This window comes from Paenibacillus sp. NAIST15-1 (assembly GCF_001894745.1).
Classification (GTDB): domain Bacteria; phylum Bacillota; class Bacilli; order Paenibacillales; family Paenibacillaceae; genus Paenibacillus_B; species Paenibacillus_B suaedae.
This window is the reverse complement of the sequence record NZ_BBYF01000024.1, coordinates 1-57,671: the sequence shown is the minus strand read 5'-3', so window position 1 is coordinate 57,671 and position 57,671 is coordinate 1. Positions and strand designations below refer to the sequence as shown.

The following is a 57,671-nucleotide window of genomic DNA, read 5'->3' as shown; positions in this document are numbered from 1 at the left end:
TTTTCATGAATTGAATATTCGAAAAGCGTTTATCTGCTGCAGCGGCATTACGATGGAACGAGGGATCTCAGATTACAATATGGAGGAAGCCATTACACGCAAGAAGATGATCGAACTGTCCAAAGAAGTGTATGTCGTAGCAGACAGCACCAAATTCGGAAAAGACGTTAAGATTGCCATTACACCACTAGATAACGTAAACGCCATTATTACCGATGCGAATATCGATCCCAATTACCCGCCGCAGTTTACGTCGATACGAACGAAGCTTATCATTGCAGAGTAAAGTGAACCAACTGGCTTATTTACCATCAGGAGAAGGATGGGTCATGGAAACTGCATGCTTATGTATGGAATCAGGTAATCATGAAAAAGAGGGGCCATCGCCCCTCATAGGTTTATAAAACTCCCTACAGATAATCCAAACTATAGAAAATCATAATCGCCCCCACGATACACATGACCCACGAAACAGCCGATCCCGAATGCTTCGAAAGCTTGATTTGAAGCCTTTCTAATGGCCTTTTCATCACTCGCCCTAATAATAAATGCAATGTAAACAGGATTAATGGCGGGAGAACCATTATAAAATTATAACCTACCATAATTGGGAGCCACTGAAAAACGGATAAATTTGAGGTATTCATAAGTCCAATCGCAGCAAAATACGGAAATGCTGCACCTACCTCAATCAATGATGTCGTGAAACCGAGTGCAATCATGGATGTCTTACTTTTTGACTTCGGCCTTGGCAAATCCGACTTTTTACTCTTTGGGTAGTAGAAGCTGGCTATAAACAGAATTCCCCCAATGATCAGCATAGCCCAACTTACAATCCGATTTTGAAAAATGGAAGAGAAACTAGCCAGAAACACATCCAGACCTAACATGAAAGCAACGCCTACTGAAAAATAAATGACTGCGACCGTCAATAAATAAATCATTAAGCGTGAACCTAATCGCTCCTTTTCAGTCAACAGCAAATATACCGTCACCCCCAATGTTGCAGGGCTAAGCGTGTCTAATAAGGCTAATCCCCCTACCATAGAAAGGAGTTCAAGAGTCACGATTCTCCTCCTTGCTCCATGGAAGAGTTCTGTATGGAAGAAATGTGAATGTCATAGGCTCGCTCCATAAAATCAAGAACTTCCTTATCTATAGGATATAGGCCAAGACTCTCAGATTGCTTTGGAGATTTCCTCAGCTCCCATAATTTATTCACAAATTCGTCTTCTCCTTTGAAATCTTCCAATTGTTTTTCTATCATGCGCCGTATTATGTTTTGCACTCGTGATGAAGCAGGATCATCTTTCGTATATCGTTTTATCTGACCTAGCAATGCAATCCACTCCATAGAATCAGGGTCTTCCCCACTCATTTTTGGGAGTTTTGTCCAAAGCTCTATTTCCTTATCGTTAAACATGCTTTCCTTGATGGTCGGCAATCTTTTTTTATGTTGATTCGATAACTGAATAAGTTTCTGTATCGCAAGCCGCTCATCCCCGTCTTCTACCGCAATCCCGGTTATCAATTCCCGCAGTGACGACTCTATACTCCTTAATCTTTCTTGCTCTTCAAGGATATAGGCTAACTGGTTTTTCAAACTGTTCGTCCAATTCCATTTAGAGTCGTATAACATACTTTTAATCTCTTGCAACTTGTAACCAATTCCCTTCAGAAATTGGATGTATTGAAGCTTCTTCAGTTCCTCTTCTGAATACAGACGATGGCCCCCTTCTGTTTTGGACGGTGCCGTCAATAATCCGATCTGATCATAGTACCGAAGTGTTCTGACCGTGATATTCGTTTTTTTTGCAACTTCTTTAATATGTATCAATTACAGACACCTCCGACAATTCAGATAAGATCAATTTTCTTGATCTTTATATAGACCATGTTTGATTAAATATCCTAATCCTAGACCGACTAATACGCCTGGAAATGCTTGATCAATCATAAGTCCAATTCCTGCTCCTATAATTACACATGCATAAATAATGATGTCTCCTTGTTTCATATCTACTCTCCCCTTTTATAATAAATCTCCTCTTCCCCTTAGCCGACTTAACAGACATAAGTGATGAAGAGCTTACCCATTGGCTTGATTATACAAAATGACGCAACGTCACTTTCAAGTGTTTTCATTAGAAAATTCTTTGATTGCACAAGTTAACTTGATGTTGACGCAACGTAATCTTATATAATCAGTTCACAATCATGAAGAATAGTGATGAGGTGAGTAAATGAAAAAATATTGCATTGGTTTACTTTTGATGGTGATACTTTTCCTTAGTGCATGTAGTTCTTACCAAGAAAATGCTGCACACGCTGTGTCATTAAAGGGGATAGAAAACATCCATATCGACCACGGCAGCACAACATTAATAGTAGAATCAGCAGATATAGAGTCACTTGAAGCAATTAGTAATGGACCTGAAATTGTTATAGATAAGGAAAAAGACAACATCAAAATTCGGCTTAAGAGTGATATTAGAAACATCGTAAATATCGGAAAAATGCCTCAGCTATCCGTTCGTGTTCCAAACAATTATGAGAGAAAAGTAACGTTAGACGGTTCTTCCGGTAATGTAAAGATAATCAATCTGAGCACACAGAAACTCGATATCCAAGGAAGTAGTGGAAATGTATCGCTTGACTATGTAAAAATAAATAGTGACATCAATATCTCTGTCAAAAGCGGCAGCATCCTTTTAAATCTAGAAGACAAGGACTCCAACATAAACTGGCTTTTGCAATCGGGTAGTGGCAGACGAGCTATGGGTATTCCTTTGAATCATTCTCAACAAAATAACAGAAAGACACAGGGACAGACGGGGAATGGCTCATTTCATGTGAATCTCCAAACAACTTCCGGAAATATAACGGTCAAATAAATAACAGGGATCAATAAATAGAAGCCTGTTTCCAATCATTCTAATGGAGACAGGCTTCTGATATTTCTTATTGTCAGAAGAAAATAAAGTGTTTTCTTAGTGCTTTGATTAAGATAGGGTGCCTTTTTAAGCATTACATGCTCCCCGTATACGCTCTTTAATTATATATTTGGAAATGGAATGTAAGGAGGAGAACATAGCCCACGCAACGGTGTGGGATCGTCCTTTTATTAAAAGGATAGTTTAGTGAATTATATCCAATACCTATTGCTGAGTCTCGCAAACTAATTCATCCCTCGATGCGCTTCATTTGCAGACGATTCCTATTTCCTGCGGATGAAGCGCCGATCGATGAAAAAAGCCATGAGCAAGGACAAGATACCGAGTAAAACCGGTACGCCAAACGATTCAAAAGAGAAGGAGCTGCCTTCCAGCTTTAGGTGGTCGGTGGTGCGATATTCGAGCCGTTTGGCGGCAAATTTCGCCGTCTGGATATCCTCTTGCTCGGCCAAATCCTCGAATGCGGGATCCATTGCAAACCGATCCGCCGCGTTGCGGTGCAGGAACAGCAGTTTCGCGCTGTGGCCGCTGTTCTTCCATTGGTTGATGTCTTCGGCGGCTGCAGATTCGGCATCGGCACCAACGACAATCATTTTCTCTAGTTTCGGCACGTTTTTTATCTGATAACGTGCGACTAGGTTTAGGCCGTGTTTCGTTACGATTGGTTTGCTCGAGCTGGAAACGGTCAACGTCGTCGTCGTACCGGAAGCGGCGTACGTATCGAATACGGCGGACAAATCCAGTTCATCGGCGCCGTTATATACCAGCACGCCCGCCTTTACTTTGTTCCATTGATAAGCGTTGTTCAGTACGTATGTTATATCGCTCAATCCGGCAACGAACGGTTTCATTTGCGGGTTTGTCACATACTCGTAAGAGGGATAGTTCATCTCTTTCGCCACTTTCTTCGCCGCCGCCTCGCCCAGTTGCTTGGAGATGACATATAGCGTAGCGTCGATCCCGGATGTCAGACCGGCAGAGGATACGATATTGCCTTGTGGGACGTAGCGCCGATCATTCACCCACTGGATTTCCGGATATTTTTTAATGAGTCTGTTCATGTCTCCCCAGTGCGTCGCGGCCGATTTGCCGTTCAACAAGCCAGTATCCGCCAGGTTTTCAGCCCCGTTGCAAATGGAGATCAATGTCGTCTTGGCACCCGAGTGCTTCCGAATCCATTCACGGACAGGCGCATATTTATTCTCATCCAAAATCGGCATAAACGGAATGACGATAATGTCCGGGCTTTTGCCGAGCATTGCATCCATTTCGTCAAACGAATAGTGTGGGACGACATCGAGTCCACCAGTTAGTGATTTAATTTCGCGATCGGGGGAAACGCCGTATACATTGTAAGATTCAGTCATCGCAAACATCTCGTACGGGACGAGAAAATCGAACACTTCCGTCACTTCGTTCGCCAGAAGTACGGCCACCGTCGGTTTGTTAGAGTCATATATCGGCACCTGCAAATCCATTAATGCAGGGGGGGCTTTATCGTAAACCGACATTCCGGCATTCATCGTATTGACGAACCCGACCGCGCCTATCCCCCCTACGACGACGAAAAAAACGATGAGATAGATAATAATGCGTAATACAATTTTCAATTGCTTCGCTCCTTCAGATTAGATTTACCCATAAAATTTAACAAATAAAGATAAACAAGGCATCTGTCTGTGGTTCAGTCGAGAGGCCCGCCTAACGTTGGAGCTGCCACTGGGCCCTAGTCTGTATTCTTTTTTTAGCATGACTCAATAGGGCTATAATTTTAACAAAACGGTGAGCGCTGTTCGGTAATGGGCCGCTTCCCATTCTAGCGGAACCTTTAAAACTCAAAAAGGCACCTACCATTGAAATTTCGAGCAGATGTCTTCATTTTATCCCTTTGGCACGGGCTGAAGAACTCTCATCTAGTTTTAGTTGTTAAGCTCCCTATAAATGATTCAGTTTCCTCTCTCAAACTCATGAATTCGCAAGATTTCAACAAAAGATAAATGTAGAGAGAAGAAAGAAGACAGTGGTTCTGGAAGTAGGGGTCTGAGTTTGGTTCTTCTAAAAGAGATGCAGTGTACTGCGGTAATACTTGTCGCCAACAGGCTAGTCGTGGCCATAGAAAGGGAATAGCTAGTTATGACCTTCCTCATTGGATGAGATTCCGTGTAGGTCATTACAAAGCCGCCTTTAGTTTATCTTCACCCCCTCAATAAAAAAACGCCTCAGATGTGATCTCTGAAGCGTGATTATTTGCAAAACATATTTATGTCATCTAAAGCTGAATGAGCAAGCCCTCTAACAAACTTACTCTCATCATTCCATGCATCATTAATAAATAAAATAAATCAGTTCCTTATGAAGGGTTTTGTGTATTAATGCATGGATTTCCCAATAATTAAATAATTGTGTGTAAATTTCCTTTTAACTTTTACTATCTATGCAACATAGGCACCATCGCCGATGGGTAACTGCTGTTTACGACTGCTCCGCGCCTTGACTGCCGGCATAATAAGGTTCTCCCGGATCTATATCGATGACAACCCGGTGCGGTGCGGCCAGCCCGTATTGGTGCTCGCAGCGCCAGCGCATCTCTTCGGTGAAACCAATTGTTTCCCCGTCGGCAATAACGTCCCCGCGGTCGAATAAATAATAGGCGATATTAAGCAAATTTCCGGCTACTTCATCAGGCTCCAGATCGTAATAATGACACTGAACATCCGGAATGCCAAGCGCGACAAGTCCCAATGAATCCATCAGACCTTCAGGGCGGCCGCTGCCTGTGCCTTCAACATTATAAAAACGAATGTTCAGCGCACCATATAGCAGTTCTCCTTCTTCAATCGCCGCCAGATAAGCGCTAGGTTCGACGAGCTTGTCGCTTTCCCGGAAATAGATGGCGTCGCAAGGCGCCGTTTCCAGCACCGCCCGCAGCGAGCCGGTGAACAGCTGCAGCCGCGATTTGGGATCGAGTCCCGATGCCATCATGTCGATCAACAGCAGCGAGTGCTCGCAATCACTCACGACTTGAGCGGCTTCCCGCCAATGCCAGGACTGCTGTATGGCCGACTCGTAGTCCGCAACCGGGCGGCTTTCTGTATCCATCAGGCTGGTTTGCGCCGGCATTTCGCCTTCAGTATATTCAACCATATAATTCAAATGGAAAAAATGCAGTAAATTCTGATCTTCCTGACTATTCGCTTCCCACACAGCAAGTCCCGCAGAATCCGGATGATGTTCTCCGCGATCAACCTTCCCCGTATAAAGTTCCATCTTCTCGTAAAGTATGTTTCGGTCCAGCATCGGCGGCTGCTTGTATTTTAACTCCACAGCGTACACCTGGGCAAAACCAAAGTCCTTTTCCTGTTCAAGCCTCTCATTCGCCTCAATATCATTCTTCACCGAATCAATTGCGTTTGGCTGCACTGTCTCAGATTTCTCTTGATGGTCTGTTAGGCCAACCTCGCGACGACTCCATGTCAATAACGTCGAAGTATCTTCATCTTCGGGATCAAGTTTATTCGCAATTTCGAATGCCGCTACTGCGTCCTCATATTGCGATAGGTAGTAGTAGGCATACCCTACACGAAAATGCCAAAGAAAGTCATTCTCGCCTTGCGTTTTGATCGTCGAAAGTTGCTGTAATGCTTCATCGTAACGTTTTAGATTGTTTAATGCTCTCGCCAAATAGCCAACTATATCATAGTCTCTGTCCTGTTCGGGAATTTCCGCAATCTTGCCTACTATTTTTTCAAATTCATCCTCTTCATGCCAGAGGTTTAGCTGTTCTAACAAGTCTTTTTTCATCACATTACCTCCTTAGCTTCTAAAAAGCCTCTTCGATGTTTTTCTAGTTTTATTTCGGAAAACCTCCTTACTTCGCTAATAGGAAACGAACAATATCCGACAATTAACTTTCAAGACCGTTTTCCGAAACATTTGCCCCTCTATAGGTGAGTAAAGCGTATAGCCCAACGATAATGGGGAGATCATTTACGGTTCTCTTCATTTCCGTAAACGTCAAAAATAAAAAAGGTACTATTTTTGATAGCACCTTTTTAAATCATTATTCTATTTGCGTTCCCACACTAGTACTTGAAATTAAGGATTTCCAGCTTTACTGTCTTCGTAGCAAAGCAACCGACTCCACATGTGGAGTCGACAGTAACAGAAACGGCTGAAACCCTTTTTAACAAGGACAACAGCCGTTTCTCTTTTGGTTATTTGTCATTCAAATGAACAGCTTTTACTGGGCCGCTTCACAATTGTAAGACTCCATGCTGTCTTCGTAGATAGTATGTCATTAACAATCACTATTTAATAACTTCAACCTTTTTTTCCCCTGCTGTCTTCGCCGGCTGAGTACCTTGGGCATCGACTGTGCTGGCTGTAAGCAACATAGTCACGACTAGAGCTGTGCTGAGGGCTGCGGAAATCATTTTTCTTTTGCGATTGACCATGACCATACCTCCAATATCTATCTTTTGATAAGTCGATCATGCTGTCTGATAATTGTATTATAACGTACTAGTAGTGGTTGTAAAGGGAGTTTTTCCCTTGATGAGCACAGCAACGACTAACTTCCCAATTCAATCAACTCAGGGATTTTCTCATCTGTAATACTCTCCAAAACCACTCCACTACTGCATTCTCAGCTATCTGTGCCATTCCTCACCAGCAAAGCCACTCATCTAAATACGGGTATCGGATTAACGAACATGATTTACTACAATTTTTTAATTATGAGAGGGTTGAGGACTTTAAAAAGTTAAATACCATTAGTTTAAGCCGCCGAGAAGTCGGCGGTTATACATATTCAGAAAACATAATCGGCTTTGACCGTGGCTACAGGAGAACACGTTAAAAACTGGCTCGGCTTTCACCAGTCAATGTAGCCCCGCGAGCACAACGGAGCGGAGTGAACCCTCTGAGCGAAGCGAAGCCTTGACCAAGCGAAGCACAGGGCAAGAAATAAATAACCACCCCACGGGCGGGAAAGGCAACAGAAAGTAAAGCTCTATATTCCACAATGGTATAAATAAAATTTACCTTCGGACAATCTATCAGAAAATGAAATTATCTTTTCGAATTGCTTAATGATTTCAAGTCGATTATAAACTAACTTTTCATAATGACCCGATTGTACTCCACCCTCAACCATAACAAATTCTCCTGTAAGCTCTAGTACTGTCGGTGAGTTCAGAAATAAGTCTCTCCAAGAGGAAAATACACTTTTTAAGTTCCTAGCAGAAACCTCATCAAAAAGAGTCACGCCGTGATAGTTAATCCCTGCACTAGCTGGTGTCCCATGTAAAGCTGGATTTCTACTCGGAATCCATTTTAATGTATCACTAACGTACAGAACAATGTCATCATGTATCACTACACTATCTATAACTTTAGGATTGTTTTCTCTATTCATCCAAAATTGTTCTATATCTATTGTAATAGGAATGAGATGAAACTCATGTTCTAATGCCATCTAAATCCTCCCAATACTTTATAACTTCACCTTCCCCCCACCTGTTGTTTTCAGATGTAAGGTTCATAATCCTTTTCATATGACACTTTCGTTTCTTCATGCGTCGGTATATCTATCAGTTGCACTTTTTTAATATCCATGTGTAAGAAATCGTTTGCTAGTATTTTTACTATTCTATCAATACTCATCATATCCCAATCTTCTGAAAGCTTTGACCATACATAAATATAGGTAGGCTTGTGGCCTTTATCATTCATCGGTGCAAAGTGGTCAACTTGACATAAGGTATCTTCTTCATCCCTCGGATATATATAACTATAATCGATGTCCTTATTACCTTTTATGAACTCCTCAATCTCGTCATAAAATTCTTTGTCTTCTGTTTTATCAAGTTCGTTATTCAATAAATTTATGAGACAGGGCTGAGTCAATAAATCGAAATATCCTAGAAAGTTATTTTTGTCCTTGTCAGAAAACAATGTAATTTCATCATTAGAACTTTTGTCGCAGAATCCATATACTCCATACCAAAATAGCCAATGCCGAACATGTACATATATAGTGTCTGTAATATTCAATCCCCTCGATACTTAAATATTATTATCTGAAACTGACTTATGCTTATTTTAATTCCAGTATCCCACAAGACATTTCTTCAACACAACTTCTTATCAAAATTGGTTCGATCCTTTCTTCCTACATAGATCAACCACTAATAGTAGGAGGGGATGACATCATGAAAATCAAACGAACCTGTACAGGAATGGCAAGTCTCGAGGACATCTTACTATTCATTTTGGCTAGTCAAATTGACAAAATTATCGGTGCTTCTTACCATGAAGAAAGAGCAAATACTGTCCCTTCTGATTCAGATATGGAAGGGACGATAAGGTAATATGAGAATTGCTATATATGCCCGTGTGAGTACAAAATGAGATGCTCAGAAAAATAGTCTTGAGAACCAGATTTCATTTGCGACCGCTGTAGCCTCCCAAAATGGTTGGACTATTGTTCGGCAATATATGGACAACGGAATCAGTGGGGCTACTAGAGAAAAGCGAGCAGAATTACTTCAGTTGCTTCAAAACGCAAAAAAGAAGAAGTTTGATGCTGTAATTGCAAAATCGGCTTCTAGGTTGGGAAGATATACCATTAAGAATCTCCTGACTGCCATCTACGGGGCGGCAAACAGCAAAGCAACCGAACAGCAATCTAGATACATGAAAGAGTTAGCAAGCGTAACCATACGCTTGAACAAACTAAACAAAGAGTTTCAGACTTTATTACAACTTTATACGGAAAAGCATATCGACCTTGAGCGACTCAAGGCTCAGAACGAGTATATCCAAGTAATGCTGAACTTGCTTTAGAAACTAAAAAAGACACGGATGAACAACTCCATGCCTTTCGGAAACAAATCTCCCGCTTCGCTGAATTAAATATTGATGATTAGCAAGTGTTGAAGCAAGTTCTTCAACGTCTTATCAAAAAATTCGAAATCAATGAAGAGGGAGCAATCAAAGAAATTCACTACAATATTGCACGCCCCACTTTATATGGGGCGTTGGATAAAAGAGGGACTTAACCGTTTGCCCCTCTTAATTTAAGTAACACTGTACACTCCACATGTGAGGAATACTTTTCACAGACACAATGCATTAGGCGACTATAACTACTTAAAGGATTGGGGCGGTAAATAAAACCGCTCTTTTTTAATGTTACCACCGTTTTAAGGAATAAGCCTCTTTATTATAGACCCCTATTGCGTGTGCGTAATAGTTGAGGGTCATTGTAATGTTGGAGTGTCCCATGATGTATTGCAATGCTTTTGGATTCATGCCTTCATTGGCTTTATCGGTGCAGAATGTATGTCTTAGGGTATGTGGTGTCACTACCTTTGGCAATGCTACTTCATTATCATTATCCTTGTTGTACTTCTTTACAAGTCCTCGGAACACACTATTGTAATTTATACCGATTTTCGGATTGCCGCTTCGAGTAACGAATATGAAGTTGCTATAGCCATCTATGGTGACAGTCTTTGTAAATCTGCGCCTATCCATTATACGTCTAAAGGCTTGATAGACTTCCTCTGTCATCTTAATTCGTCGGAAACCACTCTTTGTTTTTGGTTCATCAATGTAGTATCCAGTTCCTGTGCAGTATAACAACTGATGGTTTACATCAATAATTCTGTTTTCTAAATCTATATCTGCATCTGTCAATCCGCACAACTCTGAAATACGAAGTCCTGTACCAAGCAGTATGATTATATCATCATAATGTGGAAATATCCGGGTTTTCATACTATACTGGTGTCGTTAAGGCACGGAGGACGGGGAACGGCGTTACGGGCAGATGCAGCGAATTTATATTTTCGGAAGTAGGGAAGAAAAATGATTGAATTAAGAAAAATTACCCACGATAATTTTGAGGCAGTGTTGAAGTTAAGCATAACAGACGAGCAGAAAGGAAATGTGGATTCCAGCATATATTGTTTGGCTAAAGCCTATGTAAAGATACTCAACGACGAAAAACCTCCTATGATCTTCGCTATATGCAACAATGATGAAGTCATAGGATATGTCGATATTGGATTTTTCGAACTGGCGGAAAGTGCATTTTTATGTGAAAAATATGGAGATAAATCTACTTATGGACTTAATCGCTTTATGATTGATAAAAAGCATCAAGGCAAAGGATTTGGCAAACAAGCAATGATGAAAGTTATTGATTACATAAAGTCGTTTCCACAAGGAAAAGCCGATGCAGTTGCTACATCATATTGGATGGTAAACGAAGCCGTCCGGAAGTTGTTTGCGTCTGTCGGTTTCGTTGAAACAGGAGCGATATGGGACGGACAAACAGGGGGTAATTGGAATGCAGAAAGAAAAGATATAGAGTATGCAGAAGTAGGTGCCAGACTCGGATTATAAAGCTAACAATTTGAATAGTGCATCGTACAGTATAAGACCAACTATGCGAAGTCAATAGCAAAAATGCAAAAAGAAAGCACAACATTAGCCGTGCAAAAAAGTGCACGCTTCCGCGAACCTGTGGGAAACAGGCTTGAAAAAAGGGATAATAGTAGTAAATTGGAGTTGAAATCCTGTGAATGTGCTTGTAAATCAAGGGCTGTGGGGTTTAACTAACAAATTTTTTGTAAATTAGTTTGCTTTTGCAATACTGCTCCCTCCCTTTCACCTATGACGTTTAGACTACTTCAACTCTACATCAACTTTCTACATCTTTCAACACCGACTCCCTAATAAAAGGTTATCGCAACTAATCCCCTACCAAGAACGATTGCTTTGATTGAAAGGGGAGGTAATAATGAATATTGAAAGAGTGTTTACAGGCACAACTGACTTTAAGACCTTAATTATTAGTCAATTGGAGAAGGAGATTGAAAATATTGTATCTGCCGCCTACAATGATAAGCAAGTAGATATAGTCGCCACCACTAATAATGGGAGGCGACATAAATGAAAGTAGCAGGATATGTTAGGGTCTCAACAGATAGTGAAGGGCAAAAGGAATCTCCTGAAAATCAGAAGCAATTGATTTTAGACTTCCTTAAAGAGGGACAGCACGATTTATTCGATTTCTACATTGATGTGCAAACTGGAACCAACGACAATCGTGAAGGTCTGAAAAGGCTTATCGAAGAAGCTGAGCATCAGAAGTTTGATGTGATAGTTGCAAAAGAATTAAGTAGAATAGGTCGAAATGTAGGGTTGCTCTATCAATTGAAAAAGATAGCACCGAAAAGGATACATTTGTGGCACCTATGCAAGGCATGGGAACATCGCTTGTACCAATCACGCAGTTAAGGACAAAACCTCACAGAAGTCATTCTAAGCGACTTAAAAGCGATGTACGACAAACTGAACCTACCTGATCTGGATGCCAAGGTCAAACAAAGAATAAACGCTAACCAAAAAAAATAACAAAACAGCTACAAGCCATTGATAAACAAATACAAAAGCAAATGGATATAAAGAAAAATGCTTTACAGAAGTTTGTCAGTGATGCTATTACCAAGGACGACTATGACTGTTTGGTTACAGATATTGAAGACAAGTTGCTGCATTTAGAAGTCGAAAAAAGCCAACTTCAAAAAAAGATGGAGGAAAGCTACTCAGCGAGTAAACTTTTCTCCATCAAAGAACAATTTAAAAAAGCAGTTGCTTTCGATACTTTGACTACAGAGACTCTTTTACGCTTCGTTGAAAAGATTGAAGTCAAAGAAGATAAAAGCATCAAGATTTATTATAAGTTTGCCATGGTTGAGGGGTTATAATCCACTCAACCTTCTTCTAAAACTAGCAGTGAAACACACTCCACATGCGTAGTCTGCGGGAACATGTCCACCGGCTGTACCTCAACGACGCGGTAGCCTCCACCCGCCAGCACTTGCAAATCGCGAGCCAGCGTCGACGGATTGCAGGACACGTATACGATGCGCTCTGGTTGCATGGCGAGCATCGTGTCGAGCAATGCAGGATCGCAACCCTTGCGCGGCGGATCGACGACGATGACATCAGGCGTCACACCCTGCTCCTTCCAGCGAGGAATAACGTCTTCTGCTGCGCCAACGGCGAATTCTGCGTTTGTCACGCCATTCAGTTCTGCATTGCGGCGCGCATCGGCGATCGCTTCCTCAACGATCTCGACGCCGAGTACCCGCTTCGCGCGCCGTGCAAGGAACAGCGAGATCGTCCCGATGCCGCAATACGCATCAATGACCGTCTCTTCCCCTGTCAGGCCAGCATATTCTACAGCCTTTTCATACAGCACTTCCGTCTGCACCGGATTTACTTGGTAGAAGGAACGCGCGGAGATTTTGAACGCGATATCTCCGATATAATCCGTAATATATTCTGAACCCCACAATACGCGGGTCTTATCTCCCATAATAACGTTCGTGCGCTTCGTATTCATGCTCTGGCAGACGCTCTTCAACTGCGGCAAAGCCTCAGCAAGCTCCGCTACGATCTTCTCCTGATGCGGCAGCTTGTCCCCATTCGTCACGAAGGTGATCATCAGCTCATTCGTGCGGAAGCCAACACGCATCATCACATGACGAAGTAGGCCTGTATGCTGCTCCTCATTATACGGCTCAATGCCGTATTTCCGTACAACTTGCTTCACCACACGCATCGCGTCGTCGTTCATTTCATGCTGGATCAGGCTCGTATCCGTATCGATAATCCGATGGCTCGCCTTCGCAAAGTAACCACCGATTAGCTCGCCTGTGCGCTCATTTTTGCCGATCGGCATTTGGCTCTTGTTACGATAACGCCAAGGCTGCTCCATTCCGATCGTTGGCCATACCTTGATTGGTTGCTCCTGCACAGCATTTTCAGTTGCAGCTGCTTCGCCTTCCGCTTGCTCCACTCGGAACTTCCCGATGCGCTCAAGTACGTCAACGACATGCTGCCGCTTCCATACCAGCTGCTCACTGTACGCCATATGCTGCAACTGACAGCCGCCATATGCATTCGCTGGATGCTCCAACTCCACGCGATGGGGGCTGTCTACAAGGCGCTCTAACACCTTCGCATATCCGTACTGTTTCTTCACCTTCAGCACAAGCGCACGAACCTGCTCACCCGGCAATGCCCCTTGTACAAACAGCGTGAAGCCGTCTGCACGACCGACTCCTTCTCCATCATGCGTCAAACCAATAATATCCATTACAACCTCATCGTTTTTCTGTACCGGGGCATTATGCACGCGTGCATGTGCCGCGCGTCCACCTACCGCTTCTTGTGAACGCGTCGCAGATGCAGACTGTCCTCCATTTCGACGCCCCGGCCGCTTGCTTTGCTTGTTTCCTTTCACCCTGATGCCCTCCTATTTATGTGTTAACGAATCCATCTATTTTGAATGCTCTCGCATTGCTTGTCTAGCTCATGTTCATACTCACTCTTCTGCCGGAAACCCAAAGATACAGTACACGATATCTTTCTCAAAAATCGATAATAGCCCGAAAATATACAAATAACTACGCTCGACTCTGCATCCATACGTAGCCTCGAAAACGTCATCCTCATGGTATCCAGCTGTTCCGCATGTTGAGCATGGCATCATCATACCATAATCCACCCGCCAACAAGAAGACCCGGCGCCTTCACGCCTGCACAAGCTCTAATTACCTTTTTCCTAACGACAAAGAATCCCATTATCCGATCAAACAGCATTTTAGCATTATACATTTATCTTATCTGCATTTCAGTTTAGCCTTCTGCCTTCTGCCTTCTGCCTTCTGCCTTCTGCCTTCTGCCCCTAATTATCGCTGTTCCCCTCACCACGTCAACAACAATAAAACGGCTTGACCCGTGCCCTCTACAGCAGCTAGTCAAGCCGAACGTCCACCATCCGATCGTGGAACGATATCATTCTATTCTCCATCGCCATAACAGCTCGGTACATAAGCACATCTACCCAGCTTACAAAGCCTCTGGATCATCTGCGAAAATACGCAAATGAGAAGGCAGCACCCTGAACGTCGCTGGCAATAGACCGCCGAATTCTCCGTCTAGATTAAGCTGAACTGCATCCGGCGATGTAACCGTAACTCGATTCGTCTGCTTGTGAATGACGAGCGGATCATTAATATGCTCTCCCCGAAGAGCCATACTAGCTACCCGAACGAACTCCACAAGATTGCAGCGTTTCAGCATAATGACATCGAATAAGCCGTCATCAATTCGCGCCTCAGGCGCCAGCTTCTCGAAGCCGCCAACCGAGTTCGTATTCGTAATCAAGAACAGCATGAATTCCTCATGATAGACGCCGTGGCCTTCCAGCTCAATACGCAGCTCCGTCGGACGCAGGCGAGTCATCTTCTCAAGGCCCTTCATATAATAAGCGAGCTGCCCGATAATCGTCTTCAGCTTGCTTGGCACCTCATACGTCAATTCCGTCAAGGAACCGCCGCCTGCAATATTAATGAAGTACTTCTCATTCGACTGCCCAAGGTCAATAACCCGAGTTGTCTGACGCGTAATAATTGAGCAAGCATCCTCCCAATTGCGAGGAATACCCAAGGCCCGTGCGAAGTCATTCGTCGTCCCAAGCGGAATAATGCCAAGTGGAGGCCGTTCCGGCTTGTCCGCCATCCCATTAATGACCTCATTGAGCGTACCATCGCCACCAGCTGCGATAATCATATCATATCCGTTATCAATTGCTTCTGCCGCACTAGCCGTTGCATCTCCTTCGCCTTCCGTCGCATGCGTCGTCGTCTCGATGCCAGCAGCATCCAGCATATGCAATATATCCGCCAGCCGCTTCCTGCCTTCCTCCCGGCCAGATGTCGGATTATAAATAAGCCTAGCTCTCTTTACCATGAATGTTTCACCCATTTACAATCTATTCACGTTCAACCGATTTCACAACCTTCTTCGCGAAGGCTTAGCTGCCAGCAACATTTCGCCATATCGTCCAGTTCTAGTCACTTTGCCTCGAACAGCAAAACAACCTGTGTTATGAACCATACTACCATAGTAAGCTTCTTCATATCCACATCATGCCTTGTTGGAGACATCCTAACTTCACAGCAGCCCTGCGGACAGTTATAAAAACTCCGAACCACCAACATATATTCTTATGTATCAAGATGCATCGTGGCATTCTTTCTGCATTCTCACGCAATTCCATCTGCATCGTCACATCATACAATCTATTCTTCTCATGATAACACAATCGTTCCTCAAAATGTTCGAAACTGACGGGATAATCGCCCTAGCAACTTCCGTCAACAGACTTTCAAACGATCCCAATCCCGGCACCAACTATTGAGATACATACCCCTTCATCATAGCCAGTAAACGAACCGCTTCCTGCTGCAGCCATCTATTCAAGGCGGAGTGCGGCAGCAGAGCTTCGCCATCATACATGGCAGACACATCACCAAGCCGCTGCGGAATCACATGAGAAGTGAAATAACCTCGACTGAGGAACACAGGAACGACGGCAACACGACGTTCAACAGTCTGTTCTCCGCACGAGTGCCCTCCACCATCATGACCATCGAAGACATCCATACCGCCGAACGAGTCTAGGGGAACAGTCAATTGTTCCGCCCTGCCGCTCCAGACGATTTCATCTTGACCGAGCGTCAATACGCTCTGTAAACGGCTCACCGCTTCCGCAATATCTTCATAGCAGAGCAAGGCATGTGAGGCTCCTGCACACGTGCCACGCAGCACAAGCTTCCGCTCCAGTCGCCGTAAGCTCTCATGCCAACGCGAAGCAAAAGGCTCGTATCGACTGCCGTGCGCAACGAGCAGCACTGCATCCGAGTCTGGTCGTACCCCGAGTCCACGCAGCCGCTCCTCCACCATCTGAATGAGAACATCCTCCTGACTGTCCACATCCGCAATCGAACAGCTTCGATCAGACTGTGCCGACAATCCTAAGTAAGAGCTACTTTCACTCCCATCTCCACTTTGCTCAACATGAGCAGAGAAGGAAGATTCGACAGCTTGCCCGTTCTCTTCAATTCCTTCTCCTAGCATAGATGACGCACACGCTTGCAACGGAACGACATTCCCTCCGTCAAGCGGACGGCCATAATAGACGCGAGCTTGCACTCGGAATGGCTCCAGGTCTGTCTCACAGAGCGGAGCAGGCTTAGCGCCAAGCGCATATGCTATCTCATCGGCATGCGTACTACCCGCAGACACGAACAAGGGGATGACCCCAATATGGTTCACCCCTTGCGCTTCCAATGTATTAATGCCGTATTGTATATCTTGTTCCGGTACACATTCCAAGTAAGAGGAGACGACAGCAACCCCATCAGGCCAATCCGTCTGTGCGATGGCTTCCTCTACCAGTGTAACCCAGGATTCATCTCTTGAACCGTGGCTGATGATAAGCAGTCCCGGCTTCATCTGATTATTTACCTAAACGTTCTAATGCCATTTTATAACCATCATTGCCGTAGTTCAAACAACGCTTCACGCGGGAAATCGTGGCTGTACTTGCTCCGGTCTCCGCTTCAATCTGATTGTACGTACAGCCCTTGCCCAACATGCGAGCAACCTCCAACCGCTGGGATAAGGATTGAATCTCATTTACCGTGCACAGATCATCAAAGAAAATATAACACTCTTCCACTGATTTCAGCGTCATAACCGCCTCAAACAGCTGGTCGACTGACTTATCGTTCAATTTTTTCAATTGCAACCTTATCCACCCCTACATCAATGCTTGTTACCCTCATTGTACTTCCTTTGACATACCTTTTCAAGCATTACAGTTGTCATGCGTTAGTGAATTACTGTAAAAATAGAGCGCTTCCATAAAAGATTGGGCGTCCGTCTACGGGCGATCGTCCACTCGAGTTGTTCGCCTATCACATACAGTATATTATCCCATACCAATGCAGAAAGCACTAGAGAATGTTGATTGGAGTACGTTTAGACTATGCAAACCTGCCATACTTATACAAAAAGGTCGTGATGAGATGAACAACCCTCGCCAATATGAGAGGGCTCCTTTACCGTCGCAGCTGATGACCGTCCCCAGTCTTCCCAAGCAAAAGGAAAACAAGGCGCATATCCGCAGCTTCAGCCCTGAACCTGCGCCCTTCTTGCCATCATTCACTCCCCCGCCACCGCTAGAAACTACAGCCATCGTTCCATTTACCCAAGCAGCCGAATCGCCAATTGCTACGGTTGTTGAGGAGACCACTGCCAAGAAAAGCGGCTTCTCGATCGGTGACATCAAGCAAGTCATTGATCGCATGGGCGGAATTGAAGGCATCGTCGAGACGATGGGCAAGGTGCAGAAAGTGATGAACAGCGTATCCCAGATTGCTCCCGTCGCCAAGCTGCTCATGGGCACACTCCTTCCAGGCAAAAAGAAAGACGGAGAAGACGGTGACGAAGATGATCATTGGACGAAAAATCCGCGGAGGCGCCGCCGCAAGCGTACAACAGGAAAAGGGAAATCGCCGATTCCAAGTAAGCAGCGCCGTCGCACCTCCAAGACGCATCGCCGGTAATTACACACAGCAAAAGAGCCGACTCCTCCATAGAGAGAGCCGGCTCTGTGTGCTTCTATTTAAAAGAATAGATCGATGAACTTGAAAATAATCATCGCAAGTACCGCGCAAATCGGAATCGTAATGAACCAAGTCACTACAATACGACCTGCTACGCCCCACTTCACCGCCGAGAAACGCTTGGCGGAGCCTACCCCCAAGATCGCGGAGGTAATAGCATGCGTAGTGCTAATAGGCAAATGCGTCAGCGTTGCCGACATAATAACCGAGGCTGCAGACAAGTCTGCGGCAAAGCCGTTAATCGGTTCAATTTTGAAAATTTTAGTTCCCATCGTTTTAATGATCTTCCAGCCGCCAATCGAAGTACCGAGTGCCATCGCTGTTGCAGCAGCAATCTTAACCCACAGCTGTACCTCCATTTCGGTCTGCAGTTGTGCAGTGACGAGTGCGAATGTAATAATCCCCATTGCCTTCTGCGCGTCATTCGTACCATGTGTGAATGATTGCAGAGCAGCCGTAATAATTTGACAGGTTCGGAACCCTTTATTAACGGTATGTGGACTATGATTCCCAAATATCCATTTCAAGATTGTCATCACAACGTAACCGACAGCGAAAGCAATAATTGGCGAAATAATAAGACCGAGAACGATGTTTTTAAATCCGCCCATGTTCAAATAATCTGATCCGGCGCCGATGAATACTGCCCCTGCCAACGCGCCAATAAGCGCATGCGAGGAAGATGACGGAATCCCGAACCACCAAGTAACCAAGTTCCAGATTATGGCCGCGATCAGCGTCGCCATGACGATTTCAAGACCATTCTCCAGCTTCGCTGGATCAGCAATACTGCCTCCTATCGTCTTGGCAACCCCTGTAAAGGTCAGCGCCCCGGCAAAGTTCATCACAGCGGCCATCAAAATGGCAACACGCGGCGGAAGCGCCCTCGTTGACACCGACGTGGCGATCGCATTCGCCGTATCGTGGAAGCCGTTAATAAAGTCAAAGGCAAGCGCCAAGAAAATAACGACGCCCACGATAATCATCGTAATATCCATGTTCATTATCTATGTGATTGCACAGCACTAATTATCATCCGTCCGCGCAATCCCTACCTCCTTCGTACACTAGGGCTGGCTTATCTTATGTGTTACGACAGATATTAGGAATTTCGCATGACGATCGTTTCAAGCTGCTTCGCCACATCCTCACAGCTGTCGGTCGTCTGTTCAAGACGCTCGTATACGTCTTTGCGTTTGATCAATTCGATTGGATCCTTTACTTCTGCGAACAAGGCACGAACCCCACGGCGGTAAATGTCGTCTGCGGAATTTTCCAGCTCATTGACACGTATGTTATGCTCGCGGATAGCAAGCAGTTTTTTCTGTGACAACAGTTTGATTGCCTTCTGTATTTCATATGCACTGCGCTTGATAACATCGGCGAACAATACGACGATTTCATCATGTTCAATCATTTGGTACATGTCGAAACGCGAAGCGCTGGCCTCCATCCCATCAAGAACATCGTCGAGTGCAGTCGTAAGCGCCATAATATCCTCGCGCTCAATCGGCGTAATGAATGTTTTATTAAGCTCTGTCAAGATCGTATGTACATAGACGTCACATTTGCTTTCCAGATCCTTCATTTCCTTCGTAAACGCCAAGACATCCGTCAAATCTTCTACGCCTTGTGCGAACGTTTCTGCCGCTAGAACGAGCGTATCCGCCATGTTTTGCAGCGTTTCGAAAAACACGTCCCTTTTCTTGAACATTCCCGAGATCTCCTTTGCAACAAAAATTGCATGTGATGTAATCTTCTAAACCTTACATATCTTATCATAGGATACGGTGGTTTTGTAAAGAAATCGTAAATCAAACGTGAGCAAATGTCGAAACTTTAGCCCTATTCACCACCGGAAATTCTCCCTTATTCGACAATTTTCGCCGTTTTTCATAAAAAGTACAGCAAAATACCGTTCTCACGCTGTTTTTCGCTTGCCATCCAATGTTTCCCACGTTGAAATGTTGGATATGCCATAGACATGAGCTAGCAATCATGCTGTGCCCACCATACGGTATAGTTTCCTCCTTTTTCTGCAAAGACATACATGAGATCGGCATATGCTCGTATTCACCCCAAATCAAAAAAGACGAAGCTGCTATGCCTTCCGGCTGCCACTTCGTCTCACATTCATAATTGGATTATCTCACTCCCACACCATCATCAAGCTATATACTCCAGTTCGCCCATTCTTCCTGCCGCTTCTCCCACCGCTTTAACCATTGAAGCGTGCAGGTAAACAGCTTCTCCCGATGCGTGCCATCCGAATACGTATGATCGGCTTGGAACACAATTTCCTTATCACATTGACCGTCGCTGCGCAGCCAGAACACCTTCTGGAACAGGAAGCTGTAATCCGCCGGTATGACATCATCACTTGTGCCGTGTACGAGCAGTACATCGCCATTGAACTTGCGTGCCTCTTGCAGCGGCTGATGAACACCCAACGCATTGAAGTAAGCAGGCGTGAAGGAATATCCCAGGTAATCGGCAGATCCTCTTGTCATTGCCGTATCGTACTGCTCTCGCCCGACTATCCGCACAATATCATTGAATGGGTAGGCTACAGGCGACCAGAGGACAAGCCGCTTAATGCGCTGATCGCGCACAGCGGTCAATATTGCAATCGCTCCACCCAAGCTGTGGCCGATCAGCGTTACCCGCTGCGGGTCGACATCACCGCAGCCGAGTGCATAGTCGAGTACTGACTGCGTCTGACTTATCATGTCATCTAGACCAGTATGCCCGTAGTCGCCCGTGCTCTCGCCGCATCCGGCAAAGTCGAAGCGCACAACGATGTGCCCTTCCCCTGCCAGTCTGCGCGCTGCATTCACGAATAAGCGGTCAACACCAATTCGGCTGCCGACGAAGCCGTGGCAAATAATCGTTACAGGGGCGCGCCGCTTCACACCACGTTCAAATGGAGCTCGCTCCTCTGGATAATGAATCGTCGCCGCCAACCGTTCTTCTTGCCATCGAATATCAATATGTCGCTCCATCTTACACTCCCCTGCCTTCTACATCACTCAGGTGCGTGCAGTGCACCCTGCATCGTCTATATCATATAATTCCGATTAATATACTATGTTTTAAGTTGAGTGTACTCCTCTATCCGATTGCTGTCAAGAGTTCAGACAAGAAAAAAACCGCAACACCGCGCAGCGGTATTACGGTTTTGATTAGTAATACAGTCCGTACGAACGCTGCAGCATCTGATGCGTCTCCAGCGTCCCATCCGTCATCCCCGCCTGTAAATGCGAGGCAGCCTGATCATAATCGTCTGTGTCCGCAGAGTCATCCGTCAAGGATGACTTGCTAGCTAAATGGGACTCTTCAACCGTGGACGCTTCGCTTGGCCCCCTCGAATGCTCCTGATTGAGATACAGCTGTGTTAGCCCTTGTTCTGAATCGCTCTTCCCTTTCATCCTTGTCACCCTCCTGCCGTATGTCATGATTGGCCTATACGACATTATTATGGTGTGTAAGGAGAATTTTATACGCCGTTAGAAGGACGTTCAGACAGAATGCCATGACAGAGCATCGTCGTGATCTGGTCAGACAATGTGCGTACGTTCATCCGCTCATCCAAATTGCCTGGCTGGAGGAGGAACTGCTTCATCGACACGAGATAACGCACGATCAAATGCGGGGATAGCTCTTTGCGAATCTCTCCCCTCTGCTGCCCCCGGAAGATCGCCCCTTCAAACTCCGGGATGACGTGCTCCTCTTGATAGGCCATCATTTTTGCGAACAGATTTGGATAGTACTGCGTTAAATCGGTAACGAACGTTAAAGATATCCGATCAAAGGGCTGGTATTTTAGCAAAAGGTCGAATAGTTCATACATATCCTTCGCTTCTTCCATCACACGCAGCAAAAATTGATGGCTCTCCTGCACCATCCGATCCGTAATAGCCTCAAGCAGCCCTTCCTTACTTTGAAAATATTTATATATTGTCATTTTCGCAACGGGAACCGCCTCCGCAATCTGCTCCATACTCGTCTCTTGGATGCCCCGTTCGAAAAACAACCGCTGTCCGACATCCATAATTGCGATCGCTTTACTGTTCAACTGGCATAAGCTCCCCTTTCCGTGCGGACAAGGCTCTGCCGCCTATGCCTTCAAGAGAGAGACTGCATCTTACAGATCCCGCTTCGTCAGCACAAGCCAGCCGAAGAGCAGCCCGCCTGCATATATCCCTATCGTAATGAATACACCCTCCCAAGGCAAGCTGCCTGCGTCGAATAAATCTTTGCCATTGAAGACCGTGAACAAGCTGATGTCCGACATCCAGGCTAACGACTTCTCCATACCGGAGAGCAGATGAAATAGGAACGATAAGATGACGATTCCAATACTAAGCGACATTCCGGTTCGCTCGGAAGTGACGAAGACCGTCATCACATATCCGATTCCGGCAAATGCCAGCGCCGCCAGCAGGCCCGCGATCGAGTAGGTGAGCAGCAGCCCTGCATCCGCCACGGTACTGAACAGGTGCCCGAACCATACCGTCACCCCATAACTGACCGCTGCAATCAAGAAGAAGGCAAGAAGATGCGCGCAGGCTTTTCCGAGGAACAGCTGCCCACGAGATGCTGGCAGGGTGAACATGAAATCCACTGTCCCTCGATCCCTCTCCCTCGCCACCGTGGAAGCCGCCCACATCGCAGCGAATATGCCTAACAGCATCATGTAGAACACAAGCGGCTCGCCCGCCATCCAGCCCTCGAAGCTGCCGAACATCTCCACATGCATACCGAATCCTTCCAGCAAGGCAGGAGGGAACTGCTTCAAGGCGTCCAACAGCGATGTATTGCTCGTGTACATGTCGCCGAGTCCAGCGAACATCATCTGGAACACAATAATGATGCCTGCCCATATGAAAAAGCTGCGACGATTCGTTCTCCATTCATAACGAAACACCTGCCACATTACGCTTCTCCCCTTTCGCTCTCAGAACGCTCACGTGAATGCCCAGCTTGCGTTGGCTGCTCTACTGCATCCTCCCGCGAATGTCCAGCCTGCTTTGTCTTCTCTACTACGCGCTCGTGCAAGTGCCCAGTTTGCGATGATTGCTCTCCTGTGCGTTCCCTCAATTGCCCAGCTTGCGTTGATTGTCCCGCTTGATCCTGCGAATGATTTCCCCCATTTCCGCTTGCATCGTACTCCGCCATGAACAGATCCTCCAAAGAAGGCTGCTCAATACGGATATCCCTTAGCTCGTGGGCAGCAATACGCTGCAGAGCAAGGTGCAGATCACCTTGCAGCACAAGACGATGCTCCATGCCATCGTATACTGCGTTCGGATCGATATTTCTCAATCGATAAGCCTCTATGCAATTACCCTGCTGCTTGAATTGAATATGTGCAATCCGGCGATCCTTGCCTGGAATCCCATCTACATCACTTACTCGCAGCAGACGACCTTCTCGGATGAACGCGACACGGCTGCACAACTTCTCTACCTCGCTTAGAATATGGGTGGAGAAGAAGATGGTCGCTCCCCGTTCATGCTGCTCCATTAATATCTGAAAAAAAATGTGCTGCATCAACGGATCAAGCCCTGATGTCGGTTCATCCAGTACAATTAAATCCGGCTTATGCAGCAGACACTGTACAATGCCAAGCTTCTTGCGATTGCCAAGTGAGTATGACTTCACTTTCTTACTGACATCCAGCTTTAGCTGATCTGCCAATGCCATTGCAGTTGTATGTTGCAACAACAGCCCATTCATTCGCGCAGCGAAGTCCAGTACTTCTCTGCCTGTTAGCTCCTCGTTATAATGCACTTCTGACGGTAAATAGCCGATTCTCCTGCGAACATCAGGACGTTCCTTGTTCATTACTTCTCCGAACAATTCCACTGTCCCCGAGGTAGGGCGAATGAGCTGCATAATCGTACGAAGCGTAGTAGACTTTCCCGCCCCATTCGGTCCAATGAATCCGAAAATCTCACCCTGCTGTACTTCTAAATTGACTTCGTGGATACCGCGCTGTGATCCGTACCTTTTTGTGAGATTGCTCAACTTGATAGCGTTCATGCGGCACACTCCAATCTATACTATAGTTAAATTATGAGTATATCTTATTCCGCATATATTCAAACTCACAAGTCCGTTTTATACTCAATCAAGCATGAAAGTATACCATTTTCCACTCATTAGCTCTTTCCTGCTCATCATTTCGAATCAGTGGAAAAATAGGCGATCGAGCTCAGATATCCGAGAATGCTCCCTGCAACTTCCCCTTCGATAACAAAAAAAAAGAGGAGCATCGCCCCTCTTCCTCGTCTATCTTGTCTGTACTTGTATTCGTTCTGACTTCACACCGATGTCGCTGCGGTATTGCATCCCACTGAATTGGATGCGTTGAACTGCTTCATATGCCTTCGCTTTGGCTGCTGCCACATTGTCGCCTAAGCCGACAACTCCTAGCACTCGGCCTCCTGCTGTCCGCCACGTCCCATCCTCATCACACACCGTGCCCGCATGGAATAAGAGAGCTGATTCCGCTGCCTGCTCCAACCCCGTAATGACGTCTCCTCTGCGAACATCTCCAGGGTAGCCTTCTGCTGCTACAATGACACACATTGCAGCATGATCATGCCATTCAAGCTCGATCTTCTGTAGACTGCCTTCGGCGACTGCCCACAGTACTTCGAACAGGTCTGACTTCAACCGCGGGAGTACAGACTGCGTCTCTGGATCGCCGAAGCGTGCATTGAACTCAATGACCTTCGGTTCCCCATCCGGCGTGATCATTAGTCCAGCGAACAGCAAACCATGGAAGGAGCGGCCCTCGGCAACCATCGCCCTGGCAGCCGGTTCAATGATCGTCCGGCGCGCCTTCTCTAGAATGGACGGTGAGAATTGCGGCAAAGGGCTATATGTCCCCATACCACCTGTATTCGGTCCGCGATCACCATCGAAGATTGGCTTGTGATCCTGCGCTGGTTCACATACGCGCACCGTTTCTCCATCTACGAAGGCCAGAATGGACATTTCCTCACCGAGCATAAATTCTTCAATGACAACCTTGCTGCCAGATGAGCCGAACTTTCCAACTACCATCAGCTCATGCAATACTTCAATTGCCTCTTCATGCGTATGAGCAATAACCACACCCTTGCCCGCCGCCAGACCATCGGCCTTAATGACGACCGGCAGCATATGTTGATGGACGTACGCCGAAGCCTCGGTGAAATTATCGAACGCAGCGTAGGCAGCGGTTGGAATTTTATATTTGTGAAGCAGATGCTTCATGAACACCTTGCTCCCCTCAATCTCAGCTGCCTTACGATCAGGGCCAAATACGCGCAGTCCTTGTGCTTTCAGTACGTCAACAATTCCGCCAGCCAGTGGATCATCAGGTCCTACGACAACAAGGTCAACTTCCTGTTCAACTGCGTATCGGGCAATGCCTTCATAATCGTGGACGGGCAGCGGCACACATTCAGCGAGGCTCGCAATCCCTGCATTGCCTGGCGTACACAGCACCTGCCCAACTTGCGGGCTATTGCGAAGCGCCCATACCAGTGCATGCTCGCGTCCGCCACTGCCGACGACCAATACCTTCTTCCCTACGTGCTCCATATTCATGAACGCCTCCTTAGTGCTTAAAGTGACGTACGCCAGTCATCACCATGGCAATACCATGCTTATTTGCCACTTCAATGGATTCACTGTCTCGAACTGAGCCTCCTGGCTGAATCACTGCCGTAATTCCAGCTTCTGCTGCCAAAGCCAGCGTATCGCCCATCGGGAAGAACGCATCGGATGCAAGTACAGCGCCGCGCGCCTTCTCACCGGCTTGTTCGATTGCGATGCGAGCTGCACCTACCCGGTTCATCTGTCCGGCACCTACACCAACCGTCATTCCATCCTTCACAAGGACAATCGCATTCGACTTCACATGCTTCACGACATTCCATCCGAACAACAGCTGTTCCATCTCCTCAGAGGATGGTTCACGTTCTGTTGCGACCTGTACACTGTCTGCTTTCAAGGAATGCAAATCGAGATCCTGCACAAGCACGCCACCATCCACTGTCGTCAGCTGCCGTGATGATACCCGCTCGTCTGGGGATGGAATTGTTCCTGTTTTCATCAGACGGATATTCTTCTTCTGTGCAAGCACCTCAAGCGCTTCTTCTGTAAAGCTAGGAGCGATGACAATTTCTAAAAATATTTCATGCAGCAAACGAGCTGTATCGCCATCGATTTCTCGGTTAGAGGCAACGATTCCGCCGAATATCGACGTTGGATCAGACTCATATGCCTTCTCATAAGCTTCCAGAACCGTAGCACCGATCCCTACGCCGCATGGATTCATATGCTTCACTGCAGCCACCGCAGGCGTACGGAACTCACTAACGATCGCAAGTGCCGCATTGGCATCGTTAATATTGTTGTAGGACAACTCCTTGCCATGCAATTGCTCAGCTGTTGTAATACTGCCTGCGCCCGCCAATGGTCGGCGATAGAAGGCCGCATCCTGATGCGGATTCTCCCCGTAGCGAAGCGGCTGTGCCAGTTCATACGTCACACTCAATCGCTCCGGCCATTGCTCACCAACCTGCTCAGTCAAATATTCCGCAATGATGGAATCATAAGCTGCTGTATGACGGAACACCTTCGCCGCAAGACGACGGCGTGTCTCGATTGTCGTATCGCCACTGGCGCGAACTTCTGCGAGAACAGTGTCATAGTCCGCTGCATCGACGACAACCGTGACATCTGCATGATTTTTGGCAGCTGAACGCAGCATTGTCGGGCCACCGATATCTATATTCTCAATCGCATCCTCATAGGACACGCCTTGCTTTGCGATCGTCTGCTGGAATGGATAGAGATTCACAACGACAAGATCAATCGTAGACAAGCCAAGCTCATCCAGCTGCTCCATATGAGCCGGATTGCCGCGCATCGCCAGCAGCCCGCTATGAACGGCGGGATGCAGCGTCTTGACCCGACCATCTAAAATTTCCGGGAACCCCGTCACATCCGATATCCCTGTAACCGGCACTTGCTCCTGCTCCAGCAAAGCTTTCGTTCCACCCGTGGAAATAATCTGCACACCCGCTTCCGTCAAGCTGCGCGCAAATGCAACTACGCCCGTCTTATCGGATACACTGATCAATGCTCTTTGAATCGCCATGTTGTCCTCTCCCCTGCTAAACTTTGGCATTTTAATTAAATATCATTGTAATGCGTTACTGTATGGAAGTCTATATCATGGCTCCCTGTTAAAAACGAACCTTATCTACCCGTCAAAAGCTACTAAACAAATATCTCAAATATCGATTAGGAGCCTATAGTCACAGTCTTGTCTCGCCAAGTACTTTCTCGAAATAACGGCAGAAGTATGTCCTTGTGCAATGGAAAATCCGATAAATTGTCTTTCAAATAGTGGACACAATATTGCAAGGAAGACACCTTTCCCTAAACCTTAACGAGCCCAATATATAGTTGGAATACAGATCTAACCTCTACATGTAGACATATCTTCATCTGCAGCAATATAACCCTCTGTGTCCACATTAGCGTGGACATTTTCCCCATTTGTCCTCGAAGGAGATACAAATATGTTGTGCAGGCATTCTTGTATGATCATCGGTAGCATCAAAAAAATTAGCTGGTTGCAAGAAGCTCCGCAGAGAGAAGATTCTGCACCACTTGCGGGTACAGTTCGTGCTCAGCTTGCTGGATACGCGCTGACAAAGTATCCTCCGTATCATTAGTCAGGATGGCAACAACCTGCTGGGCCAATATTGGCCCTGTATCCATTCCTTCATCAACAAGATGTACCGTCACTCCTGTCACCTTCACGCCGTAATCCAATGCTTGGCGTACCGCGTGCATGCCCGGAAAGGCAGGCAGAAGCGAAGGATGGATATTGACCATGCGTCCTTCATAAGCTCGCAGCAATACGGGGGTTACAAGGCGCATATACCCTGCCAGCACAACCCAGTCAATGCGTTGCTTGTGCAGCAAGCGGAGAACGTCCTGCTCATAATCCTCACGAGAAGTATATTTCTTCGGTTCAAATATGGCGGCCTGCACGCCGGCTTGCTTCGCACGCTCAATGACGCGCGCATTAGGCTTGTCGCATACGAGCAGGGCGATGTCGGCCTTCAGACGCTGCCCGCAAGCAGCCGCATCGACAAGCGCTTGAAAGTTCGAACCCGAACCAGAAGCAAATACGGCAATGCGTGGGAGATGCTGCTCCTTAGACTGCTCTTTAGGCTCCGATTTGGCACTTACTTCGACTCTAGCTTCTGCGCTCCCGATCGAGTTTACATTTATGCTTGTTCGTGCATCAGCACATGTACTCCCCTGGATCTTGCCCGGATCATCGGATGGCATATCCACTGTACGCATACCTTCACTCATACAATCATGCATTTTACTCATACCTTCACGTATACCTTCATGCAAATCATGCATATCTTCACGCATACTTTCTGGTACATCCTCGTTCCATTCCGATTGCCGCATTACAAGCCTACCCCCGGGATGTGAACTTGACGGCTTCCTTCCGTAACTCTTCCCATGCGATATACAGCCTCGCCGCTTTGTTCCAGACTGCGGATTGCGGTATTCGCTTCCTCTTCCCCAACAACGATCACCATGCCGATTCCCATATTGAACGTCGTGAACAATTCAGAAGCGGTAAGCTTGCCAATTTCCTTGCACCAAGTGAACACAGGATGAATCGGCCATGCCCCATACTCAATCTCAACAGATGTGCCTTCAGGAAGCACACGCGGAATATTCTCTAAGAATCCCCCACCTGTAATATGAGCCGCACCCTTCACATTCACTTGCTTCATCAGCTCAAGCATGGAGCGCACATATATGCGTGTCGGCGTAAGTAGTACCTCTCCTAGTGTACTGCTGCCATCGGGTGCTACATCCGTCAAACTCAGTCCGCCTTGTTCAAGCAACAACTTGCGGACGAGTGAGAAGCCATTGCTGTGCAGTCCACTCGAAGCAAGACCTAGCACAACATCGCCAGGGCGAATCGATTCACCGGTAATGATTCGGCTCTTATCTACGACACCTACGCTGAAGCCAGCAATATCGTACTCATCTGCCGAATACATACCTGGCATTTCAGCCGTTTCACCACCGATTAGAGCGCAGCCCGACTGTGTGCAGCCTTCCGCAATACCGCTCACAATCGCTTCAATTTGCCCTGGAACGACCTTCCCGCAGGCCAAGTAATCAAGGAAAAACAACGGTTCTGCACCTTGAACGACAATATCATTCACACACATCGCTACAGCATCAATGCCGATCGTGTCATGCTTATCAAGCGCGAACGCCAGCTTCAGCTTTGTTCCCACTCCGTCCGTACCTGATACAAGAACCGGTTCTTTGTAGCGCTGAATATCCAGTTGGAACAAAGCTCCGAATCCACCCAAATCGGTTAGCACTCCTGGCGTAAATGTGCGGCGCACATGCTTCTTCATTCGTTCGACCGCTTCATTCCCTGCCGCAATATCGACACCCGCTTGTTTGTAGGCTTCTGACATGATCGTGCGTCTCCTCTCTCCCTGTAAGCAGGACAGGAATGCATCCTGCATTCCCGTCCGTCATCGTTAATGTGAAATGAATAAAATCTTGAAATCTCAAATTAATCAAAGTGTTTACGAATCTCGGCCCAGCAAGCGACATCCCACAGCCCGAGCGATCACTTAGCAGTCATTTAGCAATGACTTAGAAATTCACTTAGAAATCACTTTGAAAATCATTAGAAGTCACTTAGATATCACTTTGCAATCGCTAGAAATCACTTGAAAGCCTCTCACACTCAACAGCCACAGCCTGAGCGTTCATTCCCCGTCCCTGCTGCTGCAGGGTCTGTATATAAATTCGTTGGATAGTCCTTATCGAAGCAGGCTAAGCACAGCCCTCCGTTGGATTCATTCACAAATGCCCCACCAATTGCACCAATCATGCCGTCTTGGCTCAGAAAAGCAAGGGAGTCCGCACCCACCAGTTCACACATCTCTTCCACCGTGTGCGATGACGCGATCAAGTCCTCGCTGTTCGGCGTATCGATTCCGTAGAAGCACGGATGCTTGAACGGTGGCGAAGCGATGCGCAGATGAACCTCCAAAGCCCCCGCTTCGCGCAGCATGCGCACAATTCGGCGTGATGTCGTGCCCCGCACGACCGAATCGTCGATTAGAACGACCCGTTTGCCCTCTACGACACTGCGCACCGCACTTAGCTTCATCTTCACACCCTGCTCGCGCAATGCTTGGCTCGGCTGAATAAACGTCCGCCCCGTATACTTACTCTTAATCAAGCCCATCTCATAGGGAATTCCCGTCAGCTCTGCGTACCCAATAGCAGCCGATATACTAGAATCCGGCACACCACTTACGATATCCGCCTCTACGAACGATTCCCTCGCAAGCTGCATGCCCATCTGCTTGCGTGCAGTATGCAGATTGACATCATGCAGCTGGCTATCTGGCCTTGAGAAGTAGATGAACTCCATCGCGCATAATGCGCGGCGTTGAAGCGGTGCGAACCGTTCCGAACGATGACCGAGCGCATCTACGATGAGCAGTTCCCCCGGCTCCAAGGAACGAACTAATTTCGCACCAACCGCTTCAAGTGCACATGTCTCCGAGGCAAATACATAACTGTCGCCCAGCCTGCCAAGCACAAGCGGCCGGAGGCCATTCGGATCGGATGCGGCAAGCAGCTTGTCGTTCGTCATAATGAGGAAGGCGAAGCCTCCAACCAGTTCACGAAGCGCCTCCTTCGCCGCACGAACGACGTCGTGCTCCGAGCGAGCGATAAGATGCGCAATCACCTCGGTATCACTCGTCGTCTGAAAAATAGAACCCTTCTTCTCCAACTCGCGGCGAATTGCAGGAGCGTTGACGATATTCCCGTTCGTCGCAACTGCAAGATCCCCATCGCGTGTCTTGAAGACGAGTGGCTGCGCATTTGCCAGTCGGCTGTCGCCGGACGTTGAATAACGTACATGGCCGATCGCCCGATCGCCGCGCATATCCTGCAATCGCTCGGCATCGAACACTTCCTTCACAAGGCCCATTGCACGATGATAGTGGAAGGAATGACCGTCGGACGTACACATGCCTGCACTTTCCTCGCCACGATGTTGCAGCGTGTGCAGCCCGTAATACACCATCGAAGCCGCCTCTTCATAACCAAACACACCGAATACCCCGCACTCTTCCTTCAAGCGGTCAAATGGACCATCCTTGCCGCTGCCCTCATTGTAGTAAGCCCCTGTTACTTCATGAGACATGGAATCGCATCCTTCCATACCTGTTCTGCTTGTTGCCAAGGCATATCCAAAGCATCCGTTCCATCAACCCGAACGTGGATCTGTTCACCTCCGACCGTACCGATGCCCTCTACCGGAACTCCTGCTTCCGAGCAGCGAGCCTTCACTTCTTCCAACTGTTCCGCACGTACCGACAGCAGGATACGGGATTGGCTCTCGCTGAACAGTGCGATATCCGTACGCAGTCCTTCTGCACTTAGATCAAGCGTCGCACCGATATGACCGCTGATGCAGCTCTCCGCAAGCGCAGCCGCGAGACCTCCGTCCGATACATCATGTGCAGACTGCACAAGTCCTGCTTGAATCAGGCTCAACACGGTCTTCAGCAAGCTTGATTCTGCATCCAGATCGAGCTGCGGAGGACGACCTTCTACCGCGCCGTGTACAATGGCTTGGAATTCACTTCCGCCAAGCTCTGCCTTCGTGCGGCCCAGGAGCAGAACTGCATCTCCCGCCTGCTTGAAGGCTTGTGTCGTAATGTGCTGCTTATCATGAACGAGACCGACCATGCCAACGACTGGCGTTGGATAGATGGCTCCCTTTGCATTTTCGTTATACAAGCTTACGTTCCCGCCGATAACCGGCGTATTCATCACACGGCATGCTTCAGCCATGCCATCAACAGCCTGCTCCATCTGCCAGAAGTTCTCCGGCTTCTCCGGGTTGCCGAAGTTCAGGTTATCCGTAATTGCCAGAGGCTCTGCACCGGAGCATACAATATTGCGCGCTGCCTCACAGACCGCAATACGGCCTCCCATGAATGGATCAAGCATCACATAGCGGCCATTGCAATCCGTCGTCATCGCGAGCGCTTTGTTCGTTCCGCGCACAAGCACGACTGCCGCATCCGAGCCTGGTGCCACTGCTGTGCTCGTACGAACCATCGTGTCATACTGGCGATATACCCATTCCTTGCTTGCCACAGATGGCGAGCCAAGCACCTTCAATAGCGCTTCGTTCAGTGCTTCAACCCCGCTTACTTCTGGGTAAGCCGTTGTATCCACGGAAGCGTTAGCCTCATAATAAGCAGGTACTGCAGAGGGCTTATTATAAATCGGACATTCGTCCACAAGTCCGTTAACCGGCATATCACCGACAACCTCGCCACCATACAGCAGGCGCAGGCGCCCATCGTCTGTAACGCGGCCAACTTTGCGGCAAATAACGCCCCAACGTTCAAAGATTTCCATCGCAATTGGCTCGTTATGCTCTTCAATAACGAACAGCATGCGCTCCTGCGATTCGGACAGCATCATTTCATAAGGTGTCATGCCAAATTCACGCTGCGGCACCTCGTTCAAGTCGAGCTCAAGCCCGTTGCCTGCCTTGCTCGCCATCTCCGCGCTCGAACAAGTTAGACCAGCCGCCCCCATATCCTGAATCCCGATCACGATGCCGGAAGCGATCAGTTCCAAGCATGACTCCATAACCAGCTTCTCCATGAACGGGTCGCCTACCTGTACCGCCGGACGCTTCGCTTCCGATTGCTCTGTCAGCTCCTCCGATGCGAATGTCGCACCATGAATGCCATCGCGGCCTGTCGGTGGCCCAACATAATACACAGGATTGCCAATGCCGCTCGCCACGCCCTTCTGGATATCTTTGTGGTCGATCAGCCCAACGCACATCGCGTTAACGAGCGGATTGCCTGCATAGCTGTCATCGAAGACGACCTCGCCGCCCACCGTCGGAATGCCGATGCAGTTGCCATAGCCAGCGATGCCTGATACAACATGCTCGAATAAATACTTCACCCGCTCATCCTGCAAGCTGCCGAAGCGCAGCGAATTCAGCAAAGCAACCGGACGCGCGCCCATCGAGAAAATATCGCGAATAATACCGCCTACTCCCGTAGCCGCACCTTGAAACGGTTCGATGGCAGAGGGATGGTTATGGCTCTCGATTTTGAATACAACCGCTTGTTCGTCCCCAATGTCGACAATGCCTGCTCCTTCGCCCGGACCAACCAGTACACGGTCGCCTGAAGTCGGGAATCGCTTGAGCAGCGGCTTCGAGTTTTTATAAGCACAATGCTCAGACCACATGACACTGAACACACCGATTTCGGTATAATTCGGCTTCCGGCCGAGCAGCTCACATATGCGTGCATACTCATCTTCCGTTACGCCCATTGTCCGATACAGCTTCTGCTCCTCAATCTGTTCAGCAGTCGGTTCCTGCTTCATATGGCGAAGCCCTTCAGCAAGGGATAGTTCCTTCTGCTTCGCGCTACGTGCTGCCGCCTGTTCTTGTTCCGTCGTATTAGTGAGCGTTGACTGCATGTTGTTCCCTCCAAGCTTGTAAAATGGATGTAAACAAGCGAACGCCATCCGCTGAGCCCAGCAGTTCGCTAACCGCACGCTCGGGATGAGGCATCATGCCAAGCACGTTGCCAGCCTCGTTGCAAATACCAGCTATATGTTCAAGTGAACCGTTCGGGTTCTGCTCATACGTAAATACAATTTGATTGCCTTGCTTCAGCTTCGCCAGCGTTGCCTCATCGCAATAATAGTTGCCCTCGCCATGCGCGATTGGGATGTTCAGAATGTCGCCCTCGACATAATCCCGTGTGAACGGCAAATCTGCACGAGTTACTCGAATTGGGGCAGCGTGACATCGGAACTTCAGCCCTTCGTTTCTCCGCAGTGTCCCTGGAAGCAATCCCGCTTCCGTCAAAATTTGAAATCCGTTGCATATCCCAAGCACATAAGTGCCTGTCTCAGCAGCCTTAGCGACCGCCTTCATAACAGGAGCGAATCTGGCAATCGCTCCACTGCGCAAATAATCACCATACGAGAAGCCACCTGGAATGACGATAAGGTCATATCCGGTTACATCCTGCTCCGTATGCCATACCCGATCCACTTCGACATTCAGCGTATCTTGTATGGCATGGACACAATCTAGGTCACAATTCGATCCGGGAAATACGAGCACCGCTGCCTTCATCGCCTATTCCTCCAACTCGTACCGATAGTCTTCAACGACTGGATTCGCCAGCAGCTTCTCGCACATTTGCTCCACCTGCGCCGACGCCTGCTCGCGATCTTCCGTGTTGATATTGAACTCCATATATTTGCCGATGCGCACTTGCTCCACACCGCTGTATCCCATCGTGTGCACCGCCTGCTCCACTGCAGCCCCTTGCGGATCCAATACGCCTGCCTTAGTCGTTACGAAAACCTTCACCTTCATCCCTTTTTCCTCCCCATCAGTCCATACTGTCATGAAATTTGAACAAGTCTACAAAACTGTAATGATTATGATTCATAAAACAACGACCAAACCAGTCAACGTTTGACGATCCTCCATAAAACTAGAACATTCAACAAAACGTTAAAACATTTATAAAACGGAAGATCATTCAGGCCATGCTTGCTCTGTAATGCGCTCATACAGCTCGATATAGCGGCGGCGCGTAGCTTCTACTACCTGCTCCGGCAGCACTGGCGGCGTCCCACATTTATCCCAACCGCTTGCAGCCAAGTAGCGTCTTACTGGTTCCTTATCCAAGCTATCTATATCCTGATCCAGCACATACTGATCGACCGACCAGAAACGCGATGAATCCGGGGTGAACAACTCATCAATGATTACAAGTTCTCCGTCAATGGTTCCAAATTCAAATTTGCAATCGGCGAGCAAAATGCCCTTGGATGCGCATATTTCAGCTGCATACGTATACAGCTCGATGCTGACCTGGCTCAGCTGCTGTGCAAGATCCGTACCCAGATCCTCGCACATAACCGCGAACGGCACATCTTCATCATGTCCCTCATCATGCTTGCGGGACGGTGTAAAAATCGGCTCCGGCAGCTTCTCGTTCATGCGGAGGCCTGCAGGAAGCTCAATTCCGTTGACAGATTGGCTGGCCGTATACTGCCTCCAACCGCCTCCGGTAATATAGCCTCTTACGACGCATTCAAAGTCAATGCGCTTTGCTCGGCGAGCAATCGTCATTCGATCTTGTAGGGAACTTAATATTGCGGATAAATCCTGGGGTTCGAGATGTTCATCTCGGCGATTCAAGCTTTCTGCATATCGCTCAGCTTGATGCAAAGCCGTGTCATGCCGTTGTATTTCTGGGTGAGATTCTAGGTGTGAATTCTGGTGTTGGTCTTGGTGTGAGTTCTCGCTGTCCTGGTTTGAATCATGACAACAACGCATATCATCAGCTGAATGTTTGCTGCTATGGTATTGTTCCAAGCGTTTCTCCTGAGCCTGCTTCAGAAGCCCTTCATCGAATGGAACCACATGGTTCGCAATGACATGCTTCGTCTGCTCGAACCAGAATTGGCTCAGCTTGTTCAATACCTCTCCTTTGCCGGGAACCTCCGGCTTCAGTACGGCGTCGAATGCAGAGATTCGATCCGATACAACAATTAATAAATGGTCTGGGTCCAGTTCATACAGCTCGCGCACTTTCCCACGATGGAGAAGCGGCAGCGGAACGATGTCAGTCTCAGTCGCAAATTGAGTGTTTGTAGACATCTCCTGTGCTCCTTTCGGCATTACGCCCATTTAGTCAAAAGCGCGTGTTCAAATCAACCCGCCCACATTATCTGCGGATAGAATCAAACAACCTTTAAAAGGAACCCTCCCATATATCGCACCCGCTGCAGCAGTCTCTTCCGATCGTGGTTGGAGGGAAGGAAGAGACCGCCTGCATTCGGCCGTCAGGGCGACAGCCTACGGGAGCTGCCCACACGTCATCTTAGGGGGACGCGTAGGAATCAAGCTCATCATTCAATTGTGTACTAGGTAATGGTAGTCTCGCTAGGGATGCAAGAGCCGACTGCCAGTCCAACAAGTCACGACTAGTTCAAGGCAGCTTGCAACTTTGCTACTCACCACACTGCAATTTCGCACTAACCAGCAACCTTGCTGCTAACCACTACTATCTGCTTCTTCCTGCTGCAATCCTTAATCAAGCAAGCCTACTTGGCGGAAGATCGTATCTACATTTTTCAAATGCCATGCAGGATTGAACGCATCCGCGATCTCTTCCGCACTAAGAACAGCCGTAATCTCAGGTGTGTTCTCAATAATGTCGCGGAAGCTGCGCTGCTCTTCCCATGCCTGCATCGCACGAGGTTGTACCGTGTCATAAGCCTGTTCACGCGCCCAGCCCTTGTCAATCAGCTTCGTCATGACGCGGCCGGAGAACGGAACATCGTAAGTGCGCTGCATGTTGCGCTTCATATTCTCTGGGAACACCGTCAAGTTCTTCACGATGTTCATGAAGCGGTTCAGCATGTAGTTCAACAGCATCGTCGCATCCGGCAGGATGATACGCTCTACCGAGCTGTGCGAAATATCGCGCTCATGCCAGAGCGGCACATCCTCATAAGCGGTCAGCATGTATCCGCGCATTACTCGGGACAAGCCGGAAATATTCTCGCAGCCAATCGGGTTGCGCTTGTGCGGCATTGCCGATGAGCCCTTCTGGCCCTTCGCAAATGCTTCTTCCACTTCGCGGAACTCACTCTTCTGCAAGGCGCGAATCTCAGTAGCGAACTTATCAAGCGATGTCGCGATAAGTGCAAGCGATGCCATGTACTCCGCATGACGGTCACGCTGTAGCGTCTGCGTCGAAATCGGCGCTGGCTTCGTACCAAGCTTCGCGCATACGAACTTCTCTACAGATGGGTCGATATTCGCATATGTCCCAACTGCACCGGACATTTTGCCGAACTCGACGCCTTCCGCTGCGCGACGGAACCGCTCTAAGTTGCGGAGCATTTCTGCATACCATAGTGCCATCTTCAGTCCGAATGTTGTCGGTTCTGCATGCACACCGTGCGTACGACCCATCATTGGCGTATCTTTATATTCAAGTGCTTTATTTTTCAAAATCTCGATGAAATTCAGCAAGTCGCGATCTATAATCTCATTCGCCTGCTTCATCAAATAGCCAAGCGCCGTATCCACGACGTCCGTTGACGTTAAGCCGTAGTGAACCCATTTCCGCTCTTCGCCCAGCGTCTCAGATACTGCGCGAGTGAAAGCGATAACGTCGTGGCGCGTTTCTGCCTCAATCTCATAGATCCGTTCGATATCGAAGCTTGCATGCTCGCGGAGCTTCTTCACGTCTTCGTGCGGTATGACGCCAAGATCAGCCCATGCTTCACACGCACACAACTCCACCTCAAGCCAAGCCTTAAATTTATTCTCTTCCGTCCAAATCGCCCGCATCTCCGGGCGCGAATACCGTTCAATCATCGTTTGCATTCCTCCACAAGTCCGTTAAATTCATCCATTCGAGCGCAGTAGCGATGTCCGGCCCTAGTATGTTAATATGCCCCATCTTGCGCTTCGTCTTCGCTTCCGACTTGCCGTACCAGTGCAGCTTCGGCGTCACGCCAAGGCGGCTGGCTGCCGTATCGTCAGCACGGAACCATTGTACCATGTCCAAAGCGTCTTCGCCGAGCAAGTTCACCATAACGACAGGGGTATGGAGCTCCGTACTGCCAAGCGGCAAGTTGCATATGGCGCGAAGATGCTGCTCGAACTGCGAAGTGCGGCAGGCATCCATCGTGTAGTGTCCCGAATTGTGCGGGCGTGGTGCAAGCTCGTTCACAAGCAGGCGGCCGTCAGCGGTCAGAAACATCTCAACAGCAATGAGGCCAACGACGTCCAGCGCCTCGGCAATACGGCGCGCAAGCCGCTTTGCTTCGTCCTGGATATGCTGCGGAATTCGTGCAGGCACAATGGACATATGCAGAATATGATACCGATGAATGTTTTCCGCAACTGGGAACACAGCGATCTCGCCGCGCGGGCTGCGCGCTGCAATGACGGACAGCTCCAGCTCGAATGGAATGAATTCCTCCAGCACGAGCTCCGAGGTGAGAGCGGAGAGCGCCTCATAAGCCCCTTCCGCTTCGTCTGGGTGGCGAATGATGCGCTGGCCCTTGCCATCGTATCCGCCGATTGCCGTCTTCAGCACACCTGCCCCGCCGAACGCTTCCAGCCTCTGTTGAATCTCAGCAGCGGAAGCTACGGCTGCATATGGCGCCACCGGTACGTTCGCGGCGGTGAGAGCTTCCTTCTCCCGCAAGCGATGCTGCGTAATGCGCAGCAGATGGCTGCCCTGCGGCGCGTAAGCTTCCCGCTCCAATCGCTCCACCACTTCGGCCGATACATTCTCGAACTCGTATGTGACAACATCCGCGCGCTGGCCTAACTCGTGTGCAGCGTCAGCATCGTCATAAGCGGCTGTAATCATCTCGGCAGCAGCGCCGCATGGCGCGTCCTGTGCTGGATCGAGCGCTGTGAAGCGGTAGCCCATGCGCACGCCTTCAAGCGCCAGCATGCGGCCCAATTGGCCGCCGCCCAGCACGCCAATCGTTGCACCGGGAACAAGCACCGGTGCGTCCGCCCGGCTCGGGCGCTCTTGCGGCAGCGTGCGGCCGTTCACAGGCGCGCTCATTCGAGCGCCCCCGTGTCCTGCACCTGCTGCCGAACAGCTTCCCTGCGCGCCGCGATGCGCGTGCGCAGCGCTTCATCGTGCATGCCGAGCATCTGCACGGCCAGCAGCCCGGCGTTCGTCGCGCCCGCCGGTCCAATCGCGACGGTCGCCACGGGTACGCCCGCCGGCATCTGCACGATGGACAGAAGCGAGTCCATCCCGTTCAGATGCGATGACTTCACCGGCACGCCGATAACCGGCAGTACCGTCTTCGCCGCTACCATGCCCGGCAGATGCGCAGCACCGCCTGCTCCGGCAATAATGACACGGATTCCTCTTGCCTCCGCCGTCTCGGCATAGCGGAACATCTCGTCTGGCGTACGGTGTGCGGACACTACCTGTTTCTCATAAGCAACGCCCATCTCCTCCAGCACTTCGCACGCCTTCTTCATCGTATCCCAATCGGACTTGCTTCCCATAATGACGCCTACTACCGGCACAATGCCTTGTTCGTGACTCGCTGTGTTCACCATCGCAATCCCCCGCTTTCGACAATGTCCAACCTGACCACTACTACATAACAAAAAAAACGTTCAGGAGTTCCCCCTGAACGTATCATCGACTAAGTATACGGAATGAGCAAACAAGCGGATTTCTTCCGCTCTGGGCAGAATGATCAGGCTCCCATCAAGCCCCGACATCTGTCGGCGACGTGAAAAAGCGAGAACAGTCTTGCCTGTCCGTCATTCCCGTAGTCCAAAAATTTACGGTTCTTGGGTAGAAACTTCCGGCCATATTCCCGGAATTATACGAGAAACAATATTCGCTTATCCATCTTGTGCCTACAGTTTAACAAGGCTTAACATAGCGTGTCAACAATAAAATGCGAATAATAAATAATAAATTATAGTTAATGTTCGTTTATTGGCGATTTTCACATTGTTAGCATCATTAAATATTCAGAATCCTTGATTAATTCCGACCTATGATTGGATTTATGATTAATTTAATGATTAGTTCAATGATTAGTTCAATGATTCAATTGATAATTCAATTTATAATTCGTATATCATTCAACTAAAAAGGCCAACAGCAGGATACGCTCCTACTGTTGGCTTCTCTCTCGTATACTTATTATACTTTGCTTTCACAAAGCTATCATTCACTGATGCTTACACTATATGCTTTCACTTATAATTTTCACATATTCTATCACTGATGCTCACATTTATAAGTTCACTTTCAACTTCACTTTTCATCTTACTTTCCTGCTACCAGATCAACATGATCATATACCTCTTGCTTGCCTACTTGCCTCTACAAGATCATGTACGACCGACAGGCCAATGCATCATTTAATGACCAATACCGGGACCTTTGCATGCTGCACAACATGATGGCTGACACTGCCAAGCACGAATTCCTTCAACCCGCTCAAGCCGCGGCTTCCGATAATAACAAGATCCGCATTGAACTCATCTGCCTCATCAATAATTGCTTGACCAGGAGGGCCTTGCTGAAGGACAACCGTCGCTCGTTCGCCAAGCGCTGCAACCTTGCCCTCTGCTTCCTGCTGTAAACGCTCTGCGTATTCGTACAGCTCCTCGTTTGTCTCCGCTGAAGCAGTAGCATAAGCCGTACCAACAAAATATTGCGGGAACTGAAATACATGCACGACGCGTACTTGAGACTGCTCGCTTGCTTCCGCGAGTCCTACCGCGTGCTGTAAAGCCTTGCGGGACGGTTCCGATCCATCATATGCGACAAGAATGCGTTGAAATTTCATAACTCCCACCACACTTCCCCATAATTTACTAGTGCTGTGCTTATTATTTAACCAAACCGCAGCAAAATAAAACCAAACACAAAAATATTCACCAGCAATATAAACGGCACGCCTGCTGTAAAGGTAACATGCTGTGTCTTATGGCGCTTGTTATACATCGCTATCAACACGCCCAGCGCACCGCCAAGCCAAGCTGACAAGAACAGCTTCCGCTCCGGAATACGGCGGCGATGCCTCTGTGCCCGCTGCTTATCCACAACCATCATTTGATATCCAACTACATTTATGATGAGTAAATAAATGAATACGATCCAAGTCCAATCTTTCATCCTATGTAACAGCCCCTTTCTCTCCCTATTATACAATGAGGCTATTCCAAAAGTATCGTGATTGATCGCATTCACCGGCTCAGATTCCATACTCAGACGTTCTTTTTATCCGGGTACAGGCAACATTCGCGGATCCTAATGTGCTTCTGCTTCATTCACGCGCAACATAACCGTTCACGATACCGTTAATGAGTACGAAGGAGTTGAGGCTGCCATATGCAAAAGCTGCTTGCCATTTTCACTATCTCATGCATGATGCTTATACTGACTGCTTGCTGCACGAGTGAACAAACGGAAACGAGCGCAAGCTGGCCCTACAACAATATGATCATCTTCCACGGGAATCGATATGTTGGCAGTGATGATCAGGTTCAACAGATCGACAAACTGCTGGGAGAAATCCAATCATCCTCAAATCGGGAGGAAGACTCAAGTGGAGATAGCTTCTCTAACACTTACCCCGTAGGAACAAAGCTGTATAAAATAAAAGGAATTAATGAAGAAACAGCTATCGCTGTTGAGGTGAAGAATAACCTCTATATTAAGGCTGCTAGGAAAGAGAACTAAATACCTTTCAAGTCCTCTTTGCTAACGAGCGCCTTGCTTTTCTGATTCTGGTACATCTCCATATTTCCATCCTGGAGCGTCTGGTTCGTTACCTTCATGAAAATCGAGGTATCCTCATTCACGACGCGATAGGTACCGTCCTCATTTTGCTTCAAGAACAGAATGGATTGATCACCTTGCTTTAGTGGAGTCGTATCGTCAGAAACTACAATGGCCTCCCGGTCGCGTCCGCCCAGCTGTAGTACATTGATCGTACTATTTCTGAGAGATGCATTTCCTTTGATTACCTCTGATATCTGGAACTCGGATTCCGTCCGGTACGTTTCAGGCGCCCCACTCCCTGACTTGCGAACTCCGTTCTCCTGCACTACCTGTCCTTCTACGATTGCATCAACAGCGTTGGCGAGTGCTGTATAGTCTCTGTACCCATAAGCCCAACTAGCGTCAATATGCACAACGGGAGTCGATGGATTCGCTTGCGATAAAGCGATCGTCCCGTATTTCTTCTTAACCGTGTCCTTATCAGCAGATGTTGGGGATGTATTGGTTCTAGCAAGCGAACCATCAGACCAGAAGGTAAAAGATTTCATGACCGAAGGTTCGCTGTCATTATGTGCAAGGCCCAATGCATGCCCTAATTCATGTGTGGCAACTCCCTCCGTAATAGAAGGGGAATATCGACTTTGGGTTGTGTAGTATTCGTTTACCCAAGCACGCGTTTTGGAGGCAATCCCATTCGAATATGTAGTGTAGCAAATTCCATCCCAATCATTATCTTTCGTTGGCGATACTTTCTGATTTCCTGCCCGAAAATCATATTTCGTGCCTGTCCCCATTGTAACACTGCCTGTCCCGCTCCACCGACTTGCCCCTGTAGTCCAAATGCCTTTATAGAAGCTATTGGAACCATCATTGTAGAACTGGATAGAGCTTGAGCTGAACTTCCATGGATTCTCAGGAGTCGCTGCCTGAGCAGTTCCCATAAGTGCAAAGACAAGAAACATAGACATAGCCGTACTTAGTAATTTCTTTTCCAACCCTTATTCCTCCCTGTTCAATTTTATACATCATCTTATTTTCCTGTAAAAGATTTCATAGGCGCCGATTCATATATATGTCTCATTCCTGAGAAAATTGCTTTTGCACGAAAATTAATCACGTCATTCAGCGCTTTATCCATGAGTACAGTCAAAAAAAGGCACACCTGCCGCAGCTCATCCGAGCTTGATCAAGTGTGCCTTTTCTTTATTTTCCTTTATTGTGGATAACGACACCAATCGGTGTCTTCAGCGCTGCTTGGCGCTCTGCCTCTGTCATCCAGCCTAAATCCTTCATACGCTTCAATACAACATGCTGGCGCTGGAGAGCCAGCTTCATATTCTTCGCTGGGGAATAGCGTTCAGGTGCCTTAAGCAATCCAACGAGAATCGCTGCTTCTGCCTTGTTAACCGTAGGAAGATCGCCATTGACTCGTGTCGTCTTGCCGAAATAATAGTGTGCTGCATTCTCGATGCCATATTGTCCATGTCCGAAATATACTTTATTCAGGTACATTTCCAAAATCTCTTGCTTGCTAAAATTCCACTCCAGATTGGCCGCTATCGCCATCTCCTTCATTTTGCGGGAAAATGTCTTATCATGCGTTAAGAACAAGTTGCGCGCCAGCTGCATCGTAATCGTACTGCCGCCCTGTGCCTTCTGCTGCTTCGTCACATTTATCCAGACTGACCGCGCCAGCCCGATCGGATCAATGCCGGGATGAAGCTTGAAGCGATGATCCTCAATGGCCATCAGTTCTTGCGGTATAAAGGAAGCCATATGCTCCAGTTGAACCATATGCTGTCCCTTGGCTGTATTCGCTTCTTGTGCAATCTGCTCACGTAACGTTATGAGCTTGCCTTGATCAATCCAGGCCGTCCCTGTTGCCGCCATCCCTACCCACCCAATAATCGGGGTAAGAATTGCAATGATCAAGCTATATATGACCCAACGCTTCCACTTCATTCGGTGTGGCATATGGGCAGGTTGTGCTATCGTTTCCGTTTGTTCATGTATCATAGTTGATTCTTTCTTCGTAGGACGATGAGGCTCATCTTGGGCCGCATTCGGCACCTTGCGATGTGCGATTGTTTCCTGAGCAGGCAGAGGCATAAAGACCGATGCGTGAACCAGATGTCCTTTTCTTTGTTTGTTCATTCGTAACCGCCTCCCCTTCTTATATGTAAGAGCTATTATTCATTTTGAAACATAACCCTTACGTACAGTGTATACGTTGACCGCATGCCATGACATCGAATTGACTTGCAGCCAGCTTACAATGATGAAAGAAAAGGTGAAAGTAAAGCTGAAAACGCCTGATCTATGAAATAGAAGACGAGTGAGTCACGGAAAATGTTGTTGGTATATTTTCCTTGTTGCAAATCATGTCGAAAGTATGCTAAATTAAGATTCTGTTGAGCAATCAATATGGCGGTCGTGGCGAAGTGGTTAACGCATCGGATTGTGGCTCCGACACTCGAGGGTTCGATTCCCTTCGATCGCCCCATATTCATTTTGCCGATGTGGTGGAATTGGCAGACACGCCGCACTCAAAATGCGGTGCCGAGAGGCTTGCCGGTTCGAGTCCGGCCATCGGTATACGACAAAAAAGAGTTATCAAATTGCTTCATGCAATTCGATAACTCTTTTTTTATGCCATTTGGATTTCTCTCTTCCTCGGAAGAGAGTTATTGATCGATCCACTTCATTTTTCCATTAGCATTCTATCTCCAGCAAACATATAAACTACGTTTTTATCAGCATCCAATGCAACTGACATTTTTGTCTCTTTATTTTGAATAAAACAGAAATCACGCGCTGATTTATCCCATTTCACTTCAAGTCCCTGAATGTCCATATTGAACAATTTTTTGGCAATCGGCGCGACTATTTCTTTCACTTCTTTTTCTGTTACTGCCTTGTCTGCTTGTTTTCGAGCAACGTCATATACATACTCGGTCTTTCCTGTTTTTGCTTCAACAGCCAGAGTAATATGATCACCTTTAAGCTTCCACGTGTCACCTTTGCTGCCGGCATAATAACCAAGCTCGGCTTTCTTTACCTCAAATTCCTGATCGAGAGCTGTTTTCACTGCATCCGCTGCCGTTTTGAGTAATTTCGGTTCTAGCTCGTTCTTGTCTACTTGAATAACGGCTGCTCCAATATAATTTTTATTCTTTGATTGCCCAGGTGGATATTTCATCCAAGAAATCATGAAGTCTTTTCCCTCTAATATATAAAAGGTTTGTGAAACCTTTCCTTTGTCATAGCTCTGAGTGATTTGAACCTCTTTATGAAATGCATAGGCTTTCTTGGCGTACATCCCTTTCAGCTTGTTCAGCAGTTCCTTTTGCTCATCCTTGCTCACTTTATCAAGCGTTTGAATCCCCTTAATTGTGATCAGTTCCCCTGTACCTGGTTTAAATTTTACTTCGAATAATTCGTCTGCCGAAGGAACCGTCGCCAGATCAAATGGATGTTTAAAGGCCTTCTCGAACTTCAACTTTATCTCTTTCCCTGCAAATTGATTCACGGCCTTTTGCAGATTGGCAGCAACCTTTTTATCAACTTGGATACTGCTGCCCGATGTTTGTTCTTGCTGCTTTCCTCCTGCTGCTTCGGCTCCTACAAAGGTCGGGCCCGCAAGTGTAACGAACATACTGGATACGATCATTGTTGCTAAAATTGCTTTTTTTAGATTCATATTATCTTCTCCTTTTTATTAAGGTTTAATCTCTTTCTAAATCCTCCAGAAGCATTCTTACCCCGGAAAACATATAAACTACGTTTTTATCGGCATCCAGCGCCACGGTCATTTTCGTATCTTTCTTTTGATTGAAGATGAAGTCTCTGGAAGCACCGTCCCATTTTACTTCAAGCCCCTGGATGTCCAAATTGAATAACTTCTTTGCAATCGGCGCGACTATCTCTTTCACTTCTTTTTCCGTAATCTCTTTGTTCGTCGTCAATTGTTTTCGCGAAATATCATAAATATATTCGGTCTTCCCTGTTCCATCCAAGGACAGCGTAATATTGCCACCTTTAAGTTTCCATGTACTTTTTTTATTAGTACCTCCAACCCAAGCCTTCGTCACCTCAAAATTGTGGCCTAAAGCTGTTTTTACTGCCCCGGCTGCCTTTTCCATGAGCTTTGGATCAAGCTCGTTCTTGGCAACTTCGACTTGGGCTGAAACATGAATCTTTGTCGGCCACCCCGGATAATTTTTCATAAGTAAGGCAGAAAATCCTTTCCCGTTTAACGAATACATGCTAAAGGGCGTCTTTGATTCTACATCGTGCAGATCGACATGAACTTCTTTATCAAATGTATAGTCTTTCTTCGCATATAACCCTTTTAATACTTTCAGTACTTCGTTCAGATCCTCCTTACTGACTTTATCGATGGTTTGATAGCCTCTAATCGTAGTAATTTCTCCTGTTTTTTCCCTAAAGTTTACACTATATTTCCCATCTGCCGACTTAACCTGCACCTGATCGCTTATGGATTGGGAAGTGCCCTGCATATTCAGCTTAATTTCTTTCCCTGCGAATTGTTTTACTGCCTTCTCCAGCTTGGCGGCCAGCTTCTGATCGATTTGAATCTTCTTACTATTCGATTGCTGCTGTTCCTGCTGTTGCGCTGCCCCAGCACCCGCAGGAATCGGCCCTTCCAAGGTAACCAACATACTGGATACGAGTAAAGATGCTAGAGCTGTTCTCTTCCAATTCATACTAAACCCTCCTATGTTCCACCCTACTTTTAAAGTTTTGAACGTTTTTTATTCGTAAAGTGGTGATCGCCTACAATGTATAACAATTTCACTCCTCTCATTTGTGACATCATCTCTACTATTGTGAATGAAGATGGTTTCAAATAAAAAAATCCACCGACGCATAGAAGCCAGTGGATTATTCGATACGGAGTCAAAATATAATGAAATGGTTCGTTTGTAGGCGTTTAATGGGGTTTCGCTTCCAAATCGGCTGCATACTTAATGATCCCAGGAGCAGCAGCTCTTCCGACTCGAATGTACACGACCTTTTTATTTGCATCCAATGCCGCTCTTACATTCATGCCATTTTTCTTGGTGAAAGCAAAATCCTTTTCTGTTCCATCCCATTTCACGCTATATCCATTCATGTCGATATTAAATACTTTCTTCACTATTGGGGCGACCGCTTCTCTCGCCTCTTTTTCGGAAATGCCTTTATTTTCGCGTACTTGTTTTCCAAGCTCATTGTAAATACTATTGATTTTCCCTGTATTGGGATCTGCATAAATCGTAACTTTGCCATCATGGAACACCCATGTTATATTGGGTTTATTCTTTGAGATAATTGGCGATAAATCGACGCGAAGCTGAGCAGTCGTCATTTCAAACTTATTTGTAGAAACAGTTTGAGCAGCATCAACAACTGTTTTCAGCAGTTTCGGATCAAGCTCTTTCTTATCAAAGTCAATCGTGATATGACCGATATGTTCTGGTATGCCATCTAATTTGTGTAAGGAAGCGGAGAAATCCTTTCCTTTCAATTCGTACGTCTTCTCCTCTCTAACCTCTGCTTTTGACGTTTTTGAGAGTTTCTCATCCGTAAACTGGTGAATCACCTCAACTTCATTATCAAATGCATACTTCTTCTTTGGATATATCGCTTTCAACCACTTTAATACGTCTTCCTGTTCCTGCTTGCTGATTTGGTCAATCGTAGCGGTTTTGCCGCTTACCGTCCAGATAACCCCTGTATCATAATCAAATTGTAATGAATATTTACCATCTACAGATCGCACTTCTGTTATTTTAGATGCATTCTTATTATTGAAATCGAGCTTACCTACCTTTTGCAATTGCACGTCTTCTCCGGCAAATAATTTTACCGCTTGATTCAGCTTTTCCGTCCACTTCGGATCTATTTGAATTGTCCAGCGATCCAATTGCTGCTCTTGCGCAGCCCCTGCTCCTGCAGGAATAGGATCTGCTACGGCAACCAACATACTGGATACAAGCATTGATGCTAGAATTGCTTTTTTGATATTCATTTTATTTCCCCCTATGTATGATTGTATGGATATTTATCTCTCAAATTACGCTATGCAATTCAATAACTCTTTCATATTCAAACCTTCCCTATTCAGAACCCACTTAACGCTCTGACACCTGATGTTAAGAACACTATGTTCTTATTGGCGTCCAGTGCTACTCTCAATACGGGTTGCTTGTCTTTAATGAAGTAGTAATTTTTAAAGGTGCTGTCCCACTTCACTTCTAAATCCGCAATGTCCATATTGAATAATTCCTTGGCAAGCGGAGCAACCGCTTCTTTGGCATCCTTTTCCGTAATCCCCTTGTTGGTCGTTACCGCTTTACGTGTTTTATGAAATACGTTAGTGACCTTTCCCTCCTCCATTTCAAGCGATATGTCCTTATCTTCAAGTGTCCATGTAAAGCGTCTTAGGTCAGCGGATATAACTTCCAAATCATGATTGAATACCGTTTTTATTGCTCCGATTGCCGTTTCCAACAACTTCGGGTCGAGCTCTTCCTTGGTGAAGTTTATTGTAAACGCACTAACTGCATCTTTCGGCATTTTAGCAGTATTGTCTTTAAAGAAATATACCTCAAAGTCCTTCCCTGTCAGCTTATACGACAAACTTACACCTAGCTTTTCTTTATCACCATCATACCCTCGCTGCATAATCACTTCTTTATCAAAGACATATGTTTTATTGACATATGCCTCTTTCAACACTTTCAGGACTTTCGCCTGATCCTCTTTACTAATTTTATCAATTGTGACCTTTTCTTCAATCTGCCATATCCGACCACTTCCAACATTAAAGCAGATACCGTATTTTCCGTCTACGGATTCAACCTTTGCACCATCAGGAGAGAATTCTATCTTCTCGCCGACACTCTTCAGCTTAATCTCTTTCCCTGCATATTGTTTGATTGCCTTTTGCAGCTTGGCGGCCAGCTTCTGATCGATTTGAACCTTCTTATTATCCGTTTGCTTCTGCCCTTGCGCTGCCTCAACTCCAGCAGGAATCGGGCCTGCCACGGCAACTAACATACTGGATACGATCATAGTCGCTAGAATTGCTTTTTTTATATTCATTTCATTTCCTCCTATGTATGAATTGATGAGTTCTACTTTTATGCTAACATTGAATAAATAAGATTCAACTTAACATTCAATGAATAAGATTTAAGAATAAAATCAGAAATAAAATGCGGCCAGATGGAGGCTTCTTACCCATTCAGTATAGCGAAGAGCCATTTTAATTCGCTTATTGCACCTACTTGGTTTCTCGCAATCGATCTAACATTTCTTGTCCCTTGAGCTGAAGCTCGGCAACTGCATCGTCCAGCGTTTTCTCTTGATCAATTAAGGATTTCAGCGCATCCGACAATAACGAATCGAATTCAGCTTGGAAACCTGGTGGAATACTTTTTTTATCTGACACACTGCTAGCTTCCATTGGCTTCAGGAGGTAAAAAGCCTCCGTGTCCCGCCCCCTAAAATCTTTGAAATAGTCTGATCGCGTAGGCAGCGTATCGTTCATTGCCTTCCCAGCAACTTGCGCCATTTCCGGCCCGTTCACGAATTTGACGAACTCCCAAGCTGCCCGCTTGTTCGGAGAATCCGCAGATATGGCATAGATCTCCGACAATTTCACATAAGCCGATTCATCGGGCTTAGCAGGATTAACAGGTGCGGCCGCGATGCCCCAGTCGATCTCTGGTGTCTTCGAGTAGTATGGAATATCCCGTAAAAAGGAAGCAAACCACGGCGGTTGAATCGTCATTGCCGCTTGGCCCATGTAAAACATCTCGTTTGATCGACTATACTGCTTCAAATAGTCTCCGGTATATTCGTATCCATCAAGCTGTTCGCCTTCCTCCACTGGGGGAGGAGCATAGGCTGCATGATTACGGACGGCATCCGCCGTCATCTTCATTGCTTCCTTCCAACCATCTGACTCTATCAACAGCTTACCTGATTTCGCATCAACGAGCTTAAGTGCCGATGCAGCGGCGATATCATACATCAAACTTGCCGGCCCTCTCGTTTGATACAATCCAAACACTTGCTTCTTTCCTGATTCGACGCTCGAAAATCTCGCTGCCAGATCAATAAGCTCCTTCCACGTCATTTTCCCGTTTGGTGGCTCGATTTGATGCTTCTTGAACAAGTTGCGATTATAATAGATGACATTCGTTTCGAAGGAAGGAGTGAGCCCGTACAGCTTCCCATTCCCTTTTGCTCGCAGCCTGTCGATAAGACCAGGCATGAATCCGTCCAAATTGTATTGATCCTGGCTGATGGCCGGCTCTATATCATACAACCTTCCTTCTTGAGCGAAGGCCTCAAACATGCTTTCATTCAAAAACAGCACATCCGGCTTAACTTTATCGAGCAGCTTTTTCTTTTCCTCAGTCAAATTGAATGCCTCGTTTTTTTCGGCTTCGTCAAACAATTCTGCTTCACTGATAACCTCAATATCGATGTCGGGGTTCATCATCTTAAAGAAGTTCCCATAGTCACTATAAAACCGATCTTCATCTTGATAGACAACCCTGATCTTCCCTTTACCGTCTTTTAATGGCGCTAGCTCTGACCGTTCTCCGAAGCAGCCGCTTAAGAGAGACATGATCGTCAGCAGCATAATTACGGTCTTCCCACTCTTTAACACGTTTCTACACTCCCTATTTCCCTTTATCCTTGTTTGCAGATTCTCGCACTTTTAAGAGCAGTTCCTGCGCTTTTACCTCCAACGCGGCAGCTGCTTCATCAGCTGACTTCTCGTTCGCAACTACGGCCAACAGCTCCTCACGAAGCGGTTTATAAAATAATCTGAGGAACTCGAATGGAAGACTTTCATAAAGGCTGCTCTCCTGCCTGATCTTCGGCATATAAAATGCATCCGTACTTCTACCCTTGATATCCTTCATATAACCGTTGCGTGAAAGAAGCTTACCTTCCAATGTCCTCGAACGGGCCTGCGCCATCTCTGGACCATTCACAAATTTGACGAATTCCCAAGCCGCCCGCTTGTTGGCTGAGTCGGCCGCAATTGCGTAGATGGGAGAAAAGGTAATGGATGAAGAATCCATTGCAGGATCTACCGGGGCCGTAACTACATTCCAATCTTGCTTGGTCAATACAAGCTCCCTAGTTTTGTAAGCGCTGCCTATCTCCATAGCAACTTGATCTCTAAGTTCTTGTGTGTAAATTTGGCCTTCAGGATGCAAAAATACAGATTTGCTGCGTACAGCATCCGTTACCTGCTTGATGGCTTTTTTCCAGCCATCTGAGTTCAGAAGCACCTTCTCTCCCTTCGGGTCGAGCAGCTTCAATCCGGAGGAATCGGCAATTTTGTACAAAGTGAATCCTATATCCCCATGCCATTCATAGAACCCGTACACCTTATTGTCTCCGCTTCCGATATTGGCAAATCTCGCTGACAAATCAAACATTTCCTGCCAGGTCATATTGTTCTTCGGCGGTTCGATTTGATGCTCCTTGAACAACGCTGCGTTATAGTACAAAACTTCCCTATCCACATAAGGAGCAAGCCCATATAGCTTGCCGTTGCCTAAGCTTTTAATTTTGTCGATCAGCCCTGGCAAAAAGCCCTTCATATCATAGTCGTCCTGCCGGATCATTTCTTCCAATTCGTATAACCTGCCAGCTTCAGCAAATGATTTAAACGTTTTCGCATCACCCAGCTTTATTACGTCTGCACCGGAGTTCTCCAACAGCTTCTTTATTTCCGTATCCAAATCCTCTGCACGAATCGTTTTCCCTAGATTTTGAAGCACCTGAGTCTCGGAGATAACCTCGACCTCAATCTGCGGATATTTCATATGAAAATACTTCCCGTAGTCGTGGTAAAAGGCTTCCTCATCCTGATAGATCACCTTGATTTTGCTCGGCTGCAACGGCTCTAGCACTTCCTTCTTACCGAAGCATCCGCTCATTAAGGAAACGATCATAAGCAACGAGATCACAATTTTCCATCTATTATGCATACTTCTAGCTCCTTTTTTTATTCAAGCGCAGTTTGCAATGAAACCCTGACGTCTAATGCCCCCCCAATAATGCTGTGCCACCCGATATGAGGTACACCACGTTCTTATCGGCATCCAATGCTGCCCTCAATACCGTTTCTTTGCCTTTAACGAAGCAATAATCTTTAAATAGGTTGTCCCACTTCACTTCTAATCCCGAAATGTCGATATTGAACAATTCCTTGGCAAGCGGAGCGACCACTGCCTTTGCATCTTTTGTCGTAATCTCTTGGTCGGTCATTACCTTTTTTCTTGTATGATGAAATACATTCAAGACCTTTCCCTTTTTTGCTTCCATCTCAAGTGATACATCATTATCCTTAAGTGACAACATATGATAGTTGTCTCCGTTAGAACTAAGAGACCCCTCTGTTACATTCAAATCATGATCGAAAGCCGCATTTATCGCTTTTGCTGCCGTTTCCAGCGACTTTGAATCGAGCTCTTCCTTGGCTAACTTTATCGAAAGACTGACATACTCTACTGGTGTCTCTCCCCACTTATCCTTGGACAGAAGTGCTTCAAAATCTTTCCCTGTCAATTCATACGATAAATAATGATCTTGCAGTTTTCCTTTTTTATCGTCATAGCGCCGCTTCATGACCGCTTCTTTATCTAAGACATATGTTTTCTTTGCGTATGCTCCTTTCAGCATTTTCAGAGCCTTTTCCTGATCCTGTTTGCTGATTTTATCAATTGGAATCGTTCCATTGATCTCCCATACTTCACCTTTCTTATAATCGAAGTAGACTGCGTACTTTCCATCTGTCGATGTAACCTTTGCATTTGTAGCAAATGTAGTCTCGGCAGCCTCCTGCAACTTTATCTCTTTCCCCGCAAATTGCTTTACTGCTTTTTGCAACTTGGCGGCCAGCTTCTGGTCGATCTGAACCTTCTTATTATCCGTTTGCTTCTGCTGCTCTTGCGCAGCCTCGGCTCCAACAGGAATTGGCGCCGCCACGGCAACTAACATACTCGATACGATCATAGACGCTAGAATTGCTTTTTTCATGTTCATTTTATTTCCTCCTATAATGGAACACTTGATAGCTATAATGCTAATGAATGGAATAGAACTTAACCACGAAACTTTATATGAATAAAAATTAAGAGAACATTAATGTTTGGACAGAAGTAACGGAGCACATAAAAAAGCATCCTTTCGGATGCTTTAAACGGTTGATTTTCACTTACCTTTTTGCATTATTCTTCTTCTAGTCTGCTTGCAACAGGGTCTTCCCCTCCAAAAAGTGCATTTGCCCCGGATTTAAGGTACACTACCTTTTTATTGGCATCTAATGCCACTCTTACTCTGGTTTCTTGATCTTTAACGAAGCAGTAGTCTTGATATAAGCTATTCCACTTTACTTCGTATCCCGTAATATCGATACTGAATAATTCCTTGGCGAGCGGAGCGGCCACCTCTTTTGCCTCTTTTGCCGTAATCGTCTGGCTCGTCGTCACCTTTTTGCGCGTATTATGGAATAAGTTAGTTGCCTTCCCGCTCTGTTCATCTACGTAAAGAGTAGAGCTGCCGTCCTTTAATTCCCATGCGTTTTTTTTAGTATTACTAACAAGATAAGCCTCTGTTATGTTAAATTGATGATCTAACGCCGTTTTCACCGATTCCTCCGCCGTTGTCAACAGCTTCGCTTCAAGCTCTTCCTTAGCAAATTCGATCCGGGCTTGATTAATATAATCTTTTAGATCCGGATCATTTTTAACGAGTGATGCATTAAAATCTTTCCCCTTCAAGTAGTAAGTAGAATTTTGGCTGAACTGTTCCTTTTTATCTTCATAGTAACGTTCCAGGAGCACTTCTTTATCAAAAGCATATGTTTTCCCCGAATACATTTTTTTCAACAGTTTCAGAACATCGTCCTGATCCTTTTTGCTGATTTTGTCAATCGTTGTTTTTCCGGTCAACGTCCATACTTTTCCTGTTTTATGATCAAAAAATATTTGATAGACCCCGTCTACGGATTGAACCTTCGCCATCGTGTCATTGGCACGAACTAGTTCGCCAACATTTTGCAACTCGACATCTTTACCAGAAAATTTACGTACAGCCTTTTGCAGCTTGGCAGCAACCTTTTTATCAATTTGAACACTGCTGCTTGATGCTGCTTGCTCTTGCTTCTTTCCTCCTGCTGCTTCGGCTCCTACAAAAGTCTGGCCCGCCAGCGTAACCAACATACTGGATACGATCATGGATGCTGCAACTGCTTTTTTCAAATTCATACTAAACCCTCCTATGTTTCATATTCTCATGGTGTACCACTGGTGTATCACCTACCATATATAACAATATCAATTCGCTCATTTGTGACATCATCTCTACTATTCTGTCCATAGAAGTGTGTTTTCTGATAAATATATCCTTTCTGGGCAGGGAATGCTTTCGAAACACTTATATTATTGTTCCCTATGCGAATATCCAAATGTAAAAGAGTTATCAAATTGCGGCAAGCAATTCAATAACCCTTTTATTTTCAAACCCGCCTTATTTAGAATCCGTATAATGCTCCGACACCTGCTGTTATGGACACTACGTTCTTATCGGCGTCCAGCGCTGCCCTCAGAACCGGTTTTTTATCTTTAATGAAGTAGTAATTTTCATATTCGCTGACCCACTTCACTTCCAATTCCGCAATGTCCATATTGAATAATTCCTTGGCAAGCGGTGCAACCACGTCTTTAGCCCCTTTTTCCGTAATCTCCTTGTTAGTCGTTACCGCTTTACGCGTTTTATGAAATACGTTAGTTACCTTTCCCATCTCCATTTCGACCGATACGTCCTCATCCTCGAGTATCCATTTCAATCCATTTAATAGTTTAGCGTTTGTGACTTCCAAATCATGATTGAATGCCGTTTTTGTCGCTTTTACTACCGTTTCCAGGAGCTTTGGATCAAGCTCTCCCTTGGTAAACTGTATCACAAAACCACCAACAGTACCTTTTATCTCTTTAGCGGAATTTTCCTTTGCAAAGGAAACCTCAAAATCTTTCCCTGTCATCGTATACGACAAATTCACACCTAGTTTTTCCTTTTCGCCATCATAGCTTCGCTGCATGATCACTTCTTTATTAAAGGCATATGTTTTATTTGCATATGCTTTTTTTAACACTGTCAAGATTTTCTCCTGATCCTCTTTACTAATTTTATCGATTGTGACCTTTTCATCAATCCCCCATATTTTACCGTTATCAATGAAAAAGCGGATAGCATATTTTCCGTCTACGGAATCAACCTTGGCACTCGGAGAGAATTCTATCTTCTCGCCGATATTCTTCAGCTTGATCTCTTTCCCTGCATATATTTTGATAGCTTTTTGCAGCTTGGCGGCCAGCTTCTGGTCGATTTGAACCTTCTTATTATCCGCTTGCTTCTGCTCTTGCGCAGCCGCGGCCCCTGCAGGAATCGGGCCTGCCACGGCAACTAACATACTCGATACGATCATAGACGCTAGAATTGCTTTTTTTATATTCATAGTTAACCTCCTAGGTATTCCTTCTGTTTATTAAGCATCTAACGAAAATTAGAATTTATGTATTTCATTTGAGCCTGTATATTTAGTCCGATAACGTCTAATGCCCCCCCAATAATGCTGTGCCACCCGATATGAGGTACACCACGTTCTTATCGGCATCCAATGCTGCCCTCAATACCGTTTCTTTGCCTTTAACGAAGCAATAATCTTTAAATAGGTTGTCCCACTTTACTTCTAATCCCGAAATATCGATATTAAATAATTCCTTGGCAAGCGGAGCGACCACTGCCTTTGCATCTTTTGTCGTAATCTCTTGGTCGGTCGTTACCTTTTTTCTTGTATGATGAAATACATTCAGGACCTTTCCCTTTTTTGCTTCCATCTCAAGTGATACCTCATTATCCTTAAGGGATAACATATGATAATTTTCCCCGTTAGAATCGAGATATCCCTCTGTTACATTCAAATCATGATTGAAAGCCATTTTCATCGCTTTCGCTGCCGTCTCCAGCGACTTTGATTCGAGCTCTTCCTTGGCAAACTTTATCCTAACACCACTGACATACTCTACTGGCGTATCTCCCAGCTTCTCCTTGACCAGAATTACTTCAAAGTCTTTCCCTGTCAATGAATACGACAAATAATGATCTTGTAGTTTTTCTTTTTTATCGTCATAGCGCCGCTTCATGACCGCTTCTTTATCTAAGACGTATGTTTTCTTTGCGTATGCTCCTTTCAGCATTTTCAGGACTTCTTCCTGATCCTGTTTGCTGATTTTATCAATTGGGATCGTCCCGTTGATCTCCCATACTTCACCTTTTTGATAATCGAAGTGGACAACGTACTTTCCATCTATCGATGTAACCTTTGCATTTGTAGCAAATGTAGTCTCTGCAGCATCCTGCAACTTTATCTCTTTCCCTGCAAATTGCTTTACCGCTTTTTGCAGCTTGGCGGCCAGCTTCTGAGCGATTTGAACCTTCTTATTATCCGTTTGCTTCTGCGCTTGTGCAGCCGCAGCGCCTGCTGGAATTGGTCCTGCCACCACAACTAACATACTGGATACGATCATAGACGCTAGAATTGCTTTTTTAATGCTCATTTGTTTTTATTTCCTCCTATGTTTCATTTTTGAACCCTCTTTTTATGCTAACATTGAACATGTAATACTCAACTTAACATTCAATGAATAAGATTTAAGAATAAAATCAGAAATGAAATGCGAACAAACAATTCCGTAGAGCCAGATTGCAAATGAAAACTGATACTGGTTGCTACATCTCCATTCTCTACCTGTACACAAAAAAGAGCTATCAAATTGCACCAAGCAATTCACTAACTCTTTTTATTTCACCCATAACTATGAGTGGTTACTTATTTTCCTACCTACGCTCTGATTTCAATCTCTCTCTTGCAATCCCTTCCGCATAGAAGTGAGTACTTCCTCAACTGACTTCTTATCCTGCACGATTTCCTTCACCGCATTAGTCATTGCCTCTTCTTTACTGCAACCGCTCTTAACAAATAGTGCTGTACGTATAATAACTGCGATAGACTTCATAGATAGATAATTCCTCGCAGACAGACTTCTATTAGAAAGATAACGAATTAACAGTGTTGCATGTGCCAATTCTAATATGTTTAGGGGAATACGCTTACAAGTAACTTCATTTCCATAAGCAAATAAAAGCATCAATTTTAGGATTTCATAACTTTTAATGGGTGAACATGAAGAAGTGCGGGATAGAATTATGAACTTGGAGTGTATACGATGTGGATCGTTATTAACTTACCTATAGTGTAAGTGGCACTAATCTGGCTCTCACTGAATAAATATTTTACAATTCAATTATCTTTGAAACTTATTAACGTGTGGATAAGTGAATCATTGCTAGAATGTGCATAACTTCGTAATTTTGCGAAATATCGAATTATTATCGTGTAGTTATCCAATGTTATGAACACGTTTTCAACAGAAATTGTGGATGGGACGGCTTATATATACGAGATTTTTCACTTTATAAAGTTATCCCTCTGTGCATATTTCTTCAATAACATACCTATTCATCGTTGTGGATAAGCTGTGGACAACAAATAACCCACCAACTAAAATAGTTAGTGGGTTATTTCA

At 46.3% G+C, this 57,671-nt stretch carries 56 protein-coding genes, 2 tRNA genes, 1 pseudogene and 1 riboswitch (1 of these 60 running past the window's edge); of the genes and pseudogenes, 12 read left to right on the top strand and 47 right to left on the bottom strand.

All coding sequences use genetic code 11. The features are described from left to right. On the top strand, positions 1-286 hold the final stretch of the coding sequence (locus PBN151_RS28275) for a DeoR/GlpR family DNA-binding transcription regulator (protein WP_072731999.1). Its footprint begins 476 nt before the window's first position; the window shows 286 of its 762 coding nt (coding positions 477-762); its start codon lies beyond the left edge, outside the window; its stop codon occupies positions 284-286. A gap of 124 nt (positions 287-410) precedes the next feature. Here the strand turns inward: PBN151_RS28275 and PBN151_RS28270 are convergent, their stop codons facing one another. From PBN151_RS28270 to PBN151_RS31620, 3 genes are read right to left on the bottom strand one after another with little or no spacing between them, the layout of a single operon-like run. After that, positions 411-1,070, bottom strand: coding sequence for a GAP family protein (locus PBN151_RS28270; RefSeq protein ID WP_370510461.1), 660 nt, complete (start codon positions 1,068-1,070; stop codon positions 411-413). Then, complete coding sequence (locus tag PBN151_RS28265; RefSeq protein ID WP_072731998.1) at positions 1,064-1,837, bottom strand: MerR family transcriptional regulator; 774 nt, start codon at positions 1,835-1,837, stop codon at positions 1,064-1,066. The genes PBN151_RS28270 and PBN151_RS28265 overlap by 7 nt, the downstream gene beginning before the upstream one ends. Positions 1,838-1,867: 30 nt before the next feature. Then, entirely contained in the window at positions 1,868-2,017 is a 150-nt protein-coding gene (locus PBN151_RS31620) for a hypothetical protein (RefSeq protein ID WP_021254963.1), read from the bottom strand. Between the two features lie 226 nt (positions 2,018-2,243). Here PBN151_RS31620 and PBN151_RS28260 point away from each other — a divergent pair, with 226 nt between their 5' ends. Further along, positions 2,244-2,894 carry a DUF4097 family beta strand repeat-containing protein gene (locus PBN151_RS28260; protein WP_072731997.1) on the top strand — a complete coding sequence of 217 codons (651 nt, stop codon included), beginning with the start codon at positions 2,244-2,246 and terminating at the stop codon, positions 2,892-2,894. A gap of 323 nt (positions 2,895-3,217) precedes the next feature. On the opposite strand, the gene PBN151_RS28255 is transcribed toward PBN151_RS28260, so the two are convergent. From PBN151_RS28255 to PBN151_RS28235, 5 genes are all read right to left on the bottom strand, one after another. Further along, positions 3,218-4,564: a DJ-1/PfpI family protein gene (locus tag PBN151_RS28255; protein ID WP_072731996.1), complete on the bottom strand. Its 1,347-nt coding sequence runs from the start codon at positions 4,562-4,564 to the stop codon at positions 3,218-3,220. A gap of 862 nt (positions 4,565-5,426) precedes the next feature. Next, positions 5,427-6,755, bottom strand: a complete 1,329-nt coding sequence (locus tag PBN151_RS30920; RefSeq protein ID WP_083545373.1) for a DUF4261 domain-containing protein — start codon at positions 6,753-6,755, stop codon at positions 5,427-5,429. Positions 6,756-7,261: 506 nt separating this feature from the next. Beyond that, complete coding sequence (locus tag PBN151_RS31615; protein ID WP_172619370.1) at positions 7,262-7,408, bottom strand: hypothetical protein; 147 nt, start codon at positions 7,406-7,408, stop codon at positions 7,262-7,264. 557 nt (positions 7,409-7,965) lie between these two features. Next, positions 7,966-8,430, bottom strand: coding sequence for a hypothetical protein (locus PBN151_RS28240; RefSeq protein ID WP_021258313.1), 465 nt, complete (start codon positions 8,428-8,430; stop codon positions 7,966-7,968). 50 nt (positions 8,431-8,480) lie between these two features. Beyond that, complete coding sequence (locus PBN151_RS28235) at positions 8,481-8,834, bottom strand: hypothetical protein (RefSeq protein WP_175560823.1); 354 nt, start codon at positions 8,832-8,834, stop codon at positions 8,481-8,483. Positions 8,835-9,166: 332 nt separating this feature from the next. On the opposite strand from PBN151_RS28235, the gene PBN151_RS31610 reads away from it, so the two are divergent. Further along, entirely contained in the window at positions 9,167-9,325 is a 159-nt protein-coding gene (locus PBN151_RS31610) for a hypothetical protein (RefSeq protein WP_161627344.1), read from the top strand. A 70-nt stretch (positions 9,326-9,395) separates the two neighbouring features. Beyond that, positions 9,396-9,800 (top strand): recombinase family protein, encoded by a 405-nt coding sequence (locus tag PBN151_RS28230; protein ID WP_083545372.1) that lies wholly within the window; start codon positions 9,396-9,398, stop codon positions 9,798-9,800. Between the two features lie 393 nt (positions 9,801-10,193). On the opposite strand, the pseudogene PBN151_RS28225 reads toward PBN151_RS28230, so the two are convergent. Then, positions 10,194-10,715: pseudogene (locus tag PBN151_RS28225) on the bottom strand (site-specific integrase); the annotation flags it as partial. Between the two features lie 111 nt (positions 10,716-10,826). On the opposite strand from PBN151_RS28225, the gene PBN151_RS28220 reads away from it, so the two are divergent. From PBN151_RS28220 to PBN151_RS32170, 4 genes are all read left to right on the top strand, one after another. After that, the gene (locus PBN151_RS28220) at positions 10,827-11,366 is read left to right on the top strand and encodes a GNAT family N-acetyltransferase (protein WP_021254967.1); all 540 of its coding nucleotides are present in this window, start codon (positions 10,827-10,829) and stop codon (positions 11,364-11,366) included. A 397-nt stretch (positions 11,367-11,763) separates the two neighbouring features. Further along, on the top strand, positions 11,764-11,919 hold the full coding sequence (locus tag PBN151_RS31605) for a hypothetical protein (protein ID WP_021258321.1): 156 nt from the start codon (positions 11,764-11,766) through the stop codon (positions 11,917-11,919). Then, a complete protein-coding gene (locus PBN151_RS32175; RefSeq protein ID WP_072731993.1) occupies positions 11,916-12,263 on the top strand; it encodes a recombinase family protein in 348 nt (115 codons plus the stop codon). The genes PBN151_RS31605 and PBN151_RS32175 overlap by 4 nt, the downstream gene beginning before the upstream one ends. A 158-nt stretch (positions 12,264-12,421) precedes the next feature. Further along, a complete protein-coding gene (locus tag PBN151_RS32170; RefSeq protein ID WP_021258322.1) occupies positions 12,422-12,733 on the top strand; it encodes a DUF4368 domain-containing protein in 312 nt (103 codons plus the stop codon). A gap of 5 nt (positions 12,734-12,738) precedes the next feature. Here PBN151_RS32170 and rlmD read toward each other — a convergent pair whose 3' ends face one another. The 4 genes from rlmD to PBN151_RS28190 all read right to left on the bottom strand — a co-directional run bounded on the left by rlmD (position 12,739) and on the right by PBN151_RS28190 (position 17,631). Continuing rightward, positions 12,739-14,277, bottom strand: coding sequence for a 23S rRNA (uracil(1939)-C(5))-methyltransferase RlmD (gene rlmD / locus PBN151_RS28205; RefSeq protein WP_072731992.1), 1,539 nt, complete (start codon positions 14,275-14,277; stop codon positions 12,739-12,741). A 608-nt stretch (positions 14,278-14,885) separates the two neighbouring features. Continuing rightward, positions 14,886-15,788 (bottom strand): diacylglycerol kinase, encoded by a 903-nt coding sequence (locus PBN151_RS28200; RefSeq protein ID WP_021254970.1) that lies wholly within the window; start codon positions 15,786-15,788, stop codon positions 14,886-14,888. A gap of 444 nt (positions 15,789-16,232) precedes the next feature. Continuing rightward, positions 16,233-17,336, bottom strand: a complete 1,104-nt coding sequence (locus tag PBN151_RS28195) for a sirohydrochlorin chelatase (RefSeq protein WP_072731991.1) — start codon at positions 17,334-17,336, stop codon at positions 16,233-16,235. A gap of 4 nt (positions 17,337-17,340) precedes the next feature. After that, positions 17,341-17,631 carry a YerC/YecD family TrpR-related protein gene (locus tag PBN151_RS28190; protein ID WP_021254972.1) on the bottom strand — a complete coding sequence of 97 codons (291 nt, stop codon included), beginning with the start codon at positions 17,629-17,631 and terminating at the stop codon, positions 17,341-17,343. A gap of 280 nt (positions 17,632-17,911) precedes the next feature. Between PBN151_RS28190 and PBN151_RS28185 the strand changes: the two genes are divergently transcribed. Then, the gene (locus PBN151_RS28185) at positions 17,912-18,451 is read left to right on the top strand and encodes a hypothetical protein (protein WP_083545371.1); all 540 of its coding nucleotides are present in this window, start codon (positions 17,912-17,914) and stop codon (positions 18,449-18,451) included. A gap of 59 nt (positions 18,452-18,510) precedes the next feature. Here the strand turns inward: PBN151_RS28185 and PBN151_RS28180 are convergent, their stop codons facing one another. From PBN151_RS28180 to PBN151_RS28080, 21 genes are all read right to left on the bottom strand, one after another. Then, positions 18,511-19,509, bottom strand: coding sequence for an inorganic phosphate transporter (locus PBN151_RS28180; protein ID WP_072732014.1), 999 nt, complete (start codon positions 19,507-19,509; stop codon positions 18,511-18,513). A gap of 104 nt (positions 19,510-19,613) precedes the next feature. Next, the gene (locus tag PBN151_RS28175) at positions 19,614-20,225 is read right to left on the bottom strand and encodes a DUF47 domain-containing protein (protein WP_072731990.1); all 612 of its coding nucleotides are present in this window, start codon (positions 20,223-20,225) and stop codon (positions 19,614-19,616) included. Positions 20,226-20,682: 457 nt separating this feature from the next. After that, positions 20,683-21,513 carry an alpha/beta hydrolase family protein gene (locus tag PBN151_RS28170; protein ID WP_072731989.1) on the bottom strand — a complete coding sequence of 277 codons (831 nt, stop codon included), beginning with the start codon at positions 21,511-21,513 and terminating at the stop codon, positions 20,683-20,685. Between the two features lie 180 nt (positions 21,514-21,693). Continuing rightward, complete coding sequence (locus tag PBN151_RS28165; RefSeq protein ID WP_072731988.1) at positions 21,694-21,939, bottom strand: hypothetical protein; 246 nt, start codon at positions 21,937-21,939, stop codon at positions 21,694-21,696. Between the two features lie 68 nt (positions 21,940-22,007). After that, the gene (locus PBN151_RS28160; protein ID WP_072731987.1) at positions 22,008-22,586 is read right to left on the bottom strand and encodes a TetR/AcrR family transcriptional regulator; all 579 of its coding nucleotides are present in this window, start codon (positions 22,584-22,586) and stop codon (positions 22,008-22,010) included. 69 nt (positions 22,587-22,655) lie between these two features. Further along, on the bottom strand, positions 22,656-23,447 hold the full coding sequence (locus PBN151_RS28155) for an ABC transporter permease subunit (protein WP_065294056.1): 792 nt from the start codon (positions 23,445-23,447) through the stop codon (positions 22,656-22,658). Next, a complete protein-coding gene (locus PBN151_RS28150) occupies positions 23,447-24,556 on the bottom strand; it encodes an ABC transporter ATP-binding protein (RefSeq protein WP_072731986.1) in 1,110 nt (369 codons plus the stop codon). The genes PBN151_RS28155 and PBN151_RS28150 overlap by 1 nt, the downstream gene beginning before the upstream one ends. 249 nt (positions 24,557-24,805) lie before the next feature. Beyond that, on the bottom strand, positions 24,806-26,113 hold the full coding sequence (purD, locus tag PBN151_RS28145; RefSeq protein WP_083545370.1) for a phosphoribosylamine--glycine ligase: 1,308 nt from the start codon (positions 26,111-26,113) through the stop codon (positions 24,806-24,808). A gap of 10 nt (positions 26,114-26,123) precedes the next feature. Then, positions 26,124-27,671, bottom strand: a complete 1,548-nt coding sequence (gene purH / locus PBN151_RS28140; protein WP_072731985.1) for a bifunctional phosphoribosylaminoimidazolecarboxamide formyltransferase/IMP cyclohydrolase — start codon at positions 27,669-27,671, stop codon at positions 26,124-26,126. A 473-nt stretch (positions 27,672-28,144) separates the two neighbouring features. Next, on the bottom strand, positions 28,145-28,723 hold the full coding sequence (purN, locus tag PBN151_RS28135) for a phosphoribosylglycinamide formyltransferase (protein WP_227775171.1): 579 nt from the start codon (positions 28,721-28,723) through the stop codon (positions 28,145-28,147). Between the two features lie 287 nt (positions 28,724-29,010). Continuing rightward, positions 29,011-30,051 (bottom strand): phosphoribosylformylglycinamidine cyclo-ligase, encoded by a 1,041-nt coding sequence (gene purM, locus PBN151_RS28130; RefSeq protein ID WP_072731984.1) that lies wholly within the window; start codon positions 30,049-30,051, stop codon positions 29,011-29,013. A 278-nt stretch (positions 30,052-30,329) separates the two neighbouring features. After that, positions 30,330-31,808, bottom strand: coding sequence for an amidophosphoribosyltransferase (gene purF, locus PBN151_RS28125; protein WP_072732010.1), 1,479 nt, complete (start codon positions 31,806-31,808; stop codon positions 30,330-30,332). Next, positions 31,793-34,033, bottom strand: a complete 2,241-nt coding sequence (gene purL / locus PBN151_RS28120) for a phosphoribosylformylglycinamidine synthase subunit PurL (protein ID WP_072732011.1) — start codon at positions 34,031-34,033, stop codon at positions 31,793-31,795. The genes purF and purL overlap by 16 nt, the downstream gene beginning before the upstream one ends. A 76-nt stretch (positions 34,034-34,109) precedes the next feature. Continuing rightward, positions 34,110-34,796 carry a phosphoribosylformylglycinamidine synthase subunit PurQ gene (gene purQ, locus PBN151_RS28115; RefSeq protein ID WP_028532345.1) on the bottom strand — a complete coding sequence of 229 codons (687 nt, stop codon included), beginning with the start codon at positions 34,794-34,796 and terminating at the stop codon, positions 34,110-34,112. A gap of 3 nt (positions 34,797-34,799) precedes the next feature. Beyond that, complete coding sequence (purS, locus tag PBN151_RS28110) at positions 34,800-35,042, bottom strand: phosphoribosylformylglycinamidine synthase subunit PurS (protein WP_021254988.1); 243 nt, start codon at positions 35,040-35,042, stop codon at positions 34,800-34,802. A gap of 165 nt (positions 35,043-35,207) precedes the next feature. After that, positions 35,208-36,338, bottom strand: coding sequence for a phosphoribosylaminoimidazolesuccinocarboxamide synthase (locus tag PBN151_RS28105; protein ID WP_072731983.1), 1,131 nt, complete (start codon positions 36,336-36,338; stop codon positions 35,208-35,210). Between the two features lie 432 nt (positions 36,339-36,770). Then, positions 36,771-38,069, bottom strand: a complete 1,299-nt coding sequence (gene purB, locus PBN151_RS28100; RefSeq protein WP_072731982.1) for an adenylosuccinate lyase — start codon at positions 38,067-38,069, stop codon at positions 36,771-36,773. After that, positions 38,062-39,279, bottom strand: a complete 1,218-nt coding sequence (gene purK / locus PBN151_RS28095) for a 5-(carboxyamino)imidazole ribonucleotide synthase (protein WP_072731981.1) — start codon at positions 39,277-39,279, stop codon at positions 38,062-38,064. The genes purB and purK overlap by 8 nt, the downstream gene beginning before the upstream one ends. Further along, entirely contained in the window at positions 39,276-39,791 is a 516-nt protein-coding gene (purE, locus tag PBN151_RS28090; protein ID WP_072731980.1) for a 5-(carboxyamino)imidazole ribonucleotide mutase, read from the bottom strand. Before purE ends, purK begins: the two co-directional genes overlap by 4 nt. Positions 39,792-39,990: 199 nt before the next feature. Beyond that, positions 39,991-40,091: riboswitch (purine riboswitch) on the bottom strand. 518 nt (positions 40,092-40,609) lie between these two features. Continuing rightward, positions 40,610-41,044 (bottom strand): universal stress protein, encoded by a 435-nt coding sequence (locus PBN151_RS28085; protein ID WP_021254993.1) that lies wholly within the window; start codon positions 41,042-41,044, stop codon positions 40,610-40,612. 47 nt (positions 41,045-41,091) lie between these two features. Beyond that, positions 41,092-41,373, bottom strand: a complete 282-nt coding sequence (locus tag PBN151_RS28080) for a DUF1294 domain-containing protein (RefSeq protein ID WP_072731979.1) — start codon at positions 41,371-41,373, stop codon at positions 41,092-41,094. A 216-nt stretch (positions 41,374-41,589) separates the two neighbouring features. Between PBN151_RS28080 and PBN151_RS28075 the strand changes: the two genes are divergently transcribed. Then, on the top strand, positions 41,590-41,940 hold the full coding sequence (locus tag PBN151_RS28075) for a hypothetical protein (RefSeq protein ID WP_083545368.1): 351 nt from the start codon (positions 41,590-41,592) through the stop codon (positions 41,938-41,940). On the opposite strand, the gene PBN151_RS30910 is transcribed toward PBN151_RS28075, so the two are convergent. Both PBN151_RS30910 and PBN151_RS28065 read right to left on the bottom strand, forming a co-directional pair. Next, complete coding sequence (locus PBN151_RS30910; protein WP_139295445.1) at positions 41,937-42,977, bottom strand: matrixin family metalloprotease; 1,041 nt, start codon at positions 42,975-42,977, stop codon at positions 41,937-41,939. The two genes, PBN151_RS28075 and PBN151_RS30910, sit on opposite strands and share 4 nt — an antisense overlap. Before the next feature lie 208 nt (positions 42,978-43,185). Next, positions 43,186-44,136: a transglycosylase domain-containing protein gene (locus tag PBN151_RS28065; protein ID WP_072731978.1), complete on the bottom strand. Its 951-nt coding sequence runs from the start codon at positions 44,134-44,136 to the stop codon at positions 43,186-43,188. Between the two features lie 273 nt (positions 44,137-44,409). Between PBN151_RS28065 and PBN151_RS28060 the strand changes: the two genes are divergently transcribed. Together PBN151_RS28060 and PBN151_RS28055 are read left to right on the top strand one after the other, a co-directional pair. After that, positions 44,410-44,485 (top strand) — tRNA-His (locus PBN151_RS28060). Positions 44,486-44,495: 10 nt separating this feature from the next. After that, positions 44,496-44,577 (top strand) — tRNA-Leu (locus PBN151_RS28055). A 106-nt stretch (positions 44,578-44,683) separates the two neighbouring features. On the opposite strand, the gene PBN151_RS28050 is transcribed toward PBN151_RS28055, so the two are convergent. The 11 genes from PBN151_RS28050 to PBN151_RS31600 all read right to left on the bottom strand — a co-directional run bounded on the left by PBN151_RS28050 (position 44,684) and on the right by PBN151_RS31600 (position 57,101). After that, on the bottom strand, positions 44,684-45,682 hold the full coding sequence (locus PBN151_RS28050; RefSeq protein WP_072731977.1) for a hypothetical protein: 999 nt from the start codon (positions 45,680-45,682) through the stop codon (positions 44,684-44,686). A gap of 25 nt (positions 45,683-45,707) precedes the next feature. Then, positions 45,708-46,709 carry a hypothetical protein gene (locus PBN151_RS28045; RefSeq protein ID WP_072731976.1) on the bottom strand — a complete coding sequence of 334 codons (1,002 nt, stop codon included), beginning with the start codon at positions 46,707-46,709 and terminating at the stop codon, positions 45,708-45,710. A 227-nt stretch (positions 46,710-46,936) separates the two neighbouring features. After that, entirely contained in the window at positions 46,937-48,016 is a 1,080-nt protein-coding gene (locus PBN151_RS28040; RefSeq protein WP_072731975.1) for a hypothetical protein, read from the bottom strand. A 92-nt stretch (positions 48,017-48,108) separates the two neighbouring features. Continuing rightward, positions 48,109-49,092: a hypothetical protein gene (locus PBN151_RS28035; RefSeq protein ID WP_072731974.1), complete on the bottom strand. Its 984-nt coding sequence runs from the start codon at positions 49,090-49,092 to the stop codon at positions 48,109-48,111. 181 nt (positions 49,093-49,273) lie between these two features. After that, the gene (locus PBN151_RS28030; protein ID WP_227775168.1) at positions 49,274-50,671 is read right to left on the bottom strand and encodes an ABC transporter substrate-binding protein; all 1,398 of its coding nucleotides are present in this window, start codon (positions 50,669-50,671) and stop codon (positions 49,274-49,276) included. A 13-nt stretch (positions 50,672-50,684) separates the two neighbouring features. After that, positions 50,685-52,010 carry an ABC transporter substrate-binding protein gene (locus PBN151_RS28025; protein ID WP_072731972.1) on the bottom strand — a complete coding sequence of 442 codons (1,326 nt, stop codon included), beginning with the start codon at positions 52,008-52,010 and terminating at the stop codon, positions 50,685-50,687. A gap of 52 nt (positions 52,011-52,062) precedes the next feature. Further along, complete coding sequence (locus tag PBN151_RS28020; protein WP_072731971.1) at positions 52,063-53,067, bottom strand: hypothetical protein; 1,005 nt, start codon at positions 53,065-53,067, stop codon at positions 52,063-52,065. A 185-nt stretch (positions 53,068-53,252) separates the two neighbouring features. Next, positions 53,253-54,290 (bottom strand): hypothetical protein, encoded by a 1,038-nt coding sequence (locus PBN151_RS28015; RefSeq protein ID WP_072731969.1) that lies wholly within the window; start codon positions 54,288-54,290, stop codon positions 53,253-53,255. A 266-nt stretch (positions 54,291-54,556) separates the two neighbouring features. Continuing rightward, positions 54,557-55,540 (bottom strand): hypothetical protein, encoded by a 984-nt coding sequence (locus PBN151_RS28010; RefSeq protein ID WP_072731968.1) that lies wholly within the window; start codon positions 55,538-55,540, stop codon positions 54,557-54,559. A gap of 97 nt (positions 55,541-55,637) precedes the next feature. Beyond that, positions 55,638-56,642: a hypothetical protein gene (locus tag PBN151_RS28005; RefSeq protein ID WP_072731966.1), complete on the bottom strand. Its 1,005-nt coding sequence runs from the start codon at positions 56,640-56,642 to the stop codon at positions 55,638-55,640. Positions 56,643-56,939: 297 nt separating this feature from the next. After that, on the bottom strand, positions 56,940-57,101 hold the full coding sequence (locus PBN151_RS31600; RefSeq protein ID WP_175560822.1) for a hypothetical protein: 162 nt from the start codon (positions 57,099-57,101) through the stop codon (positions 56,940-56,942). Between the last annotated feature and the right edge of the window lie 570 nt (positions 57,102-57,671).

What these genes read in the sequence shown, in the direction of transcription:
- PBN151_RS31620 (WP_021254963.1), bottom strand. Translation starts at nt 2,017, where the DNA reads ATGAAACAAGGAGACATCATTATTTATGCATGTGTAATTATAGGAGCA.
- PBN151_RS28260 (WP_072731997.1), top strand. Translation starts at nt 2,244, where the DNA reads ATGAAAAAATATTGCATTGGTTTACTTTTGATGGTGATACTTTTCCTT.
- PBN151_RS30920 (WP_083545373.1), bottom strand. Translation starts at nt 6,755, where the DNA reads ATGAAAAAAGACTTGTTAGAACAGCTAAACCTCTGGCATGAAGAGGAT.
- PBN151_RS31615 (WP_172619370.1), bottom strand. Translation starts at nt 7,408, where the DNA reads ATGGTCAATCGCAAAAGAAAAATGATTTCCGCAGCCCTCAGCACAGCT.
- PBN151_RS28240 (WP_021258313.1), bottom strand. Translation starts at nt 8,430, where the DNA reads ATGGCATTAGAACATGAGTTTCATCTCATTCCTATTACAATAGATATA.
- PBN151_RS31610 (WP_161627344.1), top strand. Translation starts at nt 9,167, where the DNA reads ATGAAAATCAAACGAACCTGTACAGGAATGGCAAGTCTCGAGGACATC.
- PBN151_RS28220 (WP_021254967.1), top strand. Translation starts at nt 10,827, where the DNA reads ATGATTGAATTAAGAAAAATTACCCACGATAATTTTGAGGCAGTGTTG.
- PBN151_RS31605 (WP_021258321.1), top strand. Translation starts at nt 11,764, where the DNA reads ATGAATATTGAAAGAGTGTTTACAGGCACAACTGACTTTAAGACCTTA.
- PBN151_RS32175 (WP_072731993.1), top strand. Translation starts at nt 11,916, where the DNA reads ATGAAAGTAGCAGGATATGTTAGGGTCTCAACAGATAGTGAAGGGCAA.
- PBN151_RS32170 (WP_021258322.1), top strand. Translation starts at nt 12,422, where the DNA reads ATGGATATAAAGAAAAATGCTTTACAGAAGTTTGTCAGTGATGCTATT.
- PBN151_RS28200 (WP_021254970.1), bottom strand. Translation starts at nt 15,788, where the DNA reads ATGGTAAAGAGAGCTAGGCTTATTTATAATCCGACATCTGGCCGGGAG.
- PBN151_RS28195 (WP_072731991.1), bottom strand. Translation starts at nt 17,336, where the DNA reads ATGAAGCCGGGACTGCTTATCATCAGCCACGGTTCAAGAGATGAATCC.
- PBN151_RS28185 (WP_083545371.1), top strand. Translation starts at nt 17,912, where the DNA reads ATGAACAACCCTCGCCAATATGAGAGGGCTCCTTTACCGTCGCAGCTG.
- PBN151_RS28180 (WP_072732014.1), bottom strand. Translation starts at nt 19,509, where the DNA reads ATGGATATTACGATGATTATCGTGGGCGTCGTTATTTTCTTGGCGCTT.
- PBN151_RS28175 (WP_072731990.1), bottom strand. Translation starts at nt 20,225, where the DNA reads ATGTTCAAGAAAAGGGACGTGTTTTTCGAAACGCTGCAAAACATGGCG.
- PBN151_RS28170 (WP_072731989.1), bottom strand. Translation starts at nt 21,513, where the DNA reads ATGGAGCGACATATTGATATTCGATGGCAAGAAGAACGGTTGGCGGCG.
- PBN151_RS28165 (WP_072731988.1), bottom strand. Translation starts at nt 21,939, where the DNA reads ATGAAAGGGAAGAGCGATTCAGAACAAGGGCTAACACAGCTGTATCTC.
- PBN151_RS28155 (WP_065294056.1), bottom strand. Translation starts at nt 23,447, where the DNA reads ATGTGGCAGGTGTTTCGTTATGAATGGAGAACGAATCGTCGCAGCTTT.
- PBN151_RS28150 (WP_072731986.1), bottom strand. Translation starts at nt 24,556, where the DNA reads ATGAACGCTATCAAGTTGAGCAATCTCACAAAAAGGTACGGATCACAG.
- purD (WP_083545370.1), bottom strand. Translation starts at nt 26,113, where the DNA reads ATGAATATGGAGCACGTAGGGAAGAAGGTATTGGTCGTCGGCAGTGGC.
- purH (WP_072731985.1), bottom strand. Translation starts at nt 27,671, where the DNA reads ATGGCGATTCAAAGAGCATTGATCAGTGTATCCGATAAGACGGGCGTA.
- purM (WP_072731984.1), bottom strand. Translation starts at nt 30,051, where the DNA reads ATGTCAGAAGCCTACAAACAAGCGGGTGTCGATATTGCGGCAGGGAAT.
- purF (WP_072732010.1), bottom strand. Translation starts at nt 31,808, where the DNA reads ATGTCTCATGAAGTAACAGGGGCTTACTACAATGAGGGCAGCGGCAAG.
- purL (WP_072732011.1), bottom strand. Translation starts at nt 34,033, where the DNA reads ATGAAGCAGGAACCGACTGCTGAACAGATTGAGGAGCAGAAGCTGTAT.
- purQ (WP_028532345.1), bottom strand. Translation starts at nt 34,796, where the DNA reads ATGAAGGCAGCGGTGCTCGTATTTCCCGGATCGAATTGTGACCTAGAT.
- purS (WP_021254988.1), bottom strand. Translation starts at nt 35,042, where the DNA reads ATGAAGGTGAAGGTTTTCGTAACGACTAAGGCAGGCGTATTGGATCCG.
- PBN151_RS28105 (WP_072731983.1), bottom strand. Translation starts at nt 36,338, where the DNA reads ATGTCTACAAACACTCAATTTGCGACTGAGACTGACATCGTTCCGCTG.
- purB (WP_072731982.1), bottom strand. Translation starts at nt 38,069, where the DNA reads ATGATTGAACGGTATTCGCGCCCGGAGATGCGGGCGATTTGGACGGAA.
- purK (WP_072731981.1), bottom strand. Translation starts at nt 39,279, where the DNA reads ATGAGCGCGCCTGTGAACGGCCGCACGCTGCCGCAAGAGCGCCCGAGC.
- purE (WP_072731980.1), bottom strand. Translation starts at nt 39,791, where the DNA reads ATGGTGAACACAGCGAGTCACGAACAAGGCATTGTGCCGGTAGTAGGC.
- PBN151_RS28085 (WP_021254993.1), bottom strand. Translation starts at nt 41,044, where the DNA reads ATGAAATTTCAACGCATTCTTGTCGCATATGATGGATCGGAACCGTCC.
- PBN151_RS28080 (WP_072731979.1), bottom strand. Translation starts at nt 41,373, where the DNA reads ATGAAAGATTGGACTTGGATCGTATTCATTTATTTACTCATCATAAAT.
- PBN151_RS28075 (WP_083545368.1), top strand. Translation starts at nt 41,590, where the DNA reads ATGCAAAAGCTGCTTGCCATTTTCACTATCTCATGCATGATGCTTATA.
- PBN151_RS28065 (WP_072731978.1), bottom strand. Translation starts at nt 44,136, where the DNA reads ATGAACAAACAAAGAAAAGGACATCTGGTTCACGCATCGGTCTTTATG.
- PBN151_RS28050 (WP_072731977.1), bottom strand. Translation starts at nt 45,682, where the DNA reads ATGAATCTAAAAAAAGCAATTTTAGCAACAATGATCGTATCCAGTATG.
- PBN151_RS28045 (WP_072731976.1), bottom strand. Translation starts at nt 46,709, where the DNA reads ATGAATTGGAAGAGAACAGCTCTAGCATCTTTACTCGTATCCAGTATG.
- PBN151_RS28040 (WP_072731975.1), bottom strand. Translation starts at nt 48,016, where the DNA reads ATGAATATCAAAAAAGCAATTCTAGCATCAATGCTTGTATCCAGTATG.
- PBN151_RS28035 (WP_072731974.1), bottom strand. Translation starts at nt 49,092, where the DNA reads ATGAATATAAAAAAAGCAATTCTAGCGACTATGATCGTATCCAGTATG.
- PBN151_RS28025 (WP_072731972.1), bottom strand. Translation starts at nt 52,010, where the DNA reads ATGCATAATAGATGGAAAATTGTGATCTCGTTGCTTATGATCGTTTCC.
- PBN151_RS28020 (WP_072731971.1), bottom strand. Translation starts at nt 53,067, where the DNA reads ATGAACATGAAAAAAGCAATTCTAGCGTCTATGATCGTATCGAGTATG.
- PBN151_RS28015 (WP_072731969.1), bottom strand. Translation starts at nt 54,290, where the DNA reads ATGAATTTGAAAAAAGCAGTTGCAGCATCCATGATCGTATCCAGTATG.
- PBN151_RS28010 (WP_072731968.1), bottom strand. Translation starts at nt 55,540, where the DNA reads ATGAATATAAAAAAAGCAATTCTAGCGTCTATGATCGTATCGAGTATG.
- PBN151_RS28005 (WP_072731966.1), bottom strand. Translation starts at nt 56,642, where the DNA reads ATGAGCATTAAAAAAGCAATTCTAGCGTCTATGATCGTATCCAGTATG.
- PBN151_RS31600 (WP_175560822.1), bottom strand. Translation starts at nt 57,101, where the DNA reads ATGAAGTCTATCGCAGTTATTATACGTACAGCACTATTTGTTAAGAGC.